Raw genomic sequence first — 55,130 nt, 5'->3', positions numbered from 1 at the left:
TAAATTATCTTAAATTATTGCTTTGAACGCTTATTTTTTACACAAATAAGGCTGAAAATGTGCAACTTGGTCGATTATTTGCTCAGTTTTATTTTTTTCTTGCCAGTGTAAAGGGCGACAATCGATATATTCACAGTATCCAGAACCTTGATAACTTTGTTTGTTCCACAATAATTGATAATTAAAACTTCCTACATAACCCGCTGCTAAGCCAAATTTATAATCACCTCGGCTTTGAGCTTGCAGTTGAAAGACCACCTCTCCCTTTTCTGAATATTGCCAAATAAATTCCCGCGGCAAATACATCTCCCGTCCATTTGGGGTCTGTACTTTAGGATATACACGTGTGACATCTAAAATGACTTGATGATCATAGAGTATTGAATTTTGCTCATTCGACTGAATTTCAATTCTAGAAAAAATAATGTTATTCCACTGATTTCTAAGTTCAGACAAGATGATCTGGAAGTCTGCACTGACCTGAATAATTTGATAAGTAAAAAAATGAAAGGCGATAAAAGGTAAGTAGATGGCTCTGGCATGTTTCAAAATGCCCTGTGCTTGGATTTGATATTTTTGTTTTTTATAAATGATTTCGCCTTCGCACTGACAGCGAACATACCAATAATCCCCAACGCCCCATTGCAAGGCTGAATGGTTTTCTATTTCAGCACCAATATTCACTTTGAGTTGGCAACTGAGTTCTTCATCATCACGCTTAAAATAATAATTTGGGAAATCAACTTGGATTTGATCTACATCTAAAAACTGATAACGATCTTGCTCTAATTGACACTGTTCTTTGGCACTATAACTTTTGAGATGCCCGACTGTAGATAAACTACTGGCAACCAAAACAGTCGCAGTATCAATTGCCGTCGTAGCAATTGCACTGTCGTTATAACAAATAGGGATCCGCGGTTGCCCAATTAGGCTAATGAAATTTAAATAATGAAAGGGTTCAGGCAAATTTGGCAGGATTAAGGCCTGGTAAACAATTTTAAAAAGACCTTTGGGCGGATGAAAAGTTAAAGCATCTGACTTATTGAGGTTCAGCTGCTTTAATTGATTGCTATTCATCAATATTGGCATACTGAACCTCCGTATTTTAAGTTGTTATTTTGGCATCATTCTTTTTGGCAAATAGTGTCGTCACGAATCCTGAAAGGACATAGATGATACAGACAATCAGTATCCCTACAGGAATGTTGTACGTGATTGCAGCAAAAATCAAGACCACAGGTAACATCACGACGAAAGGTACACGCTTACGATCCATTTGTTTAAATGAATAGTATTTGATGTTTGAAATCATCAGTAAGCCAACTGCAACCATGACCACTGAATTAATCACTTGAATGACGATATCTTTTAAATCAAAGATAAATGGATAATCACGACCGACCCATACCAATGAAATAACAGTCACTGCCGCAAGCGGGCTGGCGATACCAATAAAGTAGCGCTTATCCACCACGCCGATTTGCACATTGAAACGCGCTAGGCGGAAAGCGGCACAAGCGGTATAAATAAAGCAACAGGCTAAACCGATACGTCCAAGATCATGCAAGCTCCAGCTATACATCAAAATAGCGGGTGCAACACCAAACGCCAACAAGTCAGAAAGCGAATCGTATTGCTCACCAAATGCACTTTGTGCACCAATTGCACGAGCCACTCGACCATCCAAACCATCAAGCAATGCAGCCAAGAAAATGGCATAGATCGCTTGGTTAAAGTTTCCATTCATACTGGCAATAATTGAATAAAAACCAGAAAGAAGTGCGGCTGTTGTAATTAAATTCGGCCATAAATAAATTCCACGGCGTTTCACTTTTTGTCCTTCGTGCGTATGCTCTTCTTCTTCTACTTCAAAAGTGATTCCATCAAAAGAATGATCTTCTTTGTTCAAATCAGAATCAGGTTTAAGAGAATTTGTCATTATTTTCAATTCCTCGAGAATATTTGGACGTTGATGGGTTATTCACCCACCAACCAACGCACTGCAGCATGTCCACCATTTTCACTCATGCGCAAATGTGGAAATAACCATTGTAATGCTTGATCCGCATCTTCTGAGAACTTCCAAGGTGGATTAATCACCAGTAAGCCACAACCATTCAATCCGACCGGGGTGTCATCTGGCCATACACAAATTTCACAAATGAGCTGACGGCGAATACCCGTTTTCATCATTTTCTTTTCAAAACGTTCAATCATGGCGCGATCTTTGATTGGATACCAAACTGCAAACACACCTGTTGGCCATTTTTTATGTGCGGCTTGGAGTATTTCAACCAATTGCGGGAAATCTTTACGCTCAATTTCGTAAGGAGGGTCAATCATGACTAATCCGCGTTTTTCTTTCGGCGGAATGACACCCATTAAACCTTCATAAAAATCACGCTCATGCAAGCCTGCACGTTTATCACGAATATTAAAATACAATTGTTGAAACACATCACGCTGCATTTCAAATATAGTTGCTTTATCAATATCACGCATGCCTTCAAGCGCAAACCAAGGTGAACCTGGATAAGCGCCTTTACCCGAACCAGCACGCATATCTTCAACAATTTTAAGATATTGCTTTACACCTTCAGGCGCATTACGTTTAATCGAATCGTCAAGCTTGACCAAACGATGGATACCCGTTAAGAATTCACCTGATTTTTGTGCTTCAGACGTAGATAAATCATATTTACCTGCACCACCATGGGTATCGATATATCGATAAGGTTTATCTTTAGCATTTAAACGAGCGAGCAGTTGAAGCAAAAGTACATGCTTCATAACATCGGCAAAGTTACCCGCATGGAAATGGTGACGGTAATTCATGTTGACAATTATTCCTCAATTCAGCGGGTAGTTTAACATGAAAGAAAAAAGTATTCTTTAGCGTTGATGTGATCGTCTAAAATTGCCCTACAATCGAACCTAAGTCACTGGAGTGCTATGCAAGCAACAACTCTTCCACCCGCATTAAACCTTCAGTCTTGGAATCTGGATCAAGTGCTGGATGATCTAAATGAATTTGGCTTTGCCTTGATTGATAATATTTACTCACTTGATTATGTGCAGACATTAGCACATGAATGTACTTCGCATCTTGACGAATTTAGAGCAGCAGGAATACAAAATGGTGTGGTCAGCCATATCCGTAGTGATCACATTCTATGGATTGATGGGCAACTGCCGATTGCACAACAGCATTTACAGACCTTAGAACATCTATCTCAAGCGTTGAATCAGGCTTTCTATTTAGGCATTAAAGAAGTCGAAGCACATTTCGCTTGTTACAACGCAGGCGAGTTTTATGCCTTACACCGCGATAACCCACAGCAAAAAAATGATCGCATGATTTCGACCGTGTTCTATTTGCATGAAAGTTGGCAAGAGGATTGGGGTGGTCAATTACGATTGCAAGATAAGCATAATCAATGGCATATCATTCAACCACAACCGAATCGTCTCGCGATTTTTCAAAGCGATGTCTTGCACGAAGTCCTACTCTCTAAACAGCAACGTTTATCAATCACGGCATGGTTACGTAGTGGTGGCTCAATTTGGAATAAAGCTTAAACCCTTTAAATTCCTAAAAACACCCTTATATACCACGCATAACTGACGATTTTGGATCCATAATGTCGAATGAAACTCAACAAGTGATTGCTCGAATTGGTGAAACAGACCAACTCTATTTAGACAGCAATACTCCCGAACTTGCTTTAGAACGTGCCGACCTACGTTTGCAATTAGTGGTACTGAGCCATATTCGTCAGGAACAATTGCATTTCTTGCAAGAAGCAATCGTTCTCACTGAACAGGCGCGTATTGAATACGATGAAATGCCACTCAGCTTATATTTGAATTTGTCCTTGCATCTAGCCAAAGCCTATATGATTTACTTTGAGTTGACCAAAGAACGACGCTTTGCCTTGATCACCCAACAAATTTTAAAACCCTTGGCCCATCATGAGCATTTAGACGTCTATTTCTTCTTGGCCTACGCATCAGCAGCTAAACAAGAACAAGCCTTAACACAACACTGGTTAAAAAAATATGTGTCATGTTTAGAACATGATTTAGAGTTATTACAACTCCATCCTGCATTTAATGCCATACGCCAAGAAGATTGGTTTAAAACATTGATTCAAAAAAAAGCTCACTAATGTGAGCTTTTTTTATTTGACTATCTTGTGCTATCGACATGTAGCTGTTGATTCAACTCATCAATCACGATCGCCCACTCATCATCTTTATCCCAGTGACTTTTGAGAAAATCTCGCTGTCCTGCACTCCAAAATTCCGCTTCATGTAATTTTTGATCGGCAGGTAGTTGATGAGTTTTCACAAAGTTTTCGATTGCTGCCTCATCCGCCCCAAGCCCAAGTTGTTCGAATAAAAGCTCAAGTGTCGGTTGCTGTTCAAACATTGTTATTCTCCAAATCATGTCCTTTATCGAAGTAATCTAACAGCAAATCGCCATAGCATGCAGCGATAGGTCTATATTTTCTTGTTGTTTTTTGTGTTTATTGGCATAAAAAAAGCACTCTCTAGGAGAGTGCTTTCAATTTATCAAAAAGATAAATTATTTTACCATGTCAGCAATTGCTGCACGTTCTTCTTCAAGCTCATTCAACGTGAAGTTGATGCGCTCACGGCTGAACTCGTCAATTTCTAAGCCTTGAACGATTTTGTATTCACCGTTTTCAGTCGTTACAGGGAAACCGAACATAACGCCTTCTGGAATACCATAAGAACCATCAGATGGAATACCCATAGTTACCCATTTGCCGTTAGTGCCCAACGCCCAGTCACGCATGTGATCGATTGCAGCGTTTGCAGCTGAAGCAGCTGAAGACAAACCACGTGCTTCGATAATCGCAGCACCACGTTTACCAACAGTTGGAAGGAACACATCTTTGTTCCATGCAGCATCGTTGATTTTGTCTTTTAAGCTTACACCATTTGCAGTTGCAAAACGGTAGTCTGCATACATTGTTGGAGAGTGGTTACCCCAAACGGTCATGTCTTCGATGTCAGAAACTGCAACACCTGCTTTTTGAGCAAGTTGAGTTAATGCACGGTTGTGGTCAAGACGTAACATTGCGGTAAAGTTTTTCGCTGGAAGATCTGGAGCAGATTTCATTGCGATGTAAGCATTGGTGTTTGCTGGGTTACCAACAACCAATACTTTAACGTCACGGCTAGCAACTTCGTTAAGTGCTTGGCCTTGACCGATAAAGATCTCGCCATTCACTTTCAACAAGTCAGCACGTTCCATACCAGGACCACGTGGGCGAGAACCAACTAATAACGCATAGTCAGCATCTTTAAATGCAACTTTAGGATCATCAGTCCCGATCATGCCTGCCAATAATGGGAAAGCACAGTCATCAAGTTCCATCATCACGCCTTTAAGCGCTTGTTGAGCTTTCTCAAAAGGAACTTCAAGCAATTGTAAAATTACTGGTTGATCTTTACCTAGCATTTCACCGCTTGCGATACGGAATAATAAGCTATAACCAATTTGACCAGCAGCGCCTGTAACGGCTACACGAACGGGTTGCTTCATGTGATATTCTCCAATGAGATGCGTTTGCACGATTGAACGCTATTATTATTCAATCGAATTATCATAAACGGCAAAGATTGTACTCTAAAGCGAATACAGATGCATGTAAAAGAGAATGAATTTCAACGAAAGTCTAATAGAAAATACAAATCAAACTAGGTAAATACCTAATAACTTCCTTTAATCGTAAATTCACTTGGGCAGCCTGTCACAATATGGCTTGCGCATTGTTTATATTGACCATTTTTCTGATAACAAACGCGTATTTCAGTTAAGACTGAATCAAATCTCGATGACTGGCAAGTAAAGCGAATTCCATTCGGCGGCAACGACGGATTGAGCTTGGTAAATTGCTGTCTTAAGCTTTCCTTTTGTACTTCAATGGTATTCGGGCTGGTCAAATCCGCAGGGATTTTTAAACGCTCCGCAAAGTTAATAATGGTTCTAAAATATTGACTAGCATTCATCGGCATACACCCCCCCACATCCTGCCATAACTGCACACGGGCATTTTCATCAGGCATGACACGCGCCACCACTTTTGCTTGTAATGGCGATAATTTGGCAGATGTTTTAGTTGAGCAATCTCGGTTGAGCGGTACTTCAGGCAATAAACTTGCAATCGTGAGGGAATAACCTTCCAGACATTTACGTTGCTTTTGTCTTGATGAATCAAAAGAGCAAGCAGCAGGTGTCATTTGGACATGCATGACATAGCCTGCAACGTCTGGATTACTCGCAGCATGTAATGGAGCACTGAAAGAGAAGACCAAGTAACAAGCCAAAGCCTGTAGCGATCTCATCAATTGCCCTTTGAGTAATTCGATTGGTTTCATCAAATGCAAAAACTTCATTGTTTCACTTAAACATCTTGGTGTGTCTTAAGGCCCACTACGTACAGGAATCGTACTCATTCGTTTTTCTAACGATTGCGATCCCTGCCCTAATACCACGCCATAATGTGTAGCGTTGGTCATGACATGTTTAACATAGTCACGTGTTTCCAATAATGGAATCGTTTCAGTATATTGATCTGCTGCCATATTCTGCGCATCAGGCTGCCAACGGCGGGCACGATTTGGACCCGCGTTATAACCTGCTGTTGCCAATACCGCATTACCACTCAATTGACTTTGAATCATTGAAAGATAATAGGTCCCGTATCGAATATTGGTGTTCATTTCACTCAATGCCGCAGGATTATAAGTTTCACCCATTTGTCTTGCGATCAGTTTTGCCGTGTTTGGCATAATCTGCATTAAACCACCTGCCCCAACATGGGAACGTGCAGAGGTTACAAAACGACTCTCTTGGCGCATTAAACCATAGGCCCATGCTGGATCAATACCTGCATTGTAACTATGACTAGTTACATTGCTACGATGCGGTGTCGCGTAACGATAAGTATCATTATGGCGAGACGTGGTACGATCCGCTGCATAAATTGCACGATCATACCAACCGACATCATGCGCACGTTTCGCTGCGGCTAAAAGCAGACCATCGTCGTGTTGCAAATAGGCTTGGCGAACCGCCCAGTTCCACTCACGATTGGTATAATTGGCAGGCGCATTGACATCTCTTAATGCAAACGCACGTCTAAAATGAATATTTTGATTCAGGCGTTGAATATCCTGAGTGCTTGGCTGCTCATTATAAGGCTGATGGTTATAACGTTCACCTAGGCGATCTTTCGCCAACAAGTTATGGTAGTCATCGCCAGCTTGGGCCAATTTGCGATAAATCTGCTGTGCCGCTTGTTTAGAACCACCATCTGAACGCTGCTCCGATGCACGTGCCAACCAATACTGCCAACGGTCTTCCTGCTTTTGTGTCACCGACATCGCATCAATCGCACGAATCAAACTTTCCCACGCCCCGAAACGAATCGCCTGACGGGCATAAATTTCAGCTTCTTCAGGGCTAAATGGATAACCATAACTTTGGTCATAGGCATTTAACACTTCACGATTAAAGCCATTTTTCATTACGGTGGTACCACCGACATAACCAATAGTGCGATATAAATATTGTTGTACCGGTTGTGGCACATCTTGAACAGCACGCTGCACATTGCCCAAAGCATTGGTTAAGTCGCTATCCGCAACACGTCCCAAGGCAAAGATTAAATAGGCATAATCGGCATCATTCGACTTCGGTGCACTCCACAAATAACCCAATGGATTGGCTTGAATTTGATTAAACTGCGCTAAAGAAAGATTCAAGCCCATGGTTTGAGCGGTCGCAATCGCTGGGCCAGATTGACCTGCACGTAATTGTCCCCATAAGCGTTGTTGACGGTCTTGTGCAGTCATCAATGGACTAGACAACATCAAACGCCCTAAACCATTACATGATTCAGGCTGAGAATTGGTTGCTAACCAAATGTCTTTATATTCTGCAAAAACCAGACTATCACCTGTTTTTGCACGAACTTGTGCAACAGCACAGCTTTCTTCTTGATCTGGATTGGTGACATAACTCAGTACAGGCTTGGCATCGGCAAAGCTTCCGAGTTTGACTTTTTCTTCCACGTAATCGGCAGAGAGTTTTTCCGCCATCGCCGATTGTGGATAGCGTTGTGCAAAGCTAATAATTGATGAAGCTGGTTGAAAACCCAGATTGGTGTTCAGTTTCCAATATTCTGGATAATAACCCAAAGCATCATTTTGCATGTCAGATTGGTATTGATCGAGCAAAGCAGAATTGCCTGCATTGGCAGCACGCAACGCATCATTAAACTGTTCATCTAGAGCATAGACAGATGAGCATGCGATCATTCCTCCCATTGCAATAAAACAACGGAAGCTCTTCTTGTTATTCAATTTTGGAGTTACGGTTGTTCTAAAATCACGCTGCTTTTTCATCTTCATCAATATCTATGCCCAATTTTGCCCTGCCATTATAGTGTAATAAGTCTAGCCTTCCACTATTGTTGTGTTATGTAAATTACTGATTCATATTCATTAAAATTCGCGCAATTTTATTCATAAACTGTCCATTTTTGTCAGTTTTTTATTCTCTGCGTTCCGTTTAAAATACTGCTATAATCCGCCGTTTATTTAAATCCACCTTGTTTAGGAGCCTGCATGACGGTTCAAACATTCATTCCCAGTGCTGTAAAAGCTGCTTCAGAAAACACTGTTACCCAGCCAATGCACACCGCTGATGTTTCAATCAAGAAATTGTTTATTGAAACTCAAGGGTGTCAGATGAATGAGTATGACAGTCATCGTATGGCAGATTTGTTAGGTGATTCACATGGCTATGTGCTCACTGACAATCCAAACGAAGCAGACATTCTGCTGATGAATACCTGCTCGATTCGTGAAAAAGCACAAGAGAAGGTATTTAGTGGTCTAGGTCGCTGGCGCAAACTGAAAGAACAAAACCCAGATCTCATCATTGGTGTGGGTGGTTGTGTTGCATCACAAGAAGGTGACAACATTCAAAAACGTGCGCCTTATGTGGATATGATCTTTGGCCCACAAACGCTACACCGTTTGCCACAAATGCTAGATCAGCATCACGCTCAAATTGAAAAACCAAAGAAAGAAAAAATCAAATTGGTTGATATTTCTTTCCCAGATATCGAAAAGTTCGACTTTTTGCCTGAACCGCGTGTGGAAGGCTTTAAAGCATTCGTTTCCATCATGGAAGGTTGCTCGAAGTACTGCTCATTCTGTGTGGTCCCTTATACCCGTGGCGAAGAAGTATCTCGTCCGTTGGATGATGTGTTGGCAGAAATCGCTGGCCTCGCCGAAAAAGGCGTGCGTGAGATTAGCTTACTTGGTCAAAACGTGAATGGTTATCGTGGTGAAACCTTTGAAGGTGAAATTTGCACCTTCCCAGAACTATTGCGCTTAGTAGCAGAAATTCCAGGGATTGGTCGTCTACGCTATACTACCTCTCACCCGCTTGAATTCTCAGAAGATTTAATCCAATGCTACCGTGATTTACCGCAAATGGTTTCACACTTGCATCTGCCAGTACAAAGTGGTTCAAACGATGTATTGCAAGCCATGAAACGTAACCATACGATTGATGTCTACATCGATAAAATTGCCAAGTTACGTAAAGTACGTCCAGATATGCATTTATCCAGCGATTTCATCATCGGTTTCCCAGGCGAAACAGATGCACACTTTGCTGAAACCTTACAATTCATTAAAGATCTAGATTTCGATCACTCTTATAGTTTTGTCTATTCGAAGCGTCCAGGTACACCAGCTTCTGATTTACCAGACAGTACTCCTGAGCAAGTGAAAAAAGATCGCTTGGCGCAAGTACAAGAAGTGATTAAACGTTCGAGTATTGATAAAACGGATGCCATGCTCGGTAAGATTGAACGGGTGTTAATTGAGAAGGTTTCTGATAAAGATCCGAATGTTTTAATTGGCACAGCGGACAATACACGTTTGGTTACTTTTATCGGTGATGCCACGTGGATTGGGCGTTTCGCAGAGATTGAGATCACGGAAATTAAAACTTTGAATTTAGTTTACGGAGAACTCTTGAATCTTGAACCTGACGTGGCGTAATGTAAGGGTATTCCTACAAAGCAACAAAAAGGGTTTATCTTGACTGCAGCGATTCGACGTACAGTAACGTTCCCTGAAATTCAATTGGAACGTTTGAAAAGCATGCTCGGTGCGTATAACGGGCATTTAAAACAAATCGAACAACGTTTAGATGTCAAAATTACTCACCGTGGTGATGCCTTTTATCTCGATGGTGATATAGAAGCGGTCGAAAGAGCCGAAGCACTTTTGCAACGGCTCTATCAAGAATCAGAAATTTCCTCACAAATCAGCGCCGATGTCATTCATTTGATGATCCAAGGTTCACAGACGGATCGTGAACTGATGGATGATTCAGATCAGGAACATACAGGCCTCGATAGTGTTTGGTTACAGACCCGCAAAGGGCGAATTAACCCACGTGGCGCCAATCAAAAACGCTATGTACAACGTATCTTACAAAGTGACATTTCCTTCGGTATTGGCCCAGCAGGGACAGGTAAAACCTATCTGGCGGTTGCTGCTGCGGTTGATATGCTGGAACGTAACGAAATTCAACGTATCTTGCTGGTTCGCCCAGCGGTAGAAGCTGGTGAAAAACTCGGTTTCTTACCTGGTGACCTCACCCAAAAAATCGATCCCTACTTACGTCCACTTTACGATGCCCTATATGAAATGCTGGGCTTTGAAAAAGTGGCTAAATTGATTGAACGCCAAGTGATTGAAGTTGCTCCGCTTGCCTACATGCGCGGACGTACCTTGAACCACTCATTCGTCATTTTAGATGAAGCACAAAACACCACACCTGAACAGATGAAGATGTTCCTGACCCGTTTAGGTTTTGGTTCACGTGCCGTAATTACAGGTGACGTGACACAGGTTGATTTACCGCGTGGGCAGCAATCGGGTTTAGCACAAGCATTACGTGTACTGGAAAATGTTCATGAGATTCATATCACCCGTTTCCATTCACGTGATGTGGTTCGACATCAATTGGTACAAAAAATTGTTGAAGCTTACGAAGGTTGGGACAGTGAACAGCAACGCCTGTCTGCTGAAGCCCGTGCCGAACGCAAAGCCAAACAAGAAGCATTGATTGCAGAAAATGATTCTGCGGCAGATGCGCAACACATTTAGAAAAATCCCCCCACTCCCCTTAAGATGCTTTAGTCGCATCTTAGGGGGACGATTTTAAGGATCTATTTTGAAAATCAATTTAAGTCTTCAACAAGACTTTCAAGCTACTGAATTGCCACTCAAACGTGGTCAAATCAAAAAAAATATCGAAACTGCACTGCGTCATGTCGGTTTTGATGCCAATTGTGAAATCGGGATTGCCTGTGTTGATCTAGCTGAAAGCCATGAACTCAATCTGCAATACCGCGAAAAAGACAAACCGACCAATGTGCTGTCGTTCCCAAGTGATATTCCTGAGGAAATGCTCAGCTTACTCGATGCAGAGCCTTTAGGTGACTTGGTGATTTGTATTCCTGTGGTTTTACAAGAAGCGGCAGAACAGCAAAAGACGCCAAGCGATCATTTCACTCATTTACTGGTTCACGGCGTTTTACATTTGCTGGGCTTCGATCATGAAACCAATGAAACTGAAGCCGAAGAAATGGAAGCCGAAGAAATTGAGATTCTAAAAAAATTGGGCATCGCCAATCCTTATCAAGCCGATGAAAGCTAATCCAAGGTCCTATGTATATCGTTATCTTTAAAGCCACGATCAAACAACTTGATGTAACTTACTCTGAAATGGCACAGAAGCTGAGAAATAAAGCCTTGAGCCAATTTAATTGCGTCAAATTTGAAGCGTGTAGTGAAAATGGTTTTGAAATAGCACTGTCTTACTGGAACAGTCTTGAAGATATTAAACTTTGGCAACGCGATGCAGAACATCTGGTTGCTCAGCGATTAGGCAAAGAAAAATGGTATCAGGATTTTAGTGTGGAAATCTGTACAGTTGAACGTGCTTATTCAAGTCAAAATGGCTTGTGAATAAACGCTAACTTATCCACATGCTCAATAAAAAAAACGGCTGTATTCAGCCGTTTTTTTTATTTCTCAAGAGAATTAGAATTGATAACGTAGCGTCAAAGTCACGTTACGAGGTGATCCATAGACCATGCTGTTATTCCCGATGCCTGAATAATATTTTTTATCAAATACATTATTCAAATTAATCTGTGCTTTGATATTTGAATCAATATCATAACCCACCATTAAGTTTGCTAAAGCATATGCATCTTGGCTAATACGTTGACTACCTTCTCCAGTATAAAATTTGCTCTTATAGTTTAGCCCACCACCAACACTCCACTTATCCAGCGTATATTTGGTAAAAAGATTGGCACTGGTTCTTGACGACATGGTTTGAACTTCATCACCTTTCGCATCTTTGGCATTGAAATGTGCAACACCAAAACTCAGATTCCAGTTGTCTTTAATTTCCCCATCTAGTTCAAACTCAACACCTTTGCTTTCAACGCCATCTACACTGCGGTAGGCTTTCTCAGTGGTTGGGTTACCATTGGTATCAGGTACAAAAACACCAACTATCTCTTCTGCAACATTATCCTGCTGGGTTTTAAATACCGATAAGGCCGCATTCAACTTACCATCTAAAAACTCACCTTTTAAGCCAGTTTCATAGCTTTTCCCTTCTCTTGGATCAAGATATTGGCGATTCGCATCTCGTTTATCTTCTGGCTTAAAGATACTGGTATAACTGGCATACCAAGAGTATTGATCCAGAAAATCAAAAACTAAGCCTGCATATGGTGTGACTTCATTATTAAATTCCCGATTGCCTTCTCCATTGTCACTTTCATATTTCCAGTTTGATAAACGCACCCCTGTAATTAACTTCAATGGCTCCAACAAGCTGAACTTGCCTGCAAGATAAGCGCCTGTTTGTGTGGTTTTATTTGGAGGTTGATACAAGTTATTATTCTGAATGGCACCAATTAATGGAATATTTGGATGATCAAAATCGAGCACAGCACCTGAGGCAATCGGAGGTGTTCCTGAGTACCACTTATCTTTCTTGCTTTGGTTATACATAAAACCTGCAACAACTTCCTGCTTTAAACCACCCAGCATAAAAGGTGCTGAGAGATAGGTATCAATATTATTTTCTTTGGTCTTAGTAGCATCAGACCAGGTCATGAAAGAGTCGAGTGTATTGGTTGCTCTATCCAGCTTGCCCCATGAATAAAGCAAAGCCGTGTCTTGTTTTACTTCTCGATAAGCATAGTTCACATTCAAATTGATATCGTTAAATAGATTCTGCTTCAATGTTGCAAAAGCCGTGGTGGTATCGGTATTCCAGTAGGTCCAATCCGAACTCACCGATTTAGAACGATCGAAATCAGTTCGGGTACCATCGGTGTAAAATGCGGGCAATCCGCCCCAACGAACCCCATCTCGCTCTAGATTCTGATACCCCGCACCGACTGAAAGGTAAGTCTTATCCGTAATATCTGCATCCACAACCGCATAGACTACATTATTGGTTTTTTCGTAGCGATCCATATACGAATCCGTATCCTCGTGCTTCACGACGACACGACCACGGACACTGCCATCGGCATTTAATGGTGTTGAAATATCTGCTGAACTTGACCATGCATTCCATGAACCCAAAGAAGTGCTGACATTCCCTGTCAACTCTTTAGCATTGGCATGTTTTCGAATCATGTTAATCGCAATAGCAGGATTCCCAGCACCGGTCATCAAACCATTTGTGCCTTTCACCAGTTCAACCCGATCATACATGGTTAAATCAGGATCATTGGCTTCCATCCCCACATTGCTTGGAACCCCATCAAACAGATAATAGTCGACATCAAACCCACGTGCTGTTGGGTACTGACGTTCATCCCACTGATTCACAGTCACGCCTGTGACGTTATTTAACATGTCCTGAAACGATGTAATATTGGCATCATCCAAATACTCACGGGTGAGAACTTTGACTGATTGCGGGGTTTCTCTAAGCGACAAATTAAGTTTGGTCGATGTATTGGTACTTTTAGCGGTATAACTTTTCTTTCCTTCCGTTACAGCCAAAGCCCCTTCTTCTGCTTTTACTGTAATCGTTGGCAATTTTGCATTTTCTTTAACTTGATCTTCTGCAAAAGCCAATGAAGGTAAAAGTATTGCAGCCATTGCTAAGACCAGTGGGCGGGCTTTAAACAGGTTTAAAGTTGGAGGTTGATGCATGAAATATGTCCTTATTGCAAGGGAGCGGTCTTGAAAACATGCATCTCATTCCCCCGATAAATTTTAAGAAGGATGCATTCATTTTCAAAAGGAGAGTTAACTAAAAACACATTGCAAATGATAATTGTTTTTATTATCAATTCAAGTTTTAACCAATAAACTTACTTAACTGTTTTTATTGAATTTAAAAATATATTGAAGATTTTTAAAAAATAATTAAATGATTTTTATAAATATTTAATTCTTAGTTTATCCATCATTATTTTCTAATAAGAAGTACACCTTAATTAGTGCACTTCAAATTCAGCATCGACCGGATCAAAACGCCAAGTCCGAATGATACGTAACTCAGAGATTTCTTTTTTCATCGTGGCATCAAAAGGTCCAAATGGTGCGCCACGGCGGACCGATGCTTTGGCTGCCTCATCTAAAATCGCATGCCCAGAACTTTCAATGAGACGAATCGCTCGGATTCCCCCTTCTGCATTGAGAATCACCATGAGGCGTACTTCACCCGCCAAGCGTTGTTGTTTAGCTTGATCAGGATAATAGCGATTCCCGTATAACTCGACTTTTTGACGAAATTTATCTAAATAAGCAGCAGATGCATCTTGTTTGGCCTGAATGCCATCGACCGTTTTAATGCGTTGTTTACGGCTAAAATTTTGTTGTCGTTGTAAATATTGCGCTTCTAAGCTCGCGACCATAGCAGCTTTGGCTTGAAACTGACTTTGAAGATCATCCAAGGTCTTTTTTCGTTCGCTCTGTTCGGCTTGCTTTTGCCAACTCAGAACCGTCATGAGCACTTTTTCTTCGAATTTTAACTCTCGTTTTTGCTGTATTTTCTCCAGACTTTCTAACTCTTTTTCACCTGTAGTTGCATCAGCTTGCATCGGAGCAGGCATATCGCTCGACATCCGATGTGCTTCACGGAAATCGCCCGAACCTTTTTGATCAGCTTGCGCCAAAAAGTCTGCATCTTTAACTTTTTCAGTACTTGGACGAACGGTGACGGCAATTTCTTTGGTGGAAGTGTCAGAGGGTGATGGCATGGTAAATTGAATCGCCAACACCGCCCCATGCAAAAGCATCGCCAAAGCCACTGCCCCAACAAAAATTGGATCTTGCCACCAATAAGGGGACAGTTCTGAACGAAAATTTATTTTATTCCACATGGTATTCAAGCGACAAAATGTCCCATCCCCAACGGCATAACCGTATAAAAACCAAACCAATATTCAAAATTTTACAAAAATGTGATCCACTTATAGTTACAGTGTTTCCATACCATCATTTTATGAAAATGTAGCAATTAATTTTGCTACACTGCAAGTCAGAAATTTATTTTTATTTTTAGTGAATACAAAGATTGTGGCATTGCTTTACTCATCAATTCACTTTCTGGAACAACTTTTATGCAAACGCTAATTTCATCTGTAGTTAAACGTCTACGTAAAGTTTACCAAAAAGCAGAAGAATTCATCGAAGAAGAAAGAGAGTTTTCACTTTCACAAGTTTTTGTGAATGCCACGATGGAACGTTATGTCACCGAAAATGTGGGCATTATGCAAGACCTGCATGCTGATCTGTATGACGGTTGGTTACGCTTATACACCACCCTCGATGTCAAAGGCCTCCATACCACTTTATCGGTTGATTTAAAGTTGATTCAAATGGAAATGAATCAAAATGTGCAACTGATGGTTTTTGAACAAATCAGCAATACCCAAGTGATTGAAGCCAAATTCAAAAACATCTTTCAAAAATGGGGCTTTTATGTGGCAATTTGGTATTACCAGAAATTCCGTGAAGAAGATCCACTTGGCAAAATCCTAGAACATTTTGAAGTGGTGAAAGTTCAAGATGATTTACTTTACCTCGATTTAAATCGTTGGTTAGGTAAAAAAGCCAGCATTATCGAAACGTTGAGTAAAGTACATGTCAATCGTGCACGTGTCCGTCCTGCGGAGTTGATTGTTTGGGGCAATGTGAATCTTGCTGCAATTTTATCGCCTTCCAATGAAGATGACTTTGACGAAGATGATCTCAACGACAGCGAAGTTACCCCGATTCAGCAAAAAGACCGTAAAAAATAAATACCTTTACATTGAGGTAGCATGTTGCTTGTCATGAGATGCTACCCAAAACATACATCTTCATGATTTATACGAAAAATTAACAAGCGCTTAGTAAAAAACCTGATCTTTTCTTCATAATCTACAGGCATAATATCTTTAAATCGTAATGATAAATGAGCGATTCAATTCAGCATTGCTCAAAGGATATAGTGTTATGACAAAGAAATTATTGAAAGTACTGGGTCTTACTTCGGTTGCCATTTTCAGTGCAAGCATCTCTAGTCATGCCTTGGCAATGGCGCCTTTCCAAGCCAGCTATCAATTCAGCTACAACAATAAAAACCTAGGTTCAGCAACACGTACTCTTTCCCAACAAGGCAATAACTGGACCTATCAATTCAGTGCTAAAGCGGGTGGTATTGCTTCTGCATCTGAAACCAGTCAATTTAGTTTTGCCGATAATAAAATCAACTCGCAGAAATTTAGTCGCAGCAGTAAAATCTTAATTCACAACAACACGATGAGCATTAACTTCAATCCCAATAGTAAAGTTGTGAATACCAAAAAAGATGACACGGCACGCTCATTTGCATGGCAAGCAGGTGCTTTGGATGAACTCAATGCTGAACTGCAAATCCGTGAGGATTTGAAGAGCAATTCATTGAAAACCAAGTATCTGATTGCAGATGCGAAAGCCATCGATGAGCGTCGCTTTGTGAAACAAGGCACTGAGAACATCAAAACGCCTTATGGCACTTTCAGTACCATCAAAGTGGTCATGCAGCACGATAAACCAGAGCGTAATACCGTGTTCTGGTTAGCTCCGAAACTCGATTACCTTCCTGTAAAAATGGCACATAATGATGGAAAATCATCATATGGACTGCTATTAACAGGCTATTCAGGTAAAACAAACTAAGCATCTGGTCAATTTTGGCTTGCATTTTTTTCGATGCTTTTTAAAATATGCCTTTGCTTGAACAAGCATCCGTTTAGAGGATTCTCCCGTGTACGCTTTAGAACAGAAAATCTTAAATGAAGGTATCGTTCTATCTGATCAGGTTTTGAAAGTTGATGCTTTCTTAAACCACCAAATCGATCCTGTGTTGATGCAGTTGATTGGTAAAGAGTTTGCCGCTCGCTTTAAAGATGCAGGTATTACTAAAATTATTACCATCGAAGCCTCAGGTATTGCACCTGCAATCATGGCAGGTTTAGAACTTGGCGTTCCTGTTATTTTTGCGCGCAAATACCAATCATTAACATTGAAAGACGACCTTTACCGTTCTAAAGTGTTCTCGTTTACCAAACAGACTGAAAGTACCATTGCGATTTCAAACAAGCACATTAGTTCAAGTGACAAAGCACTTGTAATTGATGACTTTTTGGCCAATGGTCAAGCTGCCTTAGGTCTAATTGACTTAATTCATCAAGCCAAAGCTGAAGTGGTTGGGGTGGGTATTGTGATTGAAAAATCATTCCAACCGGGCCGCGATGTATTGCTTGAAAAAGGCTACCGCGTTGAATCGTTAGCGCGTGTTAAATCTTTAGAAGATGGCAAAGTTACTTTTGTTACTGAATAAGATTTAAAACCTAGAAAAAAAGCGGATGAATGTTCATCCGCTTTTTTTATTTAACAACAATCCCAGTTATATAGCACTTTGGAAAAATCTCGTTTCTTTAAGTCTTCTGGATGAATAAAGAAATTCCCTACACCCGAATCGCCCCACATAATCTCGTTTTCCGCATCATCAGTATCGAGCTGAAAAAGCAGCACATAATCTTGAACTTTTTCATTATATTGACGTGGATCAGTTTGGGTAAAATAAGGATAACCAGCTAAACGATGTCCACTTGCGGAAGCCAATTCATCATAAGGCTCGATAAAATCATCTTCGAAATCGCCCCCTTCAAATTGATCTTCAAAATCATACAGTTCATCGACACCTAAAATCTTTGGTGCAAAGGCAAAATCACCGAGGCTAATCGGCTGAGAAGTCAGGCTAAATTCAATCGCGTATTGCCCCGTAAATGGCAAATAATCATCTTCACCCAATTGAACTTCAGAGAAGTCTTGTTTTAATTGTGAAGCATCTTCAATGACCTGCTCGAAGTACAACACTTTAAAGCCCGATTGCTGCTGTTGGTCATCAAAGTTCATTCCGTACAAATCATCAGCCGCGATATAGAACTGTAAAATCCCCTGATTTGGAAAATCAGGTAACTTGGGGATTTCAGCAAAATTCAATTGCGCCAATAAAGCCAACGGATTGCCATTCGAGTCGATTGGATAAGTCACATCCAGCGGTAAGTAAGGTTGTCCCCCAATCTTACTTTGCCATAAAGTTAATTCATCACTGGGTGTCAGTTGCATGGTGACGGTTGGCAGAATAGTCGCCGTGATTTTTTCTAGGTATGGCTGCAAATTGTTCGGCAAAGTCTCTGGTTTAAAATTCATTTTGTTGCTTGTCCATGTACTTATTTATAGAACTTAATATAAAACAAGCAGCTAAATTTAAATAGAGAACAAAGTCTGCACTACGACAGTTAATGACGCTCAATTGACCCATTATTTATCACATAAATTCTGATAAGATGAGCCCGATAAAAATTTGCGATTAGGAATCACGATGCGCACTTACTTAGACCTTTTACAACATATCCTCGACAATGGCGGCGACAAAGGCGACCGTACTGGCACAGGTACACGTTCTGTATTTGGTCATCAGATGCGCTTTGATCTTTCTAAAGGCTTTCCGCTGCTCACCACCAAGAAAGTCCATTTTCGCTCTATTGCCATTGAATTACTTTGGTTCCTTAAAGGTGATACCAACGTTCAATACCTCAAAGACAATAAAGTTTCGATTTGGGATGAGTGGGCAACTGCAGAACAAACAGCTCGTTTTGGCCGCCCTGAAAGTGAGCTTGGTCCAGTTTATGGTCACCAATGGCGTAACTTTGGCGCAACCCAAAATGAAGATGGTAGCTATCAGCAGGATGGCTTTGACCAGATCAAATGGTTGATCAATGAAATTAAAACCAATCCGAATTCACGTCGTTTGATTGTGTCAGGTTGGAATCCAAATGAAGCAGGCAAAGTTGCATTACCACCTTGCCATACCCTGTTCCAATTTTTTGTACAAGACAACAAGCTGTCATGCCAGTTGTATCAACGCAGTGCCGATGTGTTTTTAGGTGTCCCGTTTAATATTGCCAGCTATGCCCTACTTACACACATGATTGCTCAGGTCTGTGGTTTAGGCGTAGGTGATTTTGTCTGGACAGGTGGTGATACGCATTTATATGCCAATCACTTTGAACAGGCACAATTACAGCTGAGCCGTGAGCCGCTACCGTTGTGTCAATTAAAACTAAATCCTGAGATCACTGATATTTTCGACTTTAAATTTGAAGATATTGAAATTGTAGGGTATGAATCACACCCAGCAATTAAAGCACCCGTCGCAGTTTAAATCGATTATTAGAGAGCATATAAAATGGCATGGCAAGGCACTGAAGTTGTCCACGTAGTTGCAATGGATAAAAATCACTGTATCGGTAAAGGCAACGCTTTGCCGTGGCATATCTCTGCTGATCTAAAACACTTTAAAGCCATTACCCAAGGTGGTGTGGTGATTATGGGGCGTAAAACCCTTGAATCTATGGGACGGACCCTACCGAATCGTGTCAATTGGGTGATTACCCGTGACCCTGAATGGCATTTTGACGGGGTTAAAGTCGCGCATAGTATCGAAGATGCGCTCAATGCTGCACTTACAGATGCACAACACGCTGAAAAAGCATCCTTATTTATCATTGGGGGTGGAGAGATTTTTACCCAAACACTCGCCATTGCTGATCGTTTAGAATTAACTCACGTTGATCTCGATGTTCAAGGCGATGCGCATTACCCAAAAATCTCTGACGACTTTCGCAAAGTAAACTCGGAACAGCATACTGATGAGAAATCAGGGGTTACTTTTGAGTTTGCGACCTACCAAAAATAAAAATGGATCGCGCTTGCCATGCACAATATTGGATCACGTGAGTTTTTCATCGCTTTAGGCATCGGGCTTTTACACGGTCTGTTTACCTTGTGCGTGATCCTTTCAAGTGTCTGGCTCTGTCTGGCGTTATGGATTCAGCAACCCTTAGGCAGCTTTTTTAGCCGTGCTGCAATTGTGCTATGGGTTTTATTTGCACTTAGCCTAATTGGCGTTTATGTCAGCGGTCATCTTTTTAGCCGCCGCACTGATATCATTATTTATTGTGTTGCATTTACCTGCTCCTTAGCTTGGTATTTTTCTCTGGATGCAAGACAGGATCGTGACTGGAACCCAGAAGTCGCTGAACAACTCCATTACGAAAAGAATGGAGATATTGTACAGCTTCACAATGTCCGAAATTTCGATTGGCATGCTGATGGCAGCTATGACATTCGCTGGGAAGACCGTAGCATTGATCTGAATAAAATTACGGGCATCAATGTCATCACTTCTTATTGGATGGGCCCACAAATTGCGCATACGCTGGTCAGTTTCGATTTTGCAGATCAAAAGCCACTCGTATTTTCTATTGAAATTCGTAAGGAAAAAGGCGAAGACTTTTCTGCGATTGGTGGCTTTTTCCGTAAATATGAACTGAGCTTAGTTGCTTCAGATGAAAAAGATTTGATCTATACGCGCAGCAATATTCGTCATGAGCAAGTCTATTTATTCCCAGTCAAAATGCCTGCACCTGAACGTAAAGCCCTATTTATTGAGTATCTACACAAAGCTGATGAACTCCGTGCAGAAGCCAAATGGTACAACACGCTTACCAGTAACTGTACCACACTAGTCTTTGATATGGTTCAAGCGATTAATCCGCAACGTTTACCCAAAGACTACCGCTTATTAGCCTCAGGTTATTTACCCAATTACCTCTACGATTTGAAAGCACTCAATCAAAATTACAGCATGAAAGAATGGTATCGCTTGGCGCATATCAATCCACGTGCTGAGCAATATGAACAACAACCTAACCAAAGCAGTGAATATTTTTCGGATGTCATTCGCATAGGTCTTCCTAAAACTGAGTGATTTTTCCACTAATTTCATTAAAAACATCTGAACATTTACAAAAGGATACCGAATATCCTGCTCAGCTCCACGTTGTTTTATTTTAATAGCGGGCATAGAAACACAATGATTCGGATTTAAAATCTTATGTTAAAGCCTTTTTTAGCTTCTTGTACTTTGGCTGTTGCCGTAGCAATGACGGGTTGTGCAACCACAGAATCTCTTCAAACTTCACCGAATGCTTCTCAAAAAGAAAGCATCGGACTATATAACCGTAACTGGATCGCTACACAGATCAATGGTGTAGAGATCAAAAGCAATGATCTTTCTGGCAAGCGCCCTGCGATTCAATTTGATGCGAAAGGCAAACGCTTCTTCGGTGCAGATGGTTGTAACCAGATTCAAGGCAGCTTTGAAAGCCAAGGTGCGATCTTACGCTTAGGTCCGATTGCTTCAACCATGATGGCGTGTATCGGTAAAGATAATAGCGCGCTTTCACGCCAATATAGCAATGCTTTGGCAAGCACAACCAATTACGAGCTGAAAGGCCATGAGCTTAAATTTATGGATGCATCAGGCAAAGTACTGGTTAGCTTCGTCACAGTGATTCAGCCTCTTCCGTAATTTGTAGATCACAAAAAAGTAAAAGCTCGTTTCGAACACGGGCTTTTACTTTTTCAATACTTCGTTTACTTTAGTAGCATTCTTAAAATTAAAAATTGGGGAGTCTCATGCAACAAGCGCTCGTAGGTGGTGGATGTTTTTGGTGTGTAGAAGCGGTTTTTCTACAGCTTAAAGGTGTAGAAAAAGTCGTGAGTGGTTATGCAGGTGGGATTAGCCAAAACCCAACCTATGAACAGGTCTGCCAAGGCAATACTCAACACGCAGAGGTTGTGCTGATTGATTTTGATGAACAGCAGATCAGCTATTCACAACTACTGAATGTCTTTTTTACGACGCATGATCCAACCACTTTAAATCGCCAAGGTAATGATATTGGCACGCAATATCGCTCTGTTATTTATTATTTTAATGATGAACAAAAGCAGCAAGCCGAACAGATTATTCATGATCTGGAAGATGAAGGTCTGAATATTGTGACTGAGCTCAGCCCAGTACCCACCTTCTATCCTGCCGAGGAATATCACCAAAACTTCTTTGCACGCAATCCATCACAAGGTTACTGCAACTTTAGCATTCCTCCGAAGCTTTCTAAATTACGTGCTAAATATCTCGATCTGCTCAAAACTGACTAGGCATAAAAAAAGCAACTCTCAGAGTTGCTTTTTTCTTTCTAACGCGTTGTTTTAGTTTTCACTCACAAACGCGATATCACTTAAGCCTGCTTCGCTAGCACGAGACATCACTTGCGCAACCGTATCGTATTTTGATTCTTTATCTGCACGTAACTGCACAGTTGGTTTAGTCGCAGCCTGTCCCGCCTCTTGGAAACGCTTTTCTAGCTCTTCTAAGCTAATAATCTGCGCATCCCAAGCTACTTCACCTTTGTCATTAATACTAATGGTGATCGCTTTTGGTGGTGGATCAACAATTTCAGCAGTGGTTTTTGGTAAACTTAATGGAATTGATGGGTTAGCAACCGTTGCTGTGACTAAAAAGATAATCATCAATACCAACATAATGTCGATCAGAGGAATGAGATTCATCTCATTCATGCCACTGTCGTGGTCTTCACCCAATTGAAAGCCCATTTTAAGCTTGACCTCCAACTAAACTTTGTTGAGTCGCTTTAGTTTCTGTTTTTGCCGCTGTTTCTTGCTGCAACATGGTATCGATTAACAAGCTATGTGCTTGATCTTGTAAATCATGCGCCAAGCCACGATTGAAGCGTACACAGATGTTATACGCCATCACCGCTGGAATCGCCACTGCAAGACCAAGACCGGTCATGATCAGTGCCTCACCCACTGGTGTTGCAACTTGAGCTAAACCAGCTTGACCACTTTTACCAACAGCAACAAGTGCGTGGAAAATCCCCCATACTGTACCGAATAAACCCACAAACGGTGCAAGTGAAGCAATCGTTCCAAGAACTGATACACCTTTTTCTGCTTGAGATTTTTCAGCAGAGATTTGGCGAAGCAATGCTTGCTCAGCAACAGCTTTACGTTGTTCAAACGATAATGGCTGTAACTTTGATTTAAGCGTAGCCAAAGCTTGAACAAGTTGAGTATAAGCTTGTTGTTTTAATTGGCGTGTTCCTAATAGGCGCAGAATGAAAATAGTCCACGTCGCAATCGACATTGCTAAAAGGATGAAATACAGTGTTTTACTTACTGCATCTGCATGTTGCCAATAAACTGAAAAGTTCATATACGAACTCCTGATTTAATCTGTCGCAAGGACTCAAATTTATTAAGGACTAAGATCAAACGGCTGCTCTGCTCGAATCGGGTAAGCAACACCATTTTCCATATACGGTTTAAATTTCGCACTTCTTACAGCACGTAAAACTTTTTCATCGAGATTTGGTATACCACTACTACGTGTAATACGCGCATTGGTAATTTTACCTTTCTCATCAGCTTCAATCAGTACCATCACTGAGCGTGTTTGGTTATCTAAATCTTTTGCTGTAACAGATAATTTCGGTGAACGACTCCATTGAACCCCTGAACCGCCAATCGATACACGTTTTGGTGATGGATCAGCAGCAGGTTGAGGTTTCGTTACTTCCTGAACGGGTTGTGGTTTTTCAACTACTTTTTCAGTAACTGTGGTAACGACTTTGGTCTCAACTTTAGGTTCAATCTTTTGTTCAGTTTTTTGAAGAACAGGTTTTGGTGCTTCTTTGACCTGTTGAACCTTTTCAATCTTTTTCGGTGGAGGCAAAGGTTTTTCAACGACCTTAACTTCCTTCACTTCTTTTTTAGGTTCAGGTTTTGGCTGTTCTTTTGGTTTCGGTGGTTCCGGTTTAGGTGGTTCTTTAATCTTAACGAACTTCACCTTAAGCGGTTCTTTCTCGATTGGTCTTAACTCAATCGTTTTCATGTGGCTCACCGCCCACAAAACTCCTACATGTCCAATCACAACTGCAACTAAGGCAGCGATGATTTTCTTTTTCATCGGGTGTGGCGTGTTGAATGTAGCAGGAGATTGACTCATAAGAATCTAAGTACCTAATAGATGGTGACGCTTTCAAAAAAACGATTTCACTCATCGGATAGAACAATGAAAGTGCCGTAATAATAAATGAGAAGTGTTTTCATTTGCAACTGTTTTTTCTTGTATATTTGCTAGCCATTGAAAAATAGACATAAAAAAACATGCCTTTCGGCATGTTCTCTTTACATACTGTAACCTAGCAATTTATTAGAAAACCACGGTCTTATTGCCATCTACAATAATACGGTCTTCCAAGTGCCATTTAACTGCGCGCGCCAAGACATTACGTTCAACATCTTCACCCAATTCACGCAATTGCTCAACGTTATAATCGTGGCTCACACGCTCAACATCTTGCTCAATGATTGGGCCTTGATCAAGATCAGCTGTCACGTAATGCGCGGTTGCACCAATCAGCTTCACCCCTTTCTCATAGGCTTGCTTGTATGGATTTGCACCCACGAAAGCCGGCAGGAAAGAATGATGAATGTTGATGATCTTCATTTCCCACTTAGCAACAAAATCTTCACTCAAAATCTGCATATAACGCGCCAAGATCAATAGATCATTGCCCTGCATCATTTCATCAATTTGAGCATACGCTTCAACTTTATTGTCTTTATTGACCGGTACAACATGGAATGGGATACCAAAGTTTTCAACCGATTCACGTAAATCTGGATGGTTTGAGATGACTTGGGTAATTTCACATGGTAATGAACCACGTGCATGGCGCCATAACAATTCCAATAAAGCATGGTCTACTTTAGAAACTAGAATACCAACCTTTTTCAACTCACCAACAAAAGTAAGCTTCCATTGCATCTCATAACGTTCAGCAACATTGGCAGCAAAGGTCTGCATCAACGCTTCTTTACGAGATTGCAAATGATCAATCTCAAACTCAACACGCATGAAATAACGCCCGCCTTGAGCTTCTGTTGCGTACTGATCAAGTGCGGTAATGTTTGCTCCCTGATGATACAAAAAGCTCGATACGGCTTGCACGATCCCCGGCTTGTCTTCACAAGTAATCAGTAATCGCGCTGTGTGGGCTGTAGTCGTGTTCATTTGGTTAATATCACTTATTCGAATCAAATTAAAATCAAGCCGAGCATTCTAACCCTTTTTTGCTATTGACTAAATAGCTGCTGACGATCTATTCATCATCATTTTTAAGATTAGACAAACTCGCGAACAAGTCCGATGGTCCAAGTGATTTCAGTAACTGTTCATAGGTTTGGCGACTTTCACCCATTAAATATGGGCCTTCTAAGAACACCATTTGTCGCAATGCTTGCCAAACCCACTTTTCTTCGAGGCGGTTATTATCGCTGATATGACCTGACATATATAAGAAGTTGGTCCAGTTAGTCAGCACAATCCACAAGTTGATGATCAGGGCTTCAATTTCTGAATCGGTCATTTTCATCAGACCCGCATCTACGAAAGCACGATAGATTTTTTGCCCCTGCTGCATCACCTGCCCGGCAAAACGCGGATAGATTTTTCGGAAGTCTTCATTATTTTCGACCAGATGATAGACATCACGATGGATAAAACGATAGGCCCACAACTGATTACTAAGCACTTGAAAATAGCTAATTTTATCATTGGCATTCAATGGACGATCCGTTGGCAAGGCCAACATTTCCAAGGTTTCAGCCTGATATTGCTGTGCCAGTTCTTTAATAATTTCCTGTTTGTTACGGAAATGATAATACAAGTTGCCTGGGCTAATCCCGAGTTCAGCCGCGATGTGGTTGGTTGTGACCGAACGCTCTCCACGCTCATTAAACAACTGCAAACTGATTTGCAGAATTCGATCTTTTGTTTTATTCGGTTTAGCGTGCGACATTGATTTTAACCATCTATAACATAATCAATAGGTTATAAAACAAACCTATAAAGCGACTTGACACTTTAGAGTATTTACTCTAAAAATTAAAAAATAATAAGCTTTCTTTTGGTCCACTCCTATGAACAGTCAAACAAAAACAACCGCTATGACACCTCATGTTGATGTGAAACGGCTACATGATTTGCTTGAGCAGCAAAAAGCAGCTTACCAACGCCATCCTGTGCCAAGCGCCAAAGAACGTATTGAACGCTTAGCTCGACTTAAAAACATCTTGATAAAGTATCAAGATCAATTTGCTAACGCAATTAGTCAAGATTATGGCAACCGTGCCATTATGGAAACCAAAATTGGCGAAGTTCTGACTTGTTTAGAACATATCAAATACTATAGCAAGAACTTAACTGAATGGATGAAACCATCTAAACGCCATATCAGCATGTTACACCAACCAGCAAAAGGCTGGGTAGAATATCAACCATTAGGTGTAATCGGGGTGATTGCACCATGGAACTACCCTTTATTACTTTCAGTCGGCCCATTGATCTGTGCTTTGGCTGCTGGTAACCATACCATGATCAAAATTTCGAGTGCTTCTTCAAATTTTGGTTATGTGCTTGAAAATGCCCTTTCTGAAGCATTCCCACAAGAGTTGGTTGCTGTCGTGAATGGTGGTGGCGTTATTTCAGATGCATTCAGTCATCTCGCTTTTGATAAAATGATCTTCACAGGCTCAACCTCTGTCGGTAAAACTGTGATGGCAGCGGCAGCAGAGAATCTTGTTCCAGTGATTTTAGAGCTTGGCGGAAAATCGCCTGCGCTGGTCCATTCAGCCATGAATATTCGTGATGTGGCACAACGTATTGCCGTTGGTAAACTATGGAATGCGGGTCAAACCTGTGTTGCGCCAGACTATATGTTCCTGCCTAAAGGCAAAACAGCAGAGTTCACCAAGCACTACAATGACTTTGTGACCACTATGTACCCAAGCTTGCGTGACAATAAAGATTACACCTCTATTGTGAATGACAAGCAATATAATCGCCTGCAAGGTTACTTAGAGGATGCTCGTGACCAAGGTGCAACAATTGTTGAACTAAATGCCAAGAATGAGTCTTTAACTGAAGTTCGTAAAATTGCGCCGACCTTATTAACGGGCGTGACCACTGAAATGGAAATTATGAAGAATGAGATCTTTGGTCCAATTCTACCTATTTTAGAATATGACCATATCGACGATGCGCTTCAGTTCATTAATAGTCGTCCACGTCCACTGGCTTTCTATTACTTCGATATCGATACTGCACGTGCTGATTATGTCGCAGGACGTACTCATTCAGGACATTTTGGTATCAACCAAGTGCTTACCCACGTGGCTCAGGATGACCTGCCGTTTGGCGGCATTGGTGCATCAGGTATGGGCAAATATCATGGTAAAGAAGGTTTCTTTAGCTTCTCACATGAACGCTCAATGATGTCTAACCCAGTGAGCCCTAAACTTTACAGTTTAAAATTCATCCTGCCGCCTTATAATAAAGCAACGCATAAGCTGCTTTTAAAAACACTATTTCGTTAGAAAGGGGCTGTTGACATATCAACAAACCCTCACTTGGTTAAGGCATGAGCTATCACACTAGATCATGTCTTGTTTTTACCAAATTCGCTTGTCTTTTAATCGTATTTTTGGTATAAAACGCCCCTTGAATGATTTCATCCGTTTACTTGAATGGCTAGTTGCACGAAACGGTGCTGTATAAACTAGCAATGGAGTTCACCATGTCTAAGGTTTGCCAAGTTACCGGCAAGCGTCCAATCGTTGGTAACAACGTATCGCACGCAAACAACAAAACCAAACGCCGGTTCGAGCCGAACCTGCACCACCACCGTTTTTGGTTAGAAAGCGAAAAGCGTTTTGTACGTCTTCGTCTAACCACTAAAGGTATGCGTATTATTGATAAATTGGGTATTGAGAAAGTTGTTGCTGATCTCCGTGCTCAAGGTCAAAAGATTTAAGGAGTCTGAACAATGCGTGATAAGATTCGCCTCGTTTCTACAGCTGGTACAGGTTATTTCTATACCACTACTAAGAACAAACGTACTATGCCGGAAAAAATGGAAATCAAAAAATTTGATCCAAAAATCCGTCAACACGTAATTTTCAAAGAAGCTAAAATTAAATAATTTTAGTTCTTTAAAAAAAACGACTTCAAATGAAGTCGTTTTTTTTGCCTAAAAAATGTATTTTGATTAAATGAAATGCATAAATGACTTACATGATTTTTTTTGATAATTAAAAAAATTGTCATCAACAAATTCGATTTTACTTGTTACACTTTATTCGCTGTTTTCTTGGCATGTTTTATGCTCACTTATTTCTACCTTAACCGCAACGATTAAGGAGTCTCGATGCCACATGATGTTGATTTAATTATATTACTTGCTGTTGGTTTTGGTATGGCCCTTATTTTTGGCTATATCGCAGCACGTCTACGTCTCCCTCCTTTGATTGGTTATTTAGTTGCAGGCATTATTATTAGTCCAAATACGCCTGGCGTGGTCGGTGACATGCAGCTCGCCAATCAGCTGGCTGAACTGGGGGTAATGTTCCTCATGTTTGGTGTGGGGATGCATTTCTCCCTCAAAGATTTACTGCAAGTACGTCGTATTGCTGTACCAGGCGCAATTTTGCAGATTGCGGTGGCAACCTTACTTGGGATCGCAGTTTCTATGTTTTGGGGCTGGAGCTTTGGCTCTGCACTGATCTTCGGCTTAAGCTTGTCTTGTGCCAGTACCGTTGTTCTGCTCAAGGCATTGGGTGATCGCGGCTTACTAGACTCAGTGAATGGAAAAATTGCTGTAGGCTGGCTCTTGGTTGAAGACCTCGTGATGGTTTTAGCCTTGGTCCTTCTACCCGCAACAGCGGTATTACTCGGTGGACAGGCACTACCTGGGACAGATACATCTCAAAGCATCTGGATCACGATTGGCATTACCCTGCTCAAAGTGACAGGCTTTATCGCCTTCATGCTGATTATTGGTAAACGACTTGTACCAATGATCATGCAATTCGTGGCACGTTTAGGTTCTCGTGAGCTGTTTACACTCACTGTTGTTGCAGCTGCGGTTTCGATTGCATATGGCTCTTATGCAGTATTTGGCGTATCCATGGCGCTTGGTGCATTCTTTGCGGGCATGGTGGTAAAAGAGTCCGACTTTAGCCACCGCGCGGAAGAAGAAACTCTCCCTTTACGTGAAATTTTCGCAATTTTGTTCTTTGTTTCAGTCGGCATGCTGTTTGATCCGAGCATTCTGGTAGAAGAGCCGTTACGTATTTTAGCTGTTGTTGCGATTATCATGGTGGGCAAGACCCTAGCGGCTATGGCGCTGGTATTGTTCTTCCGCTACCCAATCAATACCGCCTTAACCGTAGGCGCAAGTTTGGCACAAATCGGTGAGTTCTCCTTTATCTTGGCGACACTCGGTTTATCGTTAGGCTTACTCACACCTGATGCCCAAAACCTGATTCTTGCCGGCGCATTGTTCTCGATTACCCTCAACTCATTTGTGTTCTCTGCAATTGAACCTGTACAGCGCTGGATTCGTGAACGCTCGCATTTAGCACGTTTATTAGAACGTAGTGGTGACCCACTGGCCATGTTGCCCGATGAGGTAGATCAAGCTTATCTGCGTGATCAGGTGGTGATTATCGGTTATGGTGGCGTCGGCCGCCGTATTAGCGAAAATCTGATGCAACAGAATATCAAAGTCGTGATTGCAGAAGAAAATCGTGAAATTGTTGAAAAACTACGTAGCCAAGGCATTGCGGCGGTCAGTGGTGAAGCGACTGAACCCAATGTATTGATTCAAGCACATATTCAACATGCCCGTTTGCTGGTCATTTCACCGATGGATATTTTAGATATTCATCGTATCGTGGACATTTCAAAACAGCTGAATCCTGAAATTCAGGTCCTTATTTGCGCAGAGAGTAAAGAAGAAGCTGTGGTGATACGCGAAGAAAATATTGGTGAAGTGTTCTACGCCAAAGAAGAAATGGCAAAAAATATGAGCCATCATATTCTCAGTCAAATCGAACTGGCGCATCAATCCGAAACCCACTAAATATGTTCAAAAATAAAAAAGCGTACTTAAAGTACGCTTTTTTATTTTGTGAGCTTAACTCAAGTGTTGAGGTTGCTCATCGACGACTTCGGCCTGCCACTCATTCATCTGCTTTTCTAACAGACCAAACAAAGCCGCTTGAATCATGTGCTGTGCGACAGTTGCTGTTTGATCGCCAAGTATGGCTTTGACCTCATCACTAAACTGTATCTTAACTAAAGGCTCATTTTCAGAACCCGCATTGCGCAAAGCCAGCTCACCACCCTCGAGTTGGACCAACTCAAGAACTGCTTCTTGATTACCAAATAATTCTTTTAACTGTTGCATTGACATAAATTTTCTCCATGCTTCAACATGGTGGCAAAGTATTTTGCGCTCACGTCTTATTTATATAAGTACTGTTGGCATAGATTTCAAGTCGCTTTAAACATTCGACTTAGAACTCAACCATTTCATTACGGAAACCATCAATTAAATGACTCAATTCACGATGCCATTCACGTAAAATTTTGGCATCGGGCAACCAAGCCTGCGGGCTTTGAGTGACCTTGATGATCAGATTTGAGGACGTCTCATTTTCAGGTTCAGGTGCTGTAGGCTCAGGTGCATATTGACACATACGGTATGCACGCTTTAACTCTGCCACAAAACCATCTTTAGCCAATTGCTGCAAAACTAAGACCTCAGGTGAAACCTGCCCTTTATCTGCCATATGCTCTTCAATCGACTTAAAGGTTGGCTGTAAATCATTAAGGCGGTAATAACGGACCAATTCCTGTAAGAAGGCTAAAATTGCGCCGTGTAAATGAAACACTGCTGCCTCACGATAAGCTTGTGCCTGCTGAATATGTTCAGTTTGCTCCGCTTGTTGACATGCGAGACGAGCAAAATACAGTTTTTGATTGGTGCGATCAGCATGATAACGAGCAACACGGGACATAATATTTTCCTTCAAGATCCTTTCGCTTGGTTTAGGGACTATTGAGATTACACCTTACGAGCGATAACCCTGATTGCGCTGCGATTAAAGCAGTGCTTTACTCTTGCTCAGGGGTACAGCTGAAATATCAATAGACCCTACCTAAGATTAAATGCTTTAATGATAAAATCAATATCTTTTGAGCCTACCCATGCGTCATATTCAACAAGCCATACTGAGCTTAATATGCTGTGTGGTCATCCCAAGCACCTATAGCTGTGAGCCAGCAGGATTAGACTGGGAAAAGCTCTATGCAGATTATGATGTAAACCATGATCAAATGATCGATCAAAATGAATGGAAAAAACTGATCCATTTACGAGGCCAACCCGTTACTTGGCAAAAACAGGTCCTCACAATTGATTCCAAAAGAATAAAAATCTTTAAAGCTTTAGACCTTAATCACAATGGTCTGATCGATCAGCAAGAAATGATCAATATCTATCAATATTTTTCAAACCCTTGTCAGGGCTGGGGTTCAACTTGGGGTAAATAACGGTAGGATACGTTATCCAATGTCCAACTCAAGCAGATAGAGTTTTCGTTTGGCAATGATTTGAATCGGTGGATCAATCGGACGAATATTACCAATAACCCAAGCAAAATATCCTTCAGCCCAATACGTCGCACAAGCTGCGTCAACTTCATCAGATCGCCATGGATGCACTGATTCAATATCCACCAATGCAACTGCAAAACCAACGTCTTCATCCCCATCACTCAAAAGAAAGCTTTGATTCTCTACAATTATCAAATCTTTCAGTGGCAACATTTCAGGTTGCCATGAGCGAACTTCAAGAGTTTTAATTTTCTTCGCTATTCGCTCAGCATTTGGTGCAACAATTGATAAAGCCGTATATTGCTTTAACATTGATAATTAAGCTTTATCATCCGCAGCTTTGACACGAATACCTTGGCTTTTTACTTTCAAGGTGTTTAAACCTTTAATTGCTTTAATCGCCTCACGTGGATTTGGCATTTCAACAAAACCAAAACCTTTCGATTTACCCGTTGCTTCGTCTTTGACCACGACACAAGACTCAACTTTTCCATATGCTTTAAATAAGTCGAGAATTTCCGCATCAGTCACATTACGGTCTAAATTACGAACTAAAATTTTCATGCTAAAACCTAAAAGATGATTCATTGTAGAATCAATGAATCAAAAGAAATTGAATCTGCCTAGTTTAATCGAAATCAATCCCAAAACCTAAATTGATTGTGGTAGCACGAGAACGATTGCTTTGACCATAGCCACGTGGAATATCTCGATGAATCTGAACATCGACTAAATGTTGAGGTAAATCATTGAGGAAGTAACTTTCTATTTTTCTTCCTAACTCATCATATTGATCTTGTGACCATAAATTTAAATTCTGTTTGGTCAAAATCAATTCATCTTCTGCACGTGTTAACGCGACATATAGCACACGACGCTCCTCCTCCACATCATCAAAATCGCCTTGTGCACGTGCATGAGGATATTGATTCGGAGAAACATGTGGGACATAACAGACTTTTTGTTCAGCACCCTTAGCTGAATGGATGGTAATCAGCGTCACTAAATCTTGGTCAGGCGTTTTATCAATTTCTGAGATAGAAATTGGATCAAGTACATATTCCTCTAAGAACTCCCCAAGAGCACTGTGTTTACGTGCCAATTGCTTGACCAAATCAAAGTCTTTAACACGGCGTGACCAATCTTTAGTTTTATAATTATTTTCCAGCTGTTCATTTAGCGCATCCAGTGCGAGGCCAATACAAGCTTCAACATGCTGCTGCAATACATCAAGCTGCATCAAAATTAAAATCGCCTGTTGTGGTACTTTGCCATGCCGCTCTAAACGTTGGCAACGGGCTTCAATATCAGGCAGTTGAATCAATTCTTGCGCCAATTTACTGGCACCCACATCGCCCACGCCATCCCAAAGCGTCAGGAAACGCATCCAGGCTAAATCATCTTGTGGGTTTACGCTGACCCGAAGTAAGCTCAATACATCTTTAACATGTGCAGACTCAAGCAGTTTTACCCCACCAACAAAACGATAAGGGATATTGGCTGCAATTAAAGCACCTTCCAAATAACGCCCACTAAAACCTGAGCGCAGCAACACCATATGTTCTGCCCAAGCCGCACCTTGCATATGACGACGATTCAAGTCCTGAATAATCCAATTGGCTTCCTCAAACTCATTACTCAAGATATGCAGTTGTGGCTTTAACCCTTTGCCCCGATAAGCCTGTAGATGCTTGTCATATTCAATTTGGCTCTGCTCCAGCAGCCAATTGGATAAATCCAAAATACCTTGGGTCGAACGATAATTCATTTCCAAAGTCAGCACTTCTGCATCGGGTACACGTTCTTTAAAATGATGAATATTTTCAAAATCTGCGCCACGAAAGCCATAAATTGATTGTGCCTCATCCCCTACGCAAAACAGTTTTACCCTGCCAACTAAAGGCTGAAGCAAAGCCCATTGCAGTGGATTAGTATCCTGCATTTCATCAACCAATAAGGCAGAGCAGAAACCAGTGACCCACGTCACTAACTCTGGTGAACTTTGCAAATGCACGGCAACAATAGATAGGATGTCGTCGTAATCCAAAAAATTACGTTCTTGCTTGCGTTGCTCATAGGTTTTCATCAATTCAGCAATTTGAGCTTTATACTCAAGCGCTTGAGGTAACTGCTCAATCAATGCATCTGACAATTTGGTTTTGGTATTCCGCGCATAAGAATACAGATCGCATAACTCCGCAGCCTTCGGCAAGACATTGCCCTTATCTTTACCACGCAATAAGCGGAACATCAGCAACTGATCATCTCGATCAATAATACTGAACTGGGTCAGGCCAAAAGCACGCGGATTACGGCGCAATAGGTACATACAAAAAGTATGAAAGGTTGATGCACGTAAACCTTTGGCCTGTGCGCCCATATGTTGTTCAACACGCGTCACGATTTCACTTGCTGAACGTCGGGTAAAGGTCAGAATCTGAATTTGTTGCGCAGCTAAACCCTGATCAATTAAGTATGCTGCTCTTGCCACGATGGTTTTGGTTTTACCACAACCTGCTCCAGCCAAGACCAGACAATTTTGTGCTGTCGTTGTGGTTGCTTGTTTTTGTTGTGGATTCAGTTCATCAATTAGCTTGGCAAGCGTCATACAATCGGTCAATTAAAAACGAAATGCTATTTTAGCAGACTCAAGCCATTGAAATGTTTCCGACTACAAAAACAAAAAGAGCATGTGTATTACATGCTCTTAGTTTTAACTTGATCGTTTAAACCGTGGTTGAGCTATGTGGTAACTGCTTAATTGCACCAGCAAAAGTCAGGTAATTAATCCCTTGGAATAAAATATCAATCGCAAGGAACATCCCCAATACCCAGAACGGTGAATCCGGTGATGAAAGAATGAGAATACCTGTGAGTAAGGTTAATATGCCGGAAAACAGCACCCATCCCCAGCCTGAAATTGGTCTAAGGATAAAGGCGTTCACGGTACGGATAATCCCTGCAATAATTAAGGCAACCGCCAAGAAACTGGTGAGTACCACCGCGGTAATCACGGGTGTAGTAAACGCAAAGTAACCTGCTGCCAGATACAGCACACCAAACAAGGCCCACAACCAACGTGTCCCCCCTTTAAACACCATAAATGCGGCAACAAAATGCAAGATACCACCCAACATCATCAACACACCGAACAGCAATACCGCAGATAGTGTTGCAAAGGGTAAAGCCGCTAAAAGAACAAGGCCAAAAATAACCAATAATACGCCCAATAACAGATACCATTTACGATCAGCGTGCAGCTGATTGCGAATTAGATCGTTACCCACTGTTTTCATCATTATTTACTCTTTTATCATCAATGTTATATCTCTATATTGATCGCGTTTTTCACTGAGTTCTGTATAAGGCATGTTGAGAATTAATGACGGAATGTCAGAAAATGGATGTTTTCTTTGATCTTTTTAAGTTGTGTCATTATTTTTTTAAAGATATGGATAAGTCTGAACTTATCCACAATTTATTTGATCCAGCCTATTTCTTGGGCGGTCAGTACACTGATCACGGTTTGCTCTAAATCGTTTGGCATTTTACTTTTGTGTTCGGACAGTGGAATCCGTCCACCCATTATTTCAGCTTTAGTTTGTGGATAGAGCGGCTGTTTATCTGCCTGTGCATAGCCAATCGGAAAAATAGGTTCACCATTGGCTAAGTTATATTTATCGGTCGCGCCAAAACCATGTAATAACTCATGTACCAATACCACATTGTTTTGCTGTGTCTGTTTAGCTGAGGCAAACAGGTTGACTGAACCAATGCGCCCACGTTCCAGCGCAGTTGAGTGCTTGAGTTCCCGACTTTGCTTCGGATCATAAAAATTCAAATACAGAGTTAAACTCGGTGAACCATCAATCGATTGGTGCTGTTTCCATGCATAGAATCGGAACTTTAGACTCCATAGAATATTATTCAGAATACTTGGCTGTTCAGACATCTTCGGTGGTGCTTGCTGCAATTCCCGCCCAATCTCAATCATAAAGTAACTGCTTTGCCCTCGATATTGCTGGCTATTTTTTTCCAGATACTGCTTCACCTCAGCAAAATCATCTTGCTGCAATTGTTGAATATACTGCTGTGTTGTAGCTAAACCATCGGCATTAATCGGATGCAACAGCACATTAATCGGCTGATTCCAATCCTGATTTTGATCACGATAAGCATTGATCGCAACGATCAACAACACCAGTAGTAAGCAAGCGACTCGAATATTTTTCCACATGCATTTCACCCCAATCAAAATTAATTTTTCTTTTTATTTGTTCTATAAAAAATGCCAGCAATCGCCAGCATTTTTTAAACTTTAATGTTTAAGCTTCTACCCATTTCCCATCTTGGAACACCAAACTCCACTTGGTTTGTTTCCCTTCAGCGGTTTCAGAACCCACATATTGTGCTTGGTTCTTACGGCTGAATTTCACTACCGTTGGATTGCCTTCTGGATCGACATCTGGAGCTTCTAACAAGAACTGGTATTTCGGATCAAGCTGCTCAGCCACACTGCGTAATTCAGCGACTTTCGGTGCACGCGTTTCACGGATTTTCGGGAATTTGCTGGCTGCTAAGAACAGACCTGCTGCACCATCGCGCAATACGAAGAAATCATCATGCTTGGCTGAACGTAAGTGTTCCATTTTGATTGGATCAACACGCGGTGGCGCTGGTTGACCACTCTTTAATACTTTACGGGTATTGTCACAACTTGAGCAGGCAAAGTAAGGTCCAAAACGACCTGTCTTTAACTGCATTTCACCATCACATTTATCACATGGAATGGTTGGACCATCATAGCCCTTAATCTTGAATTCGCCTTCCTCGACTTCGTAACCATCACAATCTGGGTTATTACCACAGACATGCAATTTACGACCACCATCGACCACATAGCTGTCCATTGCTGTACCGCATTTAGGACAACGGTGTTTCGACATCAAATCAGCTGTTTCAGCACCATCATCATCCGACAAAGCAGCTAAAGACTCGACTGGTGTTAAATTGAGTGTGCCTTTACAACGCTCTTTCGGTGGCAGGTTATAACCTGAACACCCTAAGAATACACCTGTTGTTCCGGTACGAACTTGCATTGGACGCGAACATTCAGGGCAAGAGACATCGGCAACTTCGACTGGCTGATTACGGCGCATGCCGCTTTCACCCTGCGCATTGGTCAAACGTTTCTTAAAATCACCGTAGAAAGTATCCAGTAACTCTTTCCAGTTACGCTCACCCATTGCAACACGGTCTAATTGACCTTCTAAATCAGCGGTAAAAGCATAATTCATCAGGTTATTAAAACTTTCATCCAAACGATCTGTAACAATCTCACCCATCTTCTCGGCAAAGAGACGACGGTTTTCCAATTTTACATAACCACGTTCTTGAATAGTTGAAATAATCGCAGCATAAGTCGATGGACGACCAATGCCTTTCTTCTCTAATTCTTTCACCAAAGACGCTTCAGTAAAGCGTGCAGGTGGCTTGGTAAAATGCTGACTCGGATCAAGTTTTTCTAACTTAAGTACTTCACCCACTTTCACCGCAGGCAATAGAATATCATCATCCGATTTATTAGCACCACGAACACGGGTAAAACCATCAAATACCAGTGTGCGGCCTTTCGCCTTTAACTCAACATTTGATGCTTCAACCGTCAAGGTCGAAGATAAATATTCTGCTGGTGTCATTTGACAGGCTACAAATTGACGCCAAATCAAATCATATAAACGTTGTGCATCACGCTCGACACCTGCAAGTTTATCGCCAGTCAAACCAACATCTGAAGGACGGATTGCTTCATGGGCTTCTTGTGCACCTGCTTTATTGCCATAGCGATTTGGCTTGGCAGGGACATATTTTTCACCAAAATTTTGTTGAATATGGTTACGCACCATATTCACAGCGTCATCACTTAAAAAGGTTGAGTCTGTACGCATATAGGTAATGAAACCACCTTCATACAAACGCTGCGCTAGCATCATGGTTTTCTTTACAGAGAAACCTAAACGCGTACTCGCCGCTTGTTGTAAGGTTGAAGTGATATACGGTGCACTCGGATTAACTTTAGTTGGTTTATCTTCGCGTAGTGCAACTTTATATTCAGCATCTTTTAATACGCTGAGTAAGGCATCTGTTTCCGCTTTATTTTTGAGTTTAAGGGTTTTACCTGCTTGCTTAACCGCTTCTAAGCGTATGTCTTCTTTCTTGGAAATGGTATCTGCAAAAACTTGCCAGTATTCTTCTGGAATAAATGCACGGATTTCACGTTCGCGTTCAACCACCAGTTTTACAGCAACTGACTGCACGCGTCCTGCCGATAAACCACGGGCAATCTTTTCCCATAGTAATGGCGACACCATAAAGCCCACCACACGGTCAAGGAAACGACGCGCCTGTTGAGCATTAACACGGTTTAAATCAAGTCGTGTTGGTTGTTTAAATGCTTCTTGAATGGCATTCTTGGTAATTTCGTTAAAGACCACACGATGGTAGCGACTATCATCCCCACCAATCACTTCTCTTAAATGCCAAGCAATTGCTTCCCCTTCTCTATCCAAGTCCGTTGCGAGATAGATTGCATCTGCATCTTTGGCGAGTTTTTTCAGTTCGGCAACTACATGTTCTTTGCCCGGGAGCACTTCATAGTGTGCGATCCAATCATGCTCTGGATCGACCCCCATACGGTTGATCAGCGCAGACTGTGCTTTTTCGGCTTTCTGTTGATCCGTTAATTTGGCACGGGTTGCGGGCTTCTTTTCAGTGGATTTCGCCCCGCCTCCTGTCGGTAAATCACGCACATGACCGACAGATGACTTCACCACATATTGTGAACCCAAATATTTATTAATTGTTTTCGCTTTTGCAGGCGACTCCACAATCACTAAGGCACGTTTCTTTGCAGCAGATGCGGAAGCTGCTGTGCTTTCTGAAGCAGAGCGTGGAGTATTCGCCATAATAAATCGTTTTTCCTATGATCAATCAGAGAGTTAGCGCTGTGCTAAATCATGTAAATAAGCTTTTATCTGTTCAAGCTGTGTGGCTCTTAGGTCAGTTTCTTCATCCCAATACAGTCCGACACAGTTTGCCTGCATATCAATAGCATAAACTCCTTTTAATGCAATGGTTAAATCATTAAATTTCTGATCCCCTTGCACGACCTGAAGCTTGCCATCCACCACCCGCGCGCGCATTAACGCCAAACGAGCATCTGGAATCAGCACACTATAATAAGCCACCATACTGGCACGTTTTTCCGATGCCATTGGAATCTTGGTCCATTCTGGCGCAACGATTAAACGCGGATGCAATCCCATTTTGCGCGCCTGATCACGCATCATACCCAATGCCTTTTCTCGAGGACTGACACGTAAGCCAAAAATCGAGCCCAGTACAAATAGTACAATCGCAACCGTGATCCAAATTCCAATATTACTCATAAAGTAGCCCAAAACTTTCTTTTATTAGCGTTACATAAGTTGAATCCAAAAGGCAAGTTTCAACGTAAAAAATAATCTTGTATTCAACTGCACCGTTGAAAGCATCCTTTTTCAGACTATCAAAAGCCTAAAGTGCCAAATGCTTTTAACCTACTTACTTTATTCAACTAGGGTTAATTTTCCGAATTGATCAAGATGTGTATCGCCCCAATGCTTTAATGCAACAATAATCTGTTCCAGACTACGACCTAAATCAGTTAAACAATATTCAACTTTTGGAGGAACCTGTGGATAGACCTCTCGATGCAGAATGCCATCTTGTTCTAATTCGCGGAGTTGATTGGTGAGCATTCTCTGGGTAATACTCGGTACACGCTTACGAATTTCATTAAATCGTAAAGTGCCTTCATTAAATAAGTGCCAGAGAATGACACATTTCCATTTACCATCAATCAAACTGATGGCGGCTTCGACGGAACAGCCCGGGGAACAATCAAAGCTCGAATGTCGCATTTTTGCCATTTTACAGTATCCTTTTTGACACTATGAGCGTTATTTGTCTGTAGTCGCTAAAATTAAGCTTAAGTTATGCTGAGATTCCAATCAAGTGGAAGCAAAACCATGAAAGCTGTGGCATATCAAAAGGCAGGTGCAATTCGTTTAGACAATGCGCTTGTAGACATTGAGATTGACTCACCTGTTGCACATGGACATGACTTACTCGTTCGTGTGCAAGCTGTTTCGGTCAATCCAGTCGATACCAAAATTCGGAACAATAAAAGTGCAGAAGATCAGCAATGGAAAATTCTGGGCTGGGATGCCGTAGGTGTCGTTGAGGCGATTGGCGAACACGTCACTCAGTTCAAAATTGGTGACCACGTCTGGTATGCAGGTGCACTCAACCGACAAGGCAGCAATAGTGAATTACAATTGGTTGACGAGCGTATTGTCGGACATAAACCCAAGTCACTTGATGCTAGCGAAGCGGCAGCGCTACCTTTAACCGCAATTACCGCATGGGAAATGCTGTTTGATCGATTAAAAGTTCCTCGAGCTGCGGCTGAGAACACTTCAATCCTCGTCATTGGCGGTGCTGGTGGGGTGGGTTCAATCACCATTCAATTGCTCAAACAATTAACCAATCTAACCATCATCAGTACCGCATCTCGACCAGAAACGTCTGAATGGGTAAAACAGTTGGGTGCTGATTATGTCCTAGACCATCGCCAAGCTTTAGCTCCACAAATTCAGCAGCTCGGCTTAAATGCGCCTTTATATGTATTTTCAACCACGCAAACCGATCAGCATCTCGCGGATATTGCAGAACTGATCGCAGCACAAGGTCGTTTCGGTTTAATTGATGACCCTGAACAACTCGACATTAAGCCCTTTAAATCAAAGTCTGTTTCGGTGCACTGGGAGTTTATGTTCACGCGCTCTATGTACCAGACTGAAGATATGATCCAACAGAGCCAACTTTTGAATCAAGTTGCAAGCTTAGTTGATGAGGGAAAGATTAAAACCACAGTGAGTCAGGTACTTTCGCCAATCAATGCCGAAAACCTAAAACGTGTACACCAACAAATCGAAAGTGGCACGACCAAAGGAAAAATTGTCCTGCATGGTTTTTAAATGCAGCTATACAACCTAAATCTTGCAGTCATGCCACTCAACATTGCTGCAAGATTTATTAATAATGCGGTGGTTTATCATTTATCGGATCAAAAGCTGCAATTCCTTCGGATAAATCTGAAGATTCAACCCGACGATATAAAAATTGCATTTGTTTTTTTAAATCAGCAATTTCCTGCGTTTGAATTGCGAGTTGCTGATTCAATTGTTCAACTAAATCATCTAAAAATGCAATTCGGACTTGCAAATCTTCAATGGGTGCGGAGAATGACGCGTGATTATCAAAATTTTGTGGTTTAGTCATTTCAGACCTCATCTGAACTTTTAGGAAACATTATGGCCTATATTACTTTAAGGGATGTCCATCTCGCATTTGGCGGACCTGCCTTACTCGACGGCGCGAACTTCAACCTAGAACGTGGCGAGCGAGTCTGTTTAATTGGTCGTAATGGAGAAGGTAAGTCTACTTTATTAAAACTGATTGAGGGAAGCTTGTTACCAGATAACGGTGAAGTTTCAATTCAAAACGGTTTAACTGTTTCAATGTTAGCCCAAGACGTCCCAATGGACTCAGGCAAAGTTGCGGACATCGTTGCTGATGGTGCAGGCGAAGCATCTATTGTATTGAAAGAATATCACGAAGCCAGTGATGCCTGCGTATTGGGTGATATGGAAGCTTGCGACCGCATGGGCATGCTACAGCACAAACTGGATCAGTTGGATGGTTGGGCATTAGAAAACAAGGTCAACTCGATTCTCAGTAAAATGGGACTTGATCCTAACGCCGATCTAGCGGATTTATCGGGTGGTCGTAAACGTCGTGTGTTATTGGCACGTGCTCTACTCACTCAACCTGATGTGTTGTTATTGGACGAACCAACCAACCATTTAGACGTCGAAAGTATCGAATGGTTAGAAAAGTTTTTATTGGATCAAAATAACCTGACCCTGCTGTTTATTTCGCACGACCGTTCATTTGTCGACAGCATTGCCACCCGTATTGTTGAGCTTGATCGTGGCATTTTGCGTAGTTACGAAGGTAACTATTCACGCTATCTCGATCTCAAAGCACAACAAATGGAAGCTGAAGAAAAACAAAATGCTTTATTTGATAAAAAGTTAGCGGAAGAAGAGGCTTGGATTCGTCAAGGTATTAAGGCCCGTCGTACTCGTAACGAAGGTCGTGTCCGCGCATTAAAAGACTTACGTGAGCAATCTAAGGCACGCCGTTCACAACAAGGCAAAGTCAGTATGGCAACGCAAGAAGCCAACCGCTCTGGTAAGCTGGTATTTGAAATTGAAAATCTCAGCGTCAGCTATGGCCAACAACCACTGATTAAAGACTTCTCTGCAATCGTATTACGCGGTGACCGTATTGGTTTGGTTGGTGACAACGGTGTCGGTAAAACCACTTTGATTAAAGCGATTTTAGGTGAGATTGAGCACGGTGGTTCCGTGAAAACCGGTACTCAACTCGAAGTCGCTTATTTTGACCAGTTGCGTAATGCCTTAGACCTTGAAAAAACCGTCATGGCCAACGTTTCAGAAGGTTCTGATTTTGTTGATGTGAACGGTAACCGCCGTCATATCTATAGTTATTTACAAGACTTTTTATTCTCACCAGAACGTGCACGTACCCCAGTCAAAGCACTTTCAGGAGGCGAAAGAAACCGTATCTTATTGGCAAAATTATTGCTCAAACCATCGAATTTAATCGTGATGGATGAGCCAACCAATGACTTGGATATGGTGACACTTGAGCTGCTTGAGGAAATGCTGTCTGACTATAAAGGTACTTTGCTGTTGATCTCGCATGACCGTGCCTTTATGGACAATGTCGTGACTTCGACATGGGTATTTGACGGTAAAGGTCAAATTGATGAGTACATTGGCGGCTATCAAGACTATTTGGAACAACGCCCAGATCAAAAGGTCGTTGATCAGAAAAGTGATGTAAAAAAAGCGCAAGCCAAAGCAGAAGCGGCTGCAGCACCTAAAAAGGTAAAACTCAGTTATAAAGACCAGAGAGAGCTTGAACAACTGCCTGCTGAGATTGAAAAATTGGAAACTGAACAAGCAGAATTATCAGAAAAATTAGCTGATGGGTCTTGGTTTGTTTCAGATGCCAATGCAGCAACTGCAGCCAGCCAACGCCTAGCTGAAATTGAAGAAGTATTGCTAGAAAAATTGGAACGCTGGGACATTTTAGAAAATATGTCTAAAGGCTAAAAGCTCCGCATGCATTGATTAAAGGCTCCTGATGGAGCCTTTTTCTTTTTAATATCATCTGAAGCCACTTCAAAAATCTAATCAGATAGACTGTACTTATGGTAGCTCTTTTGAAGCCGCATAAGCCTTTATTTCATCAACTTCAGATGCCTCGACCAAAGATAGATTTTTAGTTTCTGGGGCCCATAAAATCGAAATAATGGTTCCAAAAACCAGAATACATACCAGTAATAACATCGTGGCAGTCATCCCGATCTGCAACAGACTGATTGGAAGAATAAAGGTACTTGCTGCAGAACCAAATCGGCTCACTGCTGTAGCGATCCCAATGCCACTAGAACGAACCTCAGTCGGAAAACTTTCTGCAGGGAAAACACCAACTAAATTACTGACTGCAGATAAAATCATCGTAAATGCGGCAAACAAGAGTACCAATGCCCAGTTCAATGTTTCAGGCAGTATCGTAATCAACAGTAAGCTGACCGAGAGCAATACAAAGGAATAGATTAAGAAACCGCGACGGGAAAATTTATAAGTACAGTAAATACCGATTACTGCGCCGAGTAGCAGCATCAAATTTAAGATGGTTTCTGTGGTGAAATCATTGGATAACTTCATCAATTCTAGAATCATCGGCAAGAAGGTATAAATTGCAAAATACGGCATCACAATACAGGTGAAAAAGATGCAGTTGAACAAAGTCCGTTTCAGGTATTTTTGACTAAACAATAATTTAATACTGGAAAAATTATTTTGCTGTGCCAACTGATCTGTTTCACTCTCAATCGTTACATTTGCTCCAAAATATTTTTGAACAATCGCCCGAGCCTCATCTTTACGTCCATGTTGCATCAACCACCGTGGGGATTCTGGTGTTCCAATTCGTGCAATTAAAATAATTGCCGCAGGGATTGCTGTTGAGGCGAGTAAATAACGCCATGTATCAGGCCCAAGATCTAAATCAATCACGAACTTGGCAATGAACGTTGCCAGTACATAACCAAATGTCCACACCACACTAAATGAGCCTAAAATTGCACCTCGACTTTGTTTAGGTAAAAACTCCGCCAACAATGCATGCCCGACGGTATAGTCCCCTCCCAGCCCAATTCCCATGAGTACGCGGCAGAGAAACAGTTCTAAAGGGGTAGAAGCATAGAACTGGGCAATCGAACCAATCAGGACCAAAATGAAGCTAATACAAAAGATCTTCTGTCGACCTAATTTATCTGAAATAAATCCAAAAAATAAACTTCCTACAAATAGACCTATCAGAACAGCACTTCCGATTGCACCCTGCCAAAAGGAATCCAGCTGCATCAGAGGAGTAATTAAAGTGAAAACCATCCCAATCAAACCAATGATATAACCATCAGTTAAATGTGCACCGAAAGTCAAAGCCGTTATTTTGAAATGAAATTTGTTCAATGGCACATTATCAATATTTACGGTATTCATATACGCTCCCATTCCATGGAGTAAAATTGAATATTTCTTCTATCCAAAAAACTTAAAAAAGTAATGACGACACCTCATCGATAGACCTCAGATCAGTTCCTTTGAGATCTATCCTCGTCCGTCAATTAAGCAAGGCCACCGAGCAAGATGTACTTAATGTTTTGATACTCGTCTAAGCCATATTTCGACCCTTCACGACCAAAACCGGACTCTTTCACGCCACCAAAAGGTGCTACTGCCGTCGAAATAATACCCTCATTGATTCCCACCATTCCCACTTGCAATTGATCTGCAACCCACCACGTTCTCTTTAGATCTTTGGTATAGAAATATGCAGACAGCCCATATTGGGTGTTGTTTGCCAGTGCAATCGCTTCCTGATCCGAAGCGAAGGAAAAACATGCTGCGACAGGCCCAAAGGTTTCCTCATGCGCGACTAGCATTTTGTCATTGGCATGCTTAATGATCGTAGGTTCATAAAAGAGCCCACCCAACTGATGCGCTTTACCACCCGTCACAATTGAACCACCCTTTGCTAAGGCATCATCAATGTGACGCTGCACTTTTGCCATCGCAGCCTGATTAATTAATGGCCCTTGCGTTACACCCTCTACAAAACCATGACCAACTTTGAGTTTCTGAACCTCTGCCGTAAGAAGTTCAACAAATGATTCATAGACCTTTTCATGAATATAAAATCGGTTGACACAAACACAGGTCTGCCCAGTATTTCTATATTTTGATGCCATTGCACCCTGAACCGCCGCCTCTAAATCAGCATCTTCGAACACGATAAAAGGGGCATTTCCACCAAGTTCAAATGAGGTTTTCTTTAAGGTGTCCGCTGCTTGACGCATTAATAATTTGCCCGTCGCAGTAGACCCCGTAAAACTGATTTTTTTCACTTTCTCTGAGTGCTGTAAAGTTGCGCCAATCTCCTGCGCATTCCCAGAAACAACATTAAATACCCCTGCAGGCACACCCGCTTGCTCTGCCAGCACTGCAAGTGCAAAAGCTGACAGAGGTGTTTCTTCCGAAGGTTTTAAAATCATAGTGCACCCCGCAGCCAAGGCTGGGGCAACTTTACGTGTCACCATTGCTAATGGAAAATTCCAAGGGGTAATCGCAGCAACGACACCAACAGGCTCCTTGGTGACCATGATTTTTGTTTGCGCTTTAAATGTAGGGATAATATCGCCGTAGTTACGTTTCGCTTCCTCAGCAAACCACTCAAAGAAACTGGCAGCATAGACCACCTCACCTAAAGCCTCAGCTAAAGGCTTACCTTGTTCCTCCACAAGAATCTCTGCCAATTGCTGCCGATACTCCAGCATCAATTCACCCCAGCGTTTCAAGACTTGTGTTCGCTCAGCGGCAAGTGTTTTTTTCCATGTTTCTAAAGCATGATCAGCTGCCACAATTGCATGTTCTGTTTCTTCAGCACCGCATTTTAGAACCTGACTCACTTCTTGCGCATTTGCTGGATTAAAAACAGGATAAGTATTGGCTTGACTTGCCAACCATTGACCATTGATAAAGCTGGTATTTTTCTTTAAATCTAACATCTTATTACACCCCTACATCTACAAAACAGCCTTTAGCCTCACGAGCAATGCGCGAAATACGCTTCTCACTGGTGTAATCATTAATCAGATCACAAGGGGTATAATTACGATCAATTTCATATAATTCATCTTCGTTGAATTGAGTCTCTAAGGCTTGTATTGCGGTTTTAAATTGATCTACGTTATCAGCACCTACCAACATACTGTGAATGCCAGGGCGTTGCAGTACCCAAGCCTGTGCAACCTGTGCCATTGTTAAATTTTTATTTTGAGCCACTTTGCCCACCGATTTTACAATTTCAAAGCTCACAGCGTCGTTATACATCTGCTGGGTAAAGAAATCGGTGGTATTCCGTGTTGAACTCATTTCACCACTTAAAATGCCACGGGCTAAGGGACTGAATACTGAAACGCCAATCCCTTGATCAATACAGAAAGGAATCATTTCCCGTTCTTCTTCCCGATAGGCACAGTTCAGTTGCAATTGCATATTGATCGGTTTGACAAAACCATTGCGCTCACATGAGATCAAGATTTTTGCCAACTGCCCGACGGTCATGGTAGACACACCAAAATAACGTGCTTTTCCAGACTTGATAATTTCATTCATTGCAGCAAGCGTTTCATCTACGGGGCTATCAACATCAAAAAAGTGCAGCATATAAATGTCGACATAATCCGTACCAATGCGTTTTAAAGATTGATCGATACTACTGAGAATATTTTTTCTAGAATGTCCTGTTTGATTGATGCCCCCACCTGTTCCATAGCCAACTTTTGTGGTGATGACCACCTCATCACGATTGACCAGTTTATGAATAATTCCACCAACAACTTCTTCACCTTTTCCTGCCGAATAAAAATCAGCAAGATCAATAAAATTGACTCCTGAATCCAGCGCATATTTAATAATTGGAGCACTTTGCTCAGCATTAAAAATCCAGGGTTTCCAAGACGATGAACCCATATTCATGGTGCCTAAACATAGGCGCGAAACTTTTAAACCTGAATTTCCTAAATTGATATATTCCATGGTCTTCAACCTTAGTGTTTAGGGGTATAAAATGGGTTTTTGATTTGTTTGAGTGCGACTAAATCATTCTTTAGCGGTAAATAATTCAATGCTGCATGAATTGCCCGAACACAAGCGTTGTAATTATTGTGATACACCTCATCCAAATCATTACAACTCGGATTAACCCAATTCGCGGTGACAATGGCCCACTCATTTTCAGCCTCAGGAGGAAATATCCCAGACGAGAGTGCTTCATTGATGGCCTTAGCAATACCCGCTTGTGATGCCCCCCAAGTCGCATTTGCATGCAAATCCCCTTGAATTTCCGCTTTATTGACATACAAAGTCATTGGTTTCACGGGGATATTGGGTTGAGCAATCACCATAAATGGACAATGACCTTGAGATGGTGAAGACAGACTATTTGCAAAAGCCTGTCCGACAGGACCACCACGTGGACCAATTAAAATATTGATATGTGATGCATTGACCCCCTCACCTTCAAATCCCTCGCCGATATAAACTGCAGCAGTTAAATTATCCATGTACTTTCCTTGATCGAATAAACTGCTATTACCATCCCTCGTTTTAAATAAAAATAAAATACAAATTAATTCACAACACTATTAAAAAATCTAATATTAAAAAAACTCACACTGCTGTGAATTAAATTCATAGCAATTGTTAAATTTTCATTATAAATAAAACCTCAAATATGTTTTATTAACCAAAAACAAGGAAATTAAAATTAAATTTATTTTCAAGGATTAAAAATGTTAAAAATAAAATCAGCACCAATTAAAACTCTACTTTTCATAGGTAGTTTAGTAATAAGTCAAACCATTTATTCTGGAATAAAAATTGGCGAACCAACTTCAAGTTTAGGTCAATTAAATGTGGGTGGTGCAATCCGAGGTAAATATGTCTATGACCATGACGCCAACCCGAGTAGTAGTAAATTTTCTTTTAGTGATGCGATCTTAGCGCTCAACTATGAGTCTGCAACGCTTATTGGCGGGCTAGATTACCGTCTATATGAATATTATGGTCATATCGGTGATGCAAGCTGGTTAACTGATGCTTGGCTTGGCTATAAAATCAATCCAAACAATAAAATCATTGCAGGTTTAAACCCAGTCCCATTTGGATTAGATCGTTATTGGGGAAATACCTTTTTTCTTGGCATTGCCAATGTGATAGGTCTTGAAGATGTACACAATATTGGGATTAACTATCAATTAAAAACTAATAAAAATCAATTGTCTTTAGCTTTCTATCCAATTGATGGCGGCAATTTTAGAGGGCATTCAAAAGATGCACGGCGCTTCAGTATTAATATGGTCAATGCAGATGATTATGTTGAGAATGGAACCAATACCCAAGAAAAAAACATGATCATTGCCCGTTATGCATACTCTTCAAACTATGCTGACCTCAACTATCAACTTGGTACATCGGTCTGGTACTCAGACATCGAAAACAAAAATTATTCCAGCACAGGATCACGTCAAGTATGGTCTATTTTTGCTGATTTTAATTATCAAAGCTGGAATAGCAAATTATTATTTGGTCATCAAGACATTGATAATAAAGACCACTTGAGTCCTGATCATATTAGCTTGGGCGGATTTGACTATTCTTATAACTCAGCAACGCAAGGAGACTTTTTTTCAACTGAGTTTAGCTATTTATTTCCACATCATTTTGAATATGCACAATCCATTCGCCCTTATCTCAATATCAGTGGTTATATCAATAAAAATCATAGTAATACTGATAGTTACAGAGTTATTCCAGGTATTGCATTTAAAATTAAAGACCTTACCATTCAAGCAGAACATTTAATCGGAAAGTATGATCCCTACCTTGGTGATCAAAATGGTTTAGCACAAGGATCAAATAATAACTGGAATCAAAAAACATATATTTCACTTGCTTATTATTTTTAACCAACCGATAGAATACTCCTTATTTAAATTATAAAAATTATTTTTATAGTTAAAGCACATCATCCAAAATATACGCTATGCTAGACTTAGTACAATGGATTGTGATGAAGATTAACCATTAAATCAGGAAACATGGCTTTAATCTTCATCTTATAAATATCAAGGATATGATAAAAGGACGTATGGATGCGACAATTACCTCCCATGAACGCTTTACGCATCTTTGAAGAGGTGGTTAAGCATTTAAATTTCTCTCATGCAGCACAATCTCTCTGTCTGACGCATGGGGCTGTCAGCAGACAAATCAAATTACTAGAAGAATATTTAGGCGTTCAGCTTTTTCTGAGATCACCCAAAGGAATCGAACTCACCTCTCATGGTCTCGAGTTCGCAAATGATATGCAAATTGTGTTTGATCAAATTGAAGCATCCACACTCAAATTTAGAGCAAAAAACATCCGCACAAAACTCAATATTGAGGCCCCACCAACATGGTGTAATCGAATTCTCTCCCCAAATTTAAAAAACTTTTTGCTTACCAACAAAGACTATTCATTTACAGTGAACTATACTCAAGATGCTGAAAACACTGAAGTTGCTGTAGATACGGATATTCGTATTCGATTTGGCCTCTCACCGGCCCACCATTGTCAAAGCAGCTTATTATTAAAAGAAGACTATGTAATGGTCGCCAGCCCACAACTATTTAAAGATGAACTTGCTCCCAATCTTCAAGACTATCCTCTTATCCATGTGTTATATAACCGTAAAAGACTAGATACATGGCAAATCTGGTTAAAACAAAACCATTATATAGATTTAAGCGATTCACATTGTGCAATCGAATTTTCAACAACAGAACAAGTGATTCAAGCTGCTGTTGCTGGTTATGGTATTGCTATTATCGATAAACCTATGATTCGGAATGAACTCAATATAGGTACTCTAAAAACGATGATAGATACGGATATCCAAAGCAAGTATGGTTATTGGATCGATATTCCCTTTAACAAAGCGACTCTTCCAAAAGTTCAAACCTTCAAATTTTGGTTGGAAACCTTATTAACCTAATCTCTTTGCTGGGCATGTTAGCAAGGCTTATTCAGTATCTTGTTTCAATCTATGAACGTATAGATGTCCTTTTTGTGTCGCTAGAGACACTAAAACAGCTTTAGTATTATTTTACATTTAAAGTTGCCAAACTCACTTCATGTTACACTGCTCTGAAATTCAACGTTATTCTCTTTACTAAGTTTATGAGTCAAAATCAGTCTTATATCCCTGGCGAATTTCAATGGAAATTTCTATTACCCAAATACTGGAAAATTTGGATCGCCATTCTCTTTCTTATGCTATTGGCCATTCTCCCATGGGCTATTCAATGGCGCTTGGCACATGGTTTGGCGGCTTTATGCTGGCGTGTGCTCAAATCACGCCGTAAAACCACACTTCAGAATTTAGAGTTGTGTTTTCCAGAGTGGTCACCTGCCGAGGTTGAAGCACAAGCCAAACAAGTTTTCGTGGATATGATGCTTGGTGTATTTGAAACCCTCAATGCTTGGTATTGCCCCAAATGGTTTAAAGGCCGCCATAGTATTGAAGGCTTAGAACATATCAACGATGCAAAAGCACAAGGTAAAGGCGTGTTATTACTCGGCACCCACAGCACCTTATTGGATGCAGGCGGTTATATCTGTTCTCAATATTTTGAACCCGATGTGGTGTATCGCCCACAAAACAATCCGCTGTTGGATATGCTGATTTATCGCTGTCGTGCCACCATTTATCAACATCAAATCGATCACGATGATATGCGTGGTTTGATCCGTCGACTCAAAGATGGTGGTGCAATCTGGTATAGTCCTGATCAAGATTTTGGTTTAAAACAAGGCGTGATGGCTCCTTTCTTTGGTGTTCCAGCGGCAACCGTGACTGCTCATCGTCGTTTACTCAAAATTTCGAAAGCGGTTGCAATCCCCTTATATTTCTATCGTTATGGCGATGTTCGCAATCCAAAATATAAAGTACTGATTGAGCCAGTTGTGGACAATATGCCAAGCGAAGATGAAGTCGATGATGCGATTCGCGTGAATAAAATTATTGAAGCTCAACTCCGTATCGCACCTACGCAATGGATGTGGTTCCACCGTCGTTTTAAAACCCGTGCTGAAGGTTACGACAAAATTTATTAAGCTAAAAAAGCCGCCTTATTCATCAATAAAGCGGCTCTTTTCTAAAGCAATAACCACAATTAATTCGGGAAAATCACACCAGTACTTAAATCAAAATAAGTTGGGGTGTTGCTATACACCGAACCCAATTTAACATTAATGAACCAACCCAAGTTACCTTGATCTTGTAAACGGTTTTGAATCTCGCTCGGTAAATCAAGCTTATAAATCGCATCTTCTTTAAAGACTTTTGATTCAATGCTGGCTGTGCTTTCACTATCGCGTTCAAATAAATAGCCTTGTTGTAACACACCAAATCCAATCGAATTATCTTTATCAATCAAATGATAACCTTCTGCAGCTTGCTGTTTTAGCAACGCATCTAGTTTGGTTGGATTATCCTCAAAGAATCCTGCTTCCGTTTTTGGCATGTCAAAATAACGATAGCTATAGGTCCCATTATGGGTGCTGCTATTTACACAAGTTGGGATGTAATACATGTCATTCTTGGTACCATTGGTTGTGAAGTCTTCACCCGCAAAGATTAATTTACAGCCTTGTGCGCCGAGCTCATTAAATGCAGCAAGAATACTTGCTCTGGTTTTATTGGTTAAAAAGCGATTGTCATAAGTATAGGTTGCGGGCTTCTTATCATTTTTCACAAATAAATATTTATAGGTATTGCTTGGATCCTCTCTTAAGAACGACTTATAAATAAAGCCAGACTCACCTTGCTTTTTCATTTCAGCTAATTTGAGCACATATCTATTTGCGATCACATTGGTGGTGATATCAGCAATTTTATAGCTATAGGTATCGGTTGAAGCATTATTTTTTACATATAAGTTTTTAGGTTCAGGGAAATCACTATTGGCTTTTTTTACATCCAATGATGTACCCGCCAAGGCAAAACCTTGACTACCCTGCTCATTGGCTTGCGCCAAGAAATTGGCCCAAGACGCTTGATTATCGAGTAGACGATAACTTGCTGTTGCTTTACTCACAGTCGGTTTTAATAAGCTATAGCCTTCGACATTGGTACGGGTATAACAAGTGACAACTTTAGATGGATCGACTGAATCCATATAAGTTTGAATATCTTTAATATTCGCTGTTTCACTCACTGCACACATGCCATCACCTTTAAAGGCATAAGCTGAAGCAATTCCATTTGGTCGATAGCGATCACTATATTTCACTCGATTTGCCGTGGTTGTACCGCTGGTTTCAGTCGCTGCAATCTCGCTAATCAGTGCATCATCCGATGCAACATCGTAATTTTTAATGACTGCACCAGTACAATCCTCTTTTTCAAATTGACGGGTTTCAATGGTAAAGCGAACGCTGTTTTCGGACGCTTTATGTACTGTTAAATTGGTTCGTGCTCCCTTATGACAGAATCCACCCAACCATGAACCCACAAAACGATCAGCCACGACTGGAGTTGGTGTAGGAGTCGGGGTGGGCGTTGGAGTGGGTGTTGGAGTCGGGGTAGGTGTTGGGGTCGGTGTAGGCGTTGGAGTCGGGGTAGGTGTTGGGGTTGGGGTAGGTGTTGGGGTTGGTGTAGGCGTTGAATCTGAATCATTATCAGATCCACAGCCCACCAAGATTGCGCAAGTTACGCTAAGTGCTAGTTGAGTCCATATATTTTTCATTGCATCACCCTCTGTGTGATTTTTTCACATATTTGTGTATGTGAAAATTTAACACTTTTATGCTTGAGTGCAAATATGTTTATGCGTAAATTAATAACGAAAGGTAAAATCATTTCTTATTGATGGTTCGAAGGTATGGATGCTCAAGAAAACTTAGCAAGACAATTCAATGCCTTACCGAAAGAATGGCAGGCATGGTTAGAGGAAAATTTAGAGCGCGGTTGTGCTCCCATTGATTTAGCCAATATTCTGTTGCGTGAAGGTTTAATTGACCTAAATAAAGATTTTTCTGCTCCGATATACGCTGAAGAGCAACACTACCGAGAACTTGAACAGGCAGCAGCCACAAAACAAACCCAACTCAGCAGTACATTTACACCAGAACAAAAAAAATGGTTGGCTCAGATGCTACTGGATGGTTTAAGCAAAGCTGAGATTTATCAGTCATTGATGAAGCAAGGATTGAATGAAAACGATATTGCATTCGAATGGGTACAGTTAAAGCAACATCCTTATTTTCAAATCGCCGAAGAGCAGCACTTCCTGCTCAAAAAACGTAATTGGCTGCTGCATACTTTAGATCGTTTTGCCCGTTTAAATCCTGAATATCAGCAGATTAAGCGAATTTCAAAACCTGATTTTGCAGATTTTATCCAACAGTATTACAGCCGAAACTTACCGGTAATTTTGACTGATGCTACCCAGCATTGGCCTGCTTTACACAAATGGTCACCACAATATTTCAAACAGGCTGTCGGTACACAAGAAATTGAAGTTCAGTTCAATCGTGAGCAAGATCCTTTATTTGAACGTAACTCGATTCAACATAAAACCAAAATGCGGATGAGTGATTTTGTTGATTTAATCGAACAAACCCCACATTCCAATAATTTTTATATGACAGCGAACAATGCCAAAGCTAGCCAATCTAGTCTGGCTGCATTGTTTCAAGATATTGATCATTTTCATGGCTATACGGACCACGCCCAAGTCTATGATCGTAGCTTCATCTGGTTTGGCCCTAAAGGTGCCTTTACTCCCTTACACCATGATTTGACCAATAACTTTTTAGTACAAATTTATGGACGGAAAAAAGTCACCCTGATTCCTGCAATGCAAACACCACACCTCTATAATGATGTCGCCGTATTTAGTAAAATTGGCGATCCTCATCGTCCTGATATAGTGAAATCATTTCCAGATTTTGCCCATAGCAGCAAAATCGAATGTATCCTGAATGAGGGCGAGGCCTTATTCATTCCACTAGGTTGGTGGCATTGTGTCGAAAGTTTAGACATTTCTATGAGTGTTTCCTTTACTCATTTCAATATCGATAATGCGGGCGCTGAATCCTTTCCTTCACTAAGCGGGCATTAAAAATTGTGTCAGCCAATGACTTAACCGAATCCGTTCTTAAGGTGTTCTAATGGTAAAACCAACAGACCAAGTCATCAACACAGCATCATCTGAATTGAATACACAAGGTGTGATTCCGCAAGATGCAGAAACGACATTGGATAGCATTTATCCCATGATGCAGCATATCGCACGTTGGTTAATCCATTCCGGTGTTGGCTATACCGATTTCGTGGCTGCGCTAAAACCAATTTTTTATGAACAAGCCTTGGTTGAATTAGAACGAATCAAACAGAATAAAACCGATTCAGCAGTCAGTTTATTATCGGGACTGCATCGTAAAGATGTCAGCGCTTTTCGACAACAAGCCAATCAAGTCACCAATGAGACTCCTAATCTTGCCATTAGTGTTCCTGCCCGCGTCATTGCCCGCTGGATTGCCCTTGATCTCCCCCATCAAATTCCTGTTTCCGGTGAGGAAAATAGTTTTGAAGCCTTGGTTAAACACATTTCAACAGAAAAGCATCCGCGCTCGATTTTGTTTG

General features: G+C 41.1%; 57 protein-coding genes (1 of these 57 cut by a window edge). 26 read left to right on the top strand and 31 right to left on the bottom strand.

Translation table 11 applies throughout. The features are described 5' to 3' along the window. Nucleotides 1–30: 30 nt before the first annotated feature. The 3 genes from A7P54_RS18785 to rlmJ are packed head-to-tail and all read right to left on the bottom strand — an operon-like array spanning nucleotide 31 to nucleotide 2,838. Nucleotides 31–1,092, bottom strand: a complete 1,062-nt coding sequence (locus tag A7P54_RS18785) for a DUF6670 family protein (RefSeq protein ID WP_171550467.1) — start codon at nucleotides 1,090–1,092, stop codon at nucleotides 31–33. A 16-nt stretch (nucleotides 1,093–1,108) separates the two neighbouring features. After that, complete coding sequence (gene pssA / locus A7P54_RS18780; protein ID WP_004802590.1) at nucleotides 1,109–1,942, bottom strand: CDP-diacylglycerol--serine O-phosphatidyltransferase; 834 nt, start codon at nucleotides 1,940–1,942, stop codon at nucleotides 1,109–1,111. A gap of 38 nt (nucleotides 1,943–1,980) precedes the next feature. Then, nucleotides 1,981–2,838 carry a 23S rRNA (adenine(2030)-N(6))-methyltransferase RlmJ gene (gene rlmJ, locus A7P54_RS18775; RefSeq protein ID WP_004802589.1) on the bottom strand — a complete coding sequence of 286 codons (858 nt, stop codon included), beginning with the start codon at nucleotides 2,836–2,838 and terminating at the stop codon, nucleotides 1,981–1,983. A gap of 117 nt (nucleotides 2,839–2,955) precedes the next feature. Between rlmJ and A7P54_RS18770 the strand changes: the two genes are divergently transcribed. Both A7P54_RS18770 and A7P54_RS18765 read left to right on the top strand, forming a co-directional pair. Next, complete coding sequence (locus A7P54_RS18770; RefSeq protein WP_171550466.1) at nucleotides 2,956–3,582, top strand: 2OG-Fe(II) oxygenase; 627 nt, start codon at nucleotides 2,956–2,958, stop codon at nucleotides 3,580–3,582. A gap of 62 nt (nucleotides 3,583–3,644) precedes the next feature. After that, complete coding sequence (locus A7P54_RS18765; RefSeq protein ID WP_171550465.1) at nucleotides 3,645–4,172, top strand: hypothetical protein; 528 nt, start codon at nucleotides 3,645–3,647, stop codon at nucleotides 4,170–4,172. Between the two features lie 20 nt (nucleotides 4,173–4,192). On the opposite strand, the gene A7P54_RS18760 is transcribed toward A7P54_RS18765, so the two are convergent. The 4 genes from A7P54_RS18760 to A7P54_RS18745 all read right to left on the bottom strand — a co-directional run bounded on the left by A7P54_RS18760 (nucleotide 4,193) and on the right by A7P54_RS18745 (nucleotide 8,367). Then, the gene (locus tag A7P54_RS18760; RefSeq protein ID WP_004802586.1) at nucleotides 4,193–4,435 is read right to left on the bottom strand and encodes a DUF2789 family protein; all 243 of its coding nucleotides are present in this window, start codon (nucleotides 4,433–4,435) and stop codon (nucleotides 4,193–4,195) included. A gap of 156 nt (nucleotides 4,436–4,591) precedes the next feature. Continuing rightward, on the bottom strand, nucleotides 4,592–5,578 hold the full coding sequence (locus tag A7P54_RS18755) for a malate dehydrogenase (protein WP_004655942.1): 987 nt from the start codon (nucleotides 5,576–5,578) through the stop codon (nucleotides 4,592–4,594). 167 nt (nucleotides 5,579–5,745) lie between these two features. Beyond that, nucleotides 5,746–6,414, bottom strand: coding sequence for a hypothetical protein (locus A7P54_RS18750; protein WP_004802585.1), 669 nt, complete (start codon nucleotides 6,412–6,414; stop codon nucleotides 5,746–5,748). Between the two features lie 45 nt (nucleotides 6,415–6,459). Next, nucleotides 6,460–8,367, bottom strand: coding sequence for a lytic transglycosylase domain-containing protein (locus A7P54_RS18745; protein WP_171061094.1), 1,908 nt, complete (start codon nucleotides 8,365–8,367; stop codon nucleotides 6,460–6,462). Between the two features lie 300 nt (nucleotides 8,368–8,667). Between A7P54_RS18745 and miaB the strand changes: the two genes are divergently transcribed. From miaB to A7P54_RS18725, 4 genes are all read left to right on the top strand, one after another. Further along, complete coding sequence (gene miaB, locus A7P54_RS18740; RefSeq protein WP_171550464.1) at nucleotides 8,668–10,119, top strand: tRNA (N6-isopentenyl adenosine(37)-C2)-methylthiotransferase MiaB; 1,452 nt, start codon at nucleotides 8,668–8,670, stop codon at nucleotides 10,117–10,119. Between the two features lie 39 nt (nucleotides 10,120–10,158). Further along, complete coding sequence (locus A7P54_RS18735) at nucleotides 10,159–11,235, top strand: PhoH family protein (RefSeq protein ID WP_004655946.1); 1,077 nt, start codon at nucleotides 10,159–10,161, stop codon at nucleotides 11,233–11,235. 67 nt (nucleotides 11,236–11,302) lie between these two features. Further along, on the top strand, nucleotides 11,303–11,788 hold the full coding sequence (ybeY, locus tag A7P54_RS18730; RefSeq protein WP_171550463.1) for an rRNA maturation RNase YbeY: 486 nt from the start codon (nucleotides 11,303–11,305) through the stop codon (nucleotides 11,786–11,788). A gap of 11 nt (nucleotides 11,789–11,799) precedes the next feature. Further along, nucleotides 11,800–12,099 carry an antibiotic biosynthesis monooxygenase gene (locus tag A7P54_RS18725; protein ID WP_005200249.1) on the top strand — a complete coding sequence of 100 codons (300 nt, stop codon included), beginning with the start codon at nucleotides 11,800–11,802 and terminating at the stop codon, nucleotides 12,097–12,099. A gap of 75 nt (nucleotides 12,100–12,174) precedes the next feature. Here the strand turns inward: A7P54_RS18725 and A7P54_RS18720 are convergent, their stop codons facing one another. Together A7P54_RS18720 and A7P54_RS18715 are read right to left on the bottom strand one after the other, a co-directional pair. Continuing rightward, on the bottom strand, nucleotides 12,175–14,325 hold the full coding sequence (locus A7P54_RS18720) for a TonB-dependent siderophore receptor (protein WP_171550462.1): 2,151 nt from the start codon (nucleotides 14,323–14,325) through the stop codon (nucleotides 12,175–12,177). 287 nt (nucleotides 14,326–14,612) lie between these two features. After that, nucleotides 14,613–15,500: a TonB family protein gene (locus A7P54_RS18715; protein WP_004802579.1), complete on the bottom strand. Its 888-nt coding sequence runs from the start codon at nucleotides 15,498–15,500 to the stop codon at nucleotides 14,613–14,615. A 240-nt stretch (nucleotides 15,501–15,740) separates the two neighbouring features. On the opposite strand from A7P54_RS18715, the gene A7P54_RS18710 reads away from it, so the two are divergent. The 3 genes from A7P54_RS18710 (at nucleotide 15,741) to A7P54_RS18700 (ending at nucleotide 17,986) form a co-directional block, all read left to right on the top strand. Next, entirely contained in the window at nucleotides 15,741–16,421 is a 681-nt protein-coding gene (locus A7P54_RS18710; RefSeq protein ID WP_004802578.1) for a hypothetical protein, read from the top strand. Between the two features lie 196 nt (nucleotides 16,422–16,617). Next, entirely contained in the window at nucleotides 16,618–17,322 is a 705-nt protein-coding gene (locus tag A7P54_RS18705; RefSeq protein WP_171550461.1) for a DUF3108 domain-containing protein, read from the top strand. An 88-nt stretch (nucleotides 17,323–17,410) separates the two neighbouring features. Next, nucleotides 17,411–17,986 carry a xanthine phosphoribosyltransferase gene (locus A7P54_RS18700; protein WP_004655958.1) on the top strand — a complete coding sequence of 192 codons (576 nt, stop codon included), beginning with the start codon at nucleotides 17,411–17,413 and terminating at the stop codon, nucleotides 17,984–17,986. A gap of 50 nt (nucleotides 17,987–18,036) precedes the next feature. Here the strand turns inward: A7P54_RS18700 and A7P54_RS18695 are convergent, their stop codons facing one another. After that, complete coding sequence (locus tag A7P54_RS18695) at nucleotides 18,037–18,861, bottom strand: YwqG family protein (protein ID WP_171550460.1); 825 nt, start codon at nucleotides 18,859–18,861, stop codon at nucleotides 18,037–18,039. Nucleotides 18,862–19,033: 172 nt separating this feature from the next. Here A7P54_RS18695 and thyA point away from each other — a divergent pair, with 172 nt between their 5' ends. The 5 genes from thyA (at nucleotide 19,034) to msrA (ending at nucleotide 22,719) form a co-directional block, all read left to right on the top strand. After that, entirely contained in the window at nucleotides 19,034–19,876 is an 843-nt protein-coding gene (thyA, locus tag A7P54_RS18690) for a thymidylate synthase (protein ID WP_005192259.1), read from the top strand. Between the two features lie 24 nt (nucleotides 19,877–19,900). Beyond that, on the top strand, nucleotides 19,901–20,410 hold the full coding sequence (locus tag A7P54_RS18685; RefSeq protein ID WP_171550459.1) for a dihydrofolate reductase: 510 nt from the start codon (nucleotides 19,901–19,903) through the stop codon (nucleotides 20,408–20,410). Nucleotides 20,411–20,428: 18 nt separating this feature from the next. Continuing rightward, nucleotides 20,429–21,484 carry a DUF4105 domain-containing protein gene (locus A7P54_RS18680; protein ID WP_171550458.1) on the top strand — a complete coding sequence of 352 codons (1,056 nt, stop codon included), beginning with the start codon at nucleotides 20,429–20,431 and terminating at the stop codon, nucleotides 21,482–21,484. A 126-nt stretch (nucleotides 21,485–21,610) separates the two neighbouring features. Continuing rightward, a complete protein-coding gene (locus tag A7P54_RS18675; RefSeq protein WP_005192255.1) occupies nucleotides 21,611–22,087 on the top strand; it encodes an META domain-containing protein in 477 nt (158 codons plus the stop codon). 107 nt (nucleotides 22,088–22,194) lie between these two features. Beyond that, nucleotides 22,195–22,719, top strand: a complete 525-nt coding sequence (gene msrA, locus A7P54_RS18670; RefSeq protein WP_005200264.1) for a peptide-methionine (S)-S-oxide reductase MsrA — start codon at nucleotides 22,195–22,197, stop codon at nucleotides 22,717–22,719. Between the two features lie 51 nt (nucleotides 22,720–22,770). Here msrA and A7P54_RS18665 read toward each other — a convergent pair whose 3' ends face one another. The 5 genes from A7P54_RS18665 to A7P54_RS18645 form a co-directional block, all read right to left on the bottom strand. Further along, nucleotides 22,771–23,175, bottom strand: coding sequence for a biopolymer transporter ExbD (locus A7P54_RS18665; RefSeq protein ID WP_004802569.1), 405 nt, complete (start codon nucleotides 23,173–23,175; stop codon nucleotides 22,771–22,773). Nucleotide 23,176: 1 nt separating this feature from the next. After that, nucleotides 23,177–23,797 carry a MotA/TolQ/ExbB proton channel family protein gene (locus A7P54_RS18660; RefSeq protein ID WP_004655971.1) on the bottom strand — a complete coding sequence of 207 codons (621 nt, stop codon included), beginning with the start codon at nucleotides 23,795–23,797 and terminating at the stop codon, nucleotides 23,177–23,179. Nucleotides 23,798–23,839: 42 nt separating this feature from the next. Next, nucleotides 23,840–24,589, bottom strand: a complete 750-nt coding sequence (locus A7P54_RS18655; protein WP_004802567.1) for an energy transducer TonB — start codon at nucleotides 24,587–24,589, stop codon at nucleotides 23,840–23,842. A gap of 207 nt (nucleotides 24,590–24,796) precedes the next feature. Then, complete coding sequence (gene purU / locus A7P54_RS18650; RefSeq protein ID WP_004802565.1) at nucleotides 24,797–25,660, bottom strand: formyltetrahydrofolate deformylase; 864 nt, start codon at nucleotides 25,658–25,660, stop codon at nucleotides 24,797–24,799. Between the two features lie 88 nt (nucleotides 25,661–25,748). Further along, on the bottom strand, nucleotides 25,749–26,447 hold the full coding sequence (locus A7P54_RS18645) for a TetR/AcrR family transcriptional regulator (RefSeq protein ID WP_004655980.1): 699 nt from the start codon (nucleotides 26,445–26,447) through the stop codon (nucleotides 25,749–25,751). Nucleotides 26,448–26,568: 121 nt separating this feature from the next. Here A7P54_RS18645 and A7P54_RS18640 point away from each other — a divergent pair, with 121 nt between their 5' ends. The 4 genes from A7P54_RS18640 to A7P54_RS18625 all read left to right on the top strand — a co-directional run bounded on the left by A7P54_RS18640 (nucleotide 26,569) and on the right by A7P54_RS18625 (nucleotide 30,569). After that, nucleotides 26,569–28,023: a coniferyl aldehyde dehydrogenase gene (locus tag A7P54_RS18640; protein ID WP_016164977.1), complete on the top strand. Its 1,455-nt coding sequence runs from the start codon at nucleotides 26,569–26,571 to the stop codon at nucleotides 28,021–28,023. A gap of 200 nt (nucleotides 28,024–28,223) precedes the next feature. Then, nucleotides 28,224–28,460, top strand: coding sequence for a 50S ribosomal protein L28 (gene rpmB, locus A7P54_RS18635; protein ID WP_004649871.1), 237 nt, complete (start codon nucleotides 28,224–28,226; stop codon nucleotides 28,458–28,460). A gap of 12 nt (nucleotides 28,461–28,472) precedes the next feature. Beyond that, nucleotides 28,473–28,628: a 50S ribosomal protein L33 gene (gene rpmG / locus A7P54_RS18630; RefSeq protein WP_003654787.1), complete on the top strand. Its 156-nt coding sequence runs from the start codon at nucleotides 28,473–28,475 to the stop codon at nucleotides 28,626–28,628. 225 nt (nucleotides 28,629–28,853) lie between these two features. Beyond that, nucleotides 28,854–30,569 (top strand): cation:proton antiporter, encoded by a 1,716-nt coding sequence (locus A7P54_RS18625; RefSeq protein ID WP_005315232.1) that lies wholly within the window; start codon nucleotides 28,854–28,856, stop codon nucleotides 30,567–30,569. Between the two features lie 54 nt (nucleotides 30,570–30,623). On the opposite strand, the gene A7P54_RS18620 is transcribed toward A7P54_RS18625, so the two are convergent. Together A7P54_RS18620 and A7P54_RS18615 are read right to left on the bottom strand one after the other, a co-directional pair. Continuing rightward, the gene (locus tag A7P54_RS18620) at nucleotides 30,624–30,902 is read right to left on the bottom strand and encodes a hypothetical protein (RefSeq protein ID WP_004802556.1); all 279 of its coding nucleotides are present in this window, start codon (nucleotides 30,900–30,902) and stop codon (nucleotides 30,624–30,626) included. A 103-nt stretch (nucleotides 30,903–31,005) separates the two neighbouring features. After that, complete coding sequence (locus tag A7P54_RS18615) at nucleotides 31,006–31,509, bottom strand: DUF6586 family protein (protein WP_004655987.1); 504 nt, start codon at nucleotides 31,507–31,509, stop codon at nucleotides 31,006–31,008. Between the two features lie 190 nt (nucleotides 31,510–31,699). Between A7P54_RS18615 and A7P54_RS18610 the strand changes: the two genes are divergently transcribed. After that, a complete protein-coding gene (locus A7P54_RS18610; RefSeq protein WP_171550457.1) occupies nucleotides 31,700–32,044 on the top strand; it encodes an EF-hand domain-containing protein in 345 nt (114 codons plus the stop codon). 12 nt (nucleotides 32,045–32,056) lie between these two features. Here A7P54_RS18610 and A7P54_RS18605 read toward each other — a convergent pair whose 3' ends face one another. From A7P54_RS18605 to A7P54_RS18570, 8 genes are all read right to left on the bottom strand, one after another. Beyond that, the gene (locus tag A7P54_RS18605) at nucleotides 32,057–32,419 is read right to left on the bottom strand and encodes an ASCH domain-containing protein (RefSeq protein ID WP_171550456.1); all 363 of its coding nucleotides are present in this window, start codon (nucleotides 32,417–32,419) and stop codon (nucleotides 32,057–32,059) included. Between the two features lie 6 nt (nucleotides 32,420–32,425). Next, nucleotides 32,426–32,671 (bottom strand): RNA-binding protein, encoded by a 246-nt coding sequence (locus A7P54_RS18600; protein ID WP_004802550.1) that lies wholly within the window; start codon nucleotides 32,669–32,671, stop codon nucleotides 32,426–32,428. A 64-nt stretch (nucleotides 32,672–32,735) separates the two neighbouring features. Next, nucleotides 32,736–34,715: an ATP-dependent helicase gene (locus tag A7P54_RS18595; RefSeq protein ID WP_171550455.1), complete on the bottom strand. Its 1,980-nt coding sequence runs from the start codon at nucleotides 34,713–34,715 to the stop codon at nucleotides 32,736–32,738. 118 nt (nucleotides 34,716–34,833) lie between these two features. After that, nucleotides 34,834–35,406, bottom strand: coding sequence for an HdeD family acid-resistance protein (locus tag A7P54_RS18590; RefSeq protein WP_005200279.1), 573 nt, complete (start codon nucleotides 35,404–35,406; stop codon nucleotides 34,834–34,836). A gap of 179 nt (nucleotides 35,407–35,585) precedes the next feature. After that, complete coding sequence (locus tag A7P54_RS18585; RefSeq protein ID WP_005315224.1) at nucleotides 35,586–36,344, bottom strand: hypothetical protein; 759 nt, start codon at nucleotides 36,342–36,344, stop codon at nucleotides 35,586–35,588. 88 nt (nucleotides 36,345–36,432) lie between these two features. Beyond that, nucleotides 36,433–39,072 (bottom strand): type I DNA topoisomerase, encoded by a 2,640-nt coding sequence (gene topA, locus A7P54_RS18580; RefSeq protein ID WP_016164983.1) that lies wholly within the window; start codon nucleotides 39,070–39,072, stop codon nucleotides 36,433–36,435. Between the two features lie 33 nt (nucleotides 39,073–39,105). Next, complete coding sequence (locus tag A7P54_RS18575; protein WP_004802536.1) at nucleotides 39,106–39,555, bottom strand: hypothetical protein; 450 nt, start codon at nucleotides 39,553–39,555, stop codon at nucleotides 39,106–39,108. Nucleotides 39,556–39,714: 159 nt separating this feature from the next. Continuing rightward, a complete protein-coding gene (locus tag A7P54_RS18570; protein ID WP_171550454.1) occupies nucleotides 39,715–40,077 on the bottom strand; it encodes a helix-turn-helix domain-containing protein in 363 nt (120 codons plus the stop codon). Nucleotides 40,078–40,176: 99 nt separating this feature from the next. Between A7P54_RS18570 and A7P54_RS18565 the strand changes: the two genes are divergently transcribed. Continuing rightward, nucleotides 40,177–41,187, top strand: coding sequence for a zinc-binding alcohol dehydrogenase family protein (locus tag A7P54_RS18565; RefSeq protein ID WP_171550453.1), 1,011 nt, complete (start codon nucleotides 40,177–40,179; stop codon nucleotides 41,185–41,187). A gap of 58 nt (nucleotides 41,188–41,245) precedes the next feature. On the opposite strand, the gene A7P54_RS18560 is transcribed toward A7P54_RS18565, so the two are convergent. Then, nucleotides 41,246–41,491 carry a SlyX family protein gene (locus tag A7P54_RS18560; protein WP_004656007.1) on the bottom strand — a complete coding sequence of 82 codons (246 nt, stop codon included), beginning with the start codon at nucleotides 41,489–41,491 and terminating at the stop codon, nucleotides 41,246–41,248. A 32-nt stretch (nucleotides 41,492–41,523) separates the two neighbouring features. On the opposite strand from A7P54_RS18560, the gene A7P54_RS18555 reads away from it, so the two are divergent. Continuing rightward, the gene (locus A7P54_RS18555) at nucleotides 41,524–43,416 is read left to right on the top strand and encodes an ATP-binding cassette domain-containing protein (protein WP_171550452.1); all 1,893 of its coding nucleotides are present in this window, start codon (nucleotides 41,524–41,526) and stop codon (nucleotides 43,414–43,416) included. 96 nt (nucleotides 43,417–43,512) lie between these two features. On the opposite strand, the gene A7P54_RS18550 is transcribed toward A7P54_RS18555, so the two are convergent. The 4 genes from A7P54_RS18550 to fae all read right to left on the bottom strand — a co-directional run bounded on the left by A7P54_RS18550 (nucleotide 43,513) and on the right by fae (nucleotide 47,999). After that, on the bottom strand, nucleotides 43,513–44,874 hold the full coding sequence (locus A7P54_RS18550; RefSeq protein WP_171550451.1) for an MFS transporter: 1,362 nt from the start codon (nucleotides 44,872–44,874) through the stop codon (nucleotides 43,513–43,515). Nucleotides 44,875–44,999: 125 nt separating this feature from the next. Further along, a complete protein-coding gene (locus tag A7P54_RS18545; protein ID WP_171550450.1) occupies nucleotides 45,000–46,439 on the bottom strand; it encodes an NAD-dependent succinate-semialdehyde dehydrogenase in 1,440 nt (479 codons plus the stop codon). A gap of 4 nt (nucleotides 46,440–46,443) precedes the next feature. Next, a complete protein-coding gene (locus A7P54_RS18540; RefSeq protein WP_171550449.1) occupies nucleotides 46,444–47,472 on the bottom strand; it encodes an aldo/keto reductase in 1,029 nt (342 codons plus the stop codon). A gap of 11 nt (nucleotides 47,473–47,483) precedes the next feature. Continuing rightward, entirely contained in the window at nucleotides 47,484–47,999 is a 516-nt protein-coding gene (gene fae, locus A7P54_RS18535; protein WP_005200298.1) for a formaldehyde-activating enzyme, read from the bottom strand. A 228-nt stretch (nucleotides 48,000–48,227) separates the two neighbouring features. On the opposite strand from fae, the gene A7P54_RS18530 reads away from it, so the two are divergent. The 3 genes from A7P54_RS18530 to A7P54_RS18520 all read left to right on the top strand — a co-directional run bounded on the left by A7P54_RS18530 (nucleotide 48,228) and on the right by A7P54_RS18520 (nucleotide 51,595). Further along, a complete protein-coding gene (locus tag A7P54_RS18530) occupies nucleotides 48,228–49,403 on the top strand; it encodes a hypothetical protein (protein ID WP_171550448.1) in 1,176 nt (391 codons plus the stop codon). 186 nt (nucleotides 49,404–49,589) lie between these two features. Then, nucleotides 49,590–50,474: a LysR family transcriptional regulator gene (locus A7P54_RS18525; RefSeq protein ID WP_004802518.1), complete on the top strand. Its 885-nt coding sequence runs from the start codon at nucleotides 49,590–49,592 to the stop codon at nucleotides 50,472–50,474. Nucleotides 50,475–50,659: 185 nt separating this feature from the next. Continuing rightward, nucleotides 50,660–51,595, top strand: a complete 936-nt coding sequence (locus tag A7P54_RS18520) for a lauroyl acyltransferase (RefSeq protein ID WP_171550447.1) — start codon at nucleotides 50,660–50,662, stop codon at nucleotides 51,593–51,595. 59 nt (nucleotides 51,596–51,654) lie between these two features. Here A7P54_RS18520 and A7P54_RS18515 read toward each other — a convergent pair whose 3' ends face one another. Further along, the gene (locus A7P54_RS18515) at nucleotides 51,655–53,229 is read right to left on the bottom strand and encodes a PT dipeptide repeat lipoprotein (protein ID WP_171550446.1); all 1,575 of its coding nucleotides are present in this window, start codon (nucleotides 53,227–53,229) and stop codon (nucleotides 51,655–51,657) included. Nucleotides 53,230–53,364: 135 nt separating this feature from the next. Here A7P54_RS18515 and A7P54_RS18510 point away from each other — a divergent pair, with 135 nt between their 5' ends. Both A7P54_RS18510 and A7P54_RS18505 read left to right on the top strand, forming a co-directional pair. Beyond that, nucleotides 53,365–54,606 (top strand): cupin-like domain-containing protein, encoded by a 1,242-nt coding sequence (locus tag A7P54_RS18510; RefSeq protein ID WP_171550445.1) that lies wholly within the window; start codon nucleotides 53,365–53,367, stop codon nucleotides 54,604–54,606. Between the two features lie 49 nt (nucleotides 54,607–54,655). Then, nucleotides 54,656–55,130, top strand: the 5' portion of a protein-coding gene (locus tag A7P54_RS18505) for a DUF6502 family protein (RefSeq protein ID WP_171550444.1). It continues 404 nt past the right edge of the window; the window shows 475 of its 879 coding nt (coding positions 1–475); the start codon lies at nucleotides 54,656–54,658; the stop codon falls past the right edge of the window.

The organism is Acinetobacter sp. Ac_3412, assembly GCF_013072675.1.
Classification (GTDB): domain Bacteria; phylum Pseudomonadota; class Gammaproteobacteria; order Pseudomonadales; family Moraxellaceae; genus Acinetobacter; species Acinetobacter higginsii.
This window is presented reverse-complemented; position numbering and strand designations above follow the sequence as displayed.

Excerpts from the sequence above, each read along its gene's own strand:
- A7P54_RS18785 (WP_171550467.1), bottom strand. The coding sequence starts at position 1,092 with ATGCCAATATTGATGAATAGCAATCAATTAAAGCAGCTGAACCTCAAT.
- pssA (WP_004802590.1), bottom strand. The coding sequence starts at position 1,942 with ATGACAAATTCTCTTAAACCTGATTCTGATTTGAACAAAGAAGATCAT.
- rlmJ (WP_004802589.1), bottom strand. The coding sequence starts at position 2,838 with ATGAATTACCGTCACCATTTCCATGCGGGTAACTTTGCCGATGTTATG.
- A7P54_RS18770 (WP_171550466.1), top strand. The coding sequence starts at position 2,956 with ATGCAAGCAACAACTCTTCCACCCGCATTAAACCTTCAGTCTTGGAAT.
- A7P54_RS18765 (WP_171550465.1), top strand. The coding sequence starts at position 3,645 with ATGTCGAATGAAACTCAACAAGTGATTGCTCGAATTGGTGAAACAGAC.
- A7P54_RS18760 (WP_004802586.1), bottom strand. The coding sequence starts at position 4,435 with ATGTTTGAACAGCAACCGACACTTGAGCTTTTATTCGAACAACTTGGG.
- A7P54_RS18755 (WP_004655942.1), bottom strand. The coding sequence starts at position 5,578 with ATGAAGCAACCCGTTCGTGTAGCCGTTACAGGCGCTGCTGGTCAAATT.
- A7P54_RS18750 (WP_004802585.1), bottom strand. The coding sequence starts at position 6,414 with ATGAAACCAATCGAATTACTCAAAGGGCAATTGATGAGATCGCTACAG.
- A7P54_RS18745 (WP_171061094.1), bottom strand. The coding sequence starts at position 8,367 with ATGGGAGGAATGATCGCATGCTCATCTGTCTATGCTCTAGATGAACAG.
- miaB (WP_171550464.1), top strand. The coding sequence starts at position 8,668 with ATGACGGTTCAAACATTCATTCCCAGTGCTGTAAAAGCTGCTTCAGAA.
- A7P54_RS18725 (WP_005200249.1), top strand. The coding sequence starts at position 11,800 with ATGTATATCGTTATCTTTAAAGCCACGATCAAACAACTTGATGTAACT.
- A7P54_RS18720 (WP_171550462.1), bottom strand. The coding sequence starts at position 14,325 with ATGCATCAACCTCCAACTTTAAACCTGTTTAAAGCCCGCCCACTGGTC.
- A7P54_RS18715 (WP_004802579.1), bottom strand. The coding sequence starts at position 15,500 with ATGTGGAATAAAATAAATTTTCGTTCAGAACTGTCCCCTTATTGGTGG.
- A7P54_RS18710 (WP_004802578.1), top strand. The coding sequence starts at position 15,741 with ATGCAAACGCTAATTTCATCTGTAGTTAAACGTCTACGTAAAGTTTAC.
- A7P54_RS18705 (WP_171550461.1), top strand. The coding sequence starts at position 16,618 with ATGACAAAGAAATTATTGAAAGTACTGGGTCTTACTTCGGTTGCCATT.
- A7P54_RS18695 (WP_171550460.1), bottom strand. The coding sequence starts at position 18,861 with ATGAATTTTAAACCAGAGACTTTGCCGAACAATTTGCAGCCATACCTA.
- thyA (WP_005192259.1), top strand. The coding sequence starts at position 19,034 with ATGCGCACTTACTTAGACCTTTTACAACATATCCTCGACAATGGCGGC.
- A7P54_RS18685 (WP_171550459.1), top strand. The coding sequence starts at position 19,901 with ATGGCATGGCAAGGCACTGAAGTTGTCCACGTAGTTGCAATGGATAAA.
- A7P54_RS18680 (WP_171550458.1), top strand. The coding sequence starts at position 20,429 with ATGCACAATATTGGATCACGTGAGTTTTTCATCGCTTTAGGCATCGGG.
- A7P54_RS18675 (WP_005192255.1), top strand. The coding sequence starts at position 21,611 with ATGTTAAAGCCTTTTTTAGCTTCTTGTACTTTGGCTGTTGCCGTAGCA.
- msrA (WP_005200264.1), top strand. The coding sequence starts at position 22,195 with ATGCAACAAGCGCTCGTAGGTGGTGGATGTTTTTGGTGTGTAGAAGCG.
- A7P54_RS18665 (WP_004802569.1), bottom strand. The coding sequence starts at position 23,175 with ATGGGCTTTCAATTGGGTGAAGACCACGACAGTGGCATGAATGAGATG.
- A7P54_RS18660 (WP_004655971.1), bottom strand. The coding sequence starts at position 23,797 with ATGAACTTTTCAGTTTATTGGCAACATGCAGATGCAGTAAGTAAAACA.
- A7P54_RS18655 (WP_004802567.1), bottom strand. The coding sequence starts at position 24,589 with ATGAGTCAATCTCCTGCTACATTCAACACGCCACACCCGATGAAAAAG.
- purU (WP_004802565.1), bottom strand. The coding sequence starts at position 25,660 with ATGAACACGACTACAGCCCACACAGCGCGATTACTGATTACTTGTGAA.
- A7P54_RS18645 (WP_004655980.1), bottom strand. The coding sequence starts at position 26,447 with ATGTCGCACGCTAAACCGAATAAAACAAAAGATCGAATTCTGCAAATC.
- A7P54_RS18640 (WP_016164977.1), top strand. The coding sequence starts at position 26,569 with ATGAACAGTCAAACAAAAACAACCGCTATGACACCTCATGTTGATGTG.
- rpmB (WP_004649871.1), top strand. The coding sequence starts at position 28,224 with ATGTCTAAGGTTTGCCAAGTTACCGGCAAGCGTCCAATCGTTGGTAAC.
- rpmG (WP_003654787.1), top strand. The coding sequence starts at position 28,473 with ATGCGTGATAAGATTCGCCTCGTTTCTACAGCTGGTACAGGTTATTTC.
- A7P54_RS18625 (WP_005315232.1), top strand. The coding sequence starts at position 28,854 with ATGCCACATGATGTTGATTTAATTATATTACTTGCTGTTGGTTTTGGT.
- A7P54_RS18620 (WP_004802556.1), bottom strand. The coding sequence starts at position 30,902 with ATGTCAATGCAACAGTTAAAAGAATTATTTGGTAATCAAGAAGCAGTT.
- A7P54_RS18615 (WP_004655987.1), bottom strand. The coding sequence starts at position 31,509 with ATGTCCCGTGTTGCTCGTTATCATGCTGATCGCACCAATCAAAAACTG.
- A7P54_RS18610 (WP_171550457.1), top strand. The coding sequence starts at position 31,700 with ATGCGTCATATTCAACAAGCCATACTGAGCTTAATATGCTGTGTGGTC.
- A7P54_RS18605 (WP_171550456.1), bottom strand. The coding sequence starts at position 32,419 with ATGTTAAAGCAATATACGGCTTTATCAATTGTTGCACCAAATGCTGAG.
- A7P54_RS18600 (WP_004802550.1), bottom strand. The coding sequence starts at position 32,671 with ATGAAAATTTTAGTTCGTAATTTAGACCGTAATGTGACTGATGCGGAA.
- A7P54_RS18595 (WP_171550455.1), bottom strand. The coding sequence starts at position 34,715 with ATGACGCTTGCCAAGCTAATTGATGAACTGAATCCACAACAAAAACAA.
- A7P54_RS18590 (WP_005200279.1), bottom strand. The coding sequence starts at position 35,406 with ATGATGAAAACAGTGGGTAACGATCTAATTCGCAATCAGCTGCACGCT.
- A7P54_RS18585 (WP_005315224.1), bottom strand. The coding sequence starts at position 36,344 with ATGTGGAAAAATATTCGAGTCGCTTGCTTACTACTGGTGTTGTTGATC.
- topA (WP_016164983.1), bottom strand. The coding sequence starts at position 39,072 with ATGGCGAATACTCCACGCTCTGCTTCAGAAAGCACAGCAGCTTCCGCA.
- A7P54_RS18575 (WP_004802536.1), bottom strand. The coding sequence starts at position 39,555 with ATGAGTAATATTGGAATTTGGATCACGGTTGCGATTGTACTATTTGTA.
- A7P54_RS18570 (WP_171550454.1), bottom strand. The coding sequence starts at position 40,077 with ATGGCAAAAATGCGACATTCGAGCTTTGATTGTTCCCCGGGCTGTTCC.
- A7P54_RS18565 (WP_171550453.1), top strand. The coding sequence starts at position 40,177 with ATGAAAGCTGTGGCATATCAAAAGGCAGGTGCAATTCGTTTAGACAAT.
- A7P54_RS18560 (WP_004656007.1), bottom strand. The coding sequence starts at position 41,491 with ATGACTAAACCACAAAATTTTGATAATCACGCGTCATTCTCCGCACCC.
- A7P54_RS18555 (WP_171550452.1), top strand. The coding sequence starts at position 41,524 with ATGGCCTATATTACTTTAAGGGATGTCCATCTCGCATTTGGCGGACCT.
- A7P54_RS18550 (WP_171550451.1), bottom strand. The coding sequence starts at position 44,874 with ATGAATACCGTAAATATTGATAATGTGCCATTGAACAAATTTCATTTC.
- A7P54_RS18545 (WP_171550450.1), bottom strand. The coding sequence starts at position 46,439 with ATGTTAGATTTAAAGAAAAATACCAGCTTTATCAATGGTCAATGGTTG.
- A7P54_RS18540 (WP_171550449.1), bottom strand. The coding sequence starts at position 47,472 with ATGGAATATATCAATTTAGGAAATTCAGGTTTAAAAGTTTCGCGCCTA.
- fae (WP_005200298.1), bottom strand. The coding sequence starts at position 47,999 with ATGGATAATTTAACTGCTGCAGTTTATATCGGCGAGGGATTTGAAGGT.
- A7P54_RS18530 (WP_171550448.1), top strand. The coding sequence starts at position 48,228 with ATGTTAAAAATAAAATCAGCACCAATTAAAACTCTACTTTTCATAGGT.
- A7P54_RS18525 (WP_004802518.1), top strand. The coding sequence starts at position 49,590 with ATGCGACAATTACCTCCCATGAACGCTTTACGCATCTTTGAAGAGGTG.
- A7P54_RS18520 (WP_171550447.1), top strand. The coding sequence starts at position 50,660 with ATGAGTCAAAATCAGTCTTATATCCCTGGCGAATTTCAATGGAAATTT.
- A7P54_RS18515 (WP_171550446.1), bottom strand. The coding sequence starts at position 53,229 with ATGAAAAATATATGGACTCAACTAGCACTTAGCGTAACTTGCGCAATC.
- A7P54_RS18510 (WP_171550445.1), top strand. The coding sequence starts at position 53,365 with ATGGATGCTCAAGAAAACTTAGCAAGACAATTCAATGCCTTACCGAAA.